Below are 55,538 nucleotides of genomic sequence, written 5' to 3'. Positions count from 1 at the left end.
TGCCTTATGAGAATTACATCCGTCTGGCCGAGCGCCTGAACGAGAAGGTGCCTGGCGACTTCACCAAGAAAACCGTCTTTGTCACTACAGGTGCCGAGGCGGTCGAGAATGCCGTCAAGATCGCGCGTGCTGCCACTGGCCGCCCGGCTGTAGTGGCCTTTGGCGGCGCTTTTCACGGCCGCACCTTCATGGGCATGTCGCTGACCGGCAAGGTTCAGCCCTATAAAGCGGGCTTCGGCGCGATGATGCCCGATACCTATCACGTCCCGTTCCCGATCGATCTGCATGGCACCTCGACCGAAGATTCGCTGGGTGCTTTGACTAAACTGTTCAAGGCCGATCTTGATCCGGGCCGGGTGGCCGCGATCATCATCGAACCGGTTCAGGGCGAAGGTGGCTTCTACCCCGCTCCGGCTGAGTTGATGCGTGGTCTGCGCGCGCTTTGCGACGAACATGGCATCGTTCTGATTGCCGATGAGGTACAGACCGGCTTTGCCCGCACCGGCAACCTGTTCGCGATGGACGCTTATGACGTCTCTGCTGATATCACCACTATGGCCAAAGGTCTGGCCGGTGGTCTGCCGCTGGCCGCCGTCACCGGTCGTGCCGAGCTGATGGACGCCGCGCACCCGGGTGGTTTGGGCGGAACCTATGGCGGCAACCCGCTGGGGATCGCCGCCGCCCATGCTGTGATGGATGTGATCGAAGAAGAAGACCTGTGCACGCGCGCCAATGAGCTGGGCTCGCGCTTGAAACAGCGTCTGGAATCGATCCGTTCCCGCACGCCCGAGATCGTAGATATTCGTGGTCCGGGCCTCATGGTTGCGGCCGAGTTCAACACCACAGACGGCAGCGCCCCGAACCCCGATATGGCAAACGCCATACGGGTCGAGGCATTGAAGCGTGGATTGATCCTGCTGACATGTGGCGTATATGGGAACGTAATTCGTTTCCTCGCGCCGTTGACGGTACAGGACGAAATCTTCGCCGAGGCCATGGATATCCTCGAAGCCTCGATCGACGCTGCCAAAGGAGCCTGAACATGCTGGATACCAAAGTGACCAAGCTGGAGCTGAAAGATCCCAGCCTTCTGGAACCCCGCGCCTATATCAACGGTGAATGGGTCGAAGGTGAGGCAACGTTCCCTGTCTACAACCCTGCAACTGGTGATCTGATCGCCAATGTGACAGATGTCAGCATCGAAGGCACAACACAGACCATCGATGCAGCTTACGCTGCGAAAAAGGAATGGGCTGCTCAGACTGGCAAGGAACGCGCCGCCATTCTGCGCAAATGGTTCGACCTGATGGTCGAAAACGCAGACGATCTGGCGACCATCCTGACCGCCGAGATGGGTAAACCCTGGCCCGAGGCGCGCGGTGAAATCCTATATGGCGCGTCCTTTATCGAGTGGTTCTCGGAAGAGGCCAAGCGTGTATACGGCGACGTCATCCCCGGCCACCAGCGCGACAAGCGCATCGTGGTGCTGAAGCAGCCCGTGGGCGTAGTGGGATCAATCACGCCTTGGAATTTCCCGAACGCAATGATCGCGCGCAAAGTTGGCCCAGCGCTGGCCGTGGGCTGTACCTTTGTGGCGCGCCCAGCGACGCTGACGCCGCTGTCGGCGACGGCGATGGCGGTTTTGGGTGAACGTGCGGGTATACCAGCGGGCGTGTTCAACGTGATCCCGGGCACCGACAGCTCAGGCGTCGGTAATGAGCTTTGCACCAACGACAAGGTTGCCAAGATCACCTTTACCGGATCGACTCGGGTGGGTCAGATCCTGATGCGTCAAGCCGCAGGTACCATCAAGAAGATGTCGTTGGAGTTGGGTGGTAATGCGCCGTTCATAGTCTTCGACGACGCCGATGTGGATGCTGCCGTAGATGGCGCGATGATCGCCAAGTTCCGCAACAACGGTCAGACCTGTGTCTGCGCTAACCGCATCTATGTTCAGGCGGGCGTCTATGATGAATTCGCTGCCAAGCTGGCCGAAAAGACCAAAACGCTGAACATTGGCGACGGTTTTGGCGATGGTGTCACCACAGGCCCGCTGATCAACGACGCGGCGGTCGCCAAGGTCGAGGAACACATCTCGGACGCGGTATCCAAAGGTGCAACGGTCACATTGGGCGGTAAACGTTCGGATCTGGGTGGGACATTCTTTGAACCCACCGTTCTGACTGGCGTAACCCGCGACATGGTTGTGGCAAAGGACGAAACCTTCGGCCCCGTCGCTCCGCTGTTCAAATTCGAGGAAGAAGACGACGTCGTCAGCATGGCCAATGACAGCGAGTTCGGCCTGGCCTCGTATTTCTACAGCCGCGATCTGGCGCGCGTCTGGCGTGTGGCCGAGGCGCTGGAATCGGGCATGGTGGGCATCAACACTGGCCTGATCTCGACCGAAGTCGCCCCGTTCGGCGGTGTCAAACAATCCGGTCTAGGCCGTGAGGGCTCGAAATACGGGATCGAGGATTTCCTTGAGATGAAATATCTCTGCATGGGTGAAATTCAGTAAGCGCCTCGTGCCTTGAAAATTCAACGCACTCGCAGTCCGCTGCGGGTGCGTTTTTCGTTTCAGACCGATGCGTGCCCGCGCAGACGGAACACCAACGGCATCATCACCAAGACCAGAGCCGCCGAGAAAAAGAACGGTGCGCCGGGCAGATAAGTGCCTTCGCCATCGACCGACGCCTGAAAGATGCCGGTCATCACCAAAGGCGACAGAACCGCAGCGACAGAAGACAGTGACGCGATGACTCCCTGCACCACGCCCTGCCGGTCTTCGTCCGCCTGGTTCGAGGCCATAGCCGTGATCAAGGCAGGCACGAGGTCGGACAGCGCGGCAAGCAGAATAAAGATGACAAGGGCCGTAACCGTTACGGTAAACCCAAAGCCGATCATTCCGACCAATGCCGATACCATCCCCAGCAGCAGGGTTCGGTAATCGCCGATCCAGCGAATGAAGACCGGCATCAGTCCGGCTTGGACGAAGGCCAACAGCACGCCGTATGCGGCCAGCGACAGGCCGATATACAGCGTGGACCAGCCAAACACCTCTCGTATCCAGAAGGCCCAGAGGGTGGGGTAGACCATGTTGGCAAATTCAAAGATGAAAATGCACAGCAGCGGCACTGCCAGCCCCGGAAAGCGGAAGGCGTCAAAAATCGATTTGAACGGGTTCAGGTCACGCTTGCCAAAGGGGCGGCGCTTTTCTGGTTTCAGGCTTTCGGGCAGGACGAATACTCCGAACAAGGCGTTGGCGGCGGACAAAACCGCGGCAATCCAGAACGGCGCAGTGATACTGATCCCGGCAGCGATGCCGCCGATGGCTGGGCCAAGCACAAACCCAATCCCGAAGGCCGCCCCGATCAGACCGAAATTCGCCGCCTTCTCAGTCGGTGAGGATATGTCAGCGATGTAAGCCGTTGCGGTAATATAGGTCGCCCCCGCAAGCCCCGCGAGCGTTCGCCCCAGAAGAAGCAGCCAGAATGTTTCGGCCAGCGCCATGATCACATAATCCAGCGCCAACATGGTCAGCGCTGCGATCAGGATCGGCCTGCGGCCAACCGCATCCGAAATGCTACCCACGATAGGTCCGCACAGGAACAGCGCCCCGGCATAGGCTGCCATCAGCAGCCCGCCCCAAAAGGCACCCTGCCCGGTATCGCCTGCACCAACACGTTCCATCAGATCGGGCATGATCGGGAACACGATGCCAATACCGATGGCATCAATCATCAGCGTGATCAGGATAAAGGTTATCGCGCGGCTTTTGAACATATCGCCCTATCGGACGAGTACGCTGATAAAGCAAGGGAAAAGGGCTGCGTGCTACAATTGTCCAGCAGCCCTTTTCCAGTTCATGTTTATTGGCCCAAAGCCACGCCTTCGCGACGCGGATCAGCAGCGCCGATCAACTGCCCGTCCTTGATCAGGATGGCGTGCAACCCGCTGTTGAGATCGACCTCTTTCACCTCATGGCCTTTGGCGGTCAGGGCATCTGCGAATTCGGCAGCGGATGTTCCCTGCTCCAGATCCATCGACGACCCGTTGCGGTGCACGAAATGCCCCGTTTCGATGGCATCCTGCGGGTCCATTTCCCAATCCAGGATCGCAATGATCGTTTTGGCCACATAGTTGATGATGCGGCTACCACCGGGTGAGCCGATCAGCAGATAGGGCTCACCATCCTTCATCACGATGGTTGGTGACATCGAGCTGCGCGGGCGTTTGCCACCCTCAACGCGGTTGGCCACCAGACGGTCGCCATCCTTTGGTGCGCGGTCGAAATCGGTGAGTTCGTTGTTCAGCAGGAAACCCCGCACAAAAACCCGGCTGCCAAAGGCGGTCTCAATAGTGGTCGTCATCGACAGCGCGTTGCCGTACTGATCTCGGATCACGATATGGCTGGTGCCGGGACGACCCGGGTTTTGCGAGGGCGCAAACAGGGCGGTGTGATCACGTGGCGGCTCACCTGCCTGACGCTTCTCGCTGGCTGCAGCAGGGTCGATCATCTCCGAGCGCAGCTTTAGATAGTCCGCGTCCAGCAGACCCTTGACCGGTACATCGATAAAATCGCCGTCGGCCATGTAAAGCGCGCGGTCGGCATAGGCCAGCTTGGCGGCCTCGGCATAGAGATGCGCCATCTCGGCGTTCCAACCGGTGCCTTCGAGGTCGAAGTTGCTGAGGATCCCCAGAATCTGGCCCACGGTCAGGCCGCCGGAGGTTGGCGGACCCATTCCGCAGACATCGTAGCCGCGATAATCGGCGCAGACGGCGGGGCGGATTTTGACGCGGTAGTCGGCCAGATCTTCAAGCGTGATGTTGTTTTCCACCTTGGATGTGGCATCCACTGCCGCCACGATATCTTCGGCGATGGGGCCGCTATAGAAGGCGCCTGCACCCTGATCGGCCAGAATGCGCAGGGTTTCGGCAAACTCGGGGTTCCGTAGTAAGGTTCCAGCCTGCAGCGGCGTGTCATCTTCGTTGAAGAAATACGCTTTGCCCGCCGGGAACACACCGACTGAGCGCTCACGTTCAATCGTGCTTTGGATCGAGTTTGCCATGCGGGGCGAAACCTCAAACCCCTGCTCGGCCTGATCGATGGTAGACTGGAACAGCGAGGCCCAGTCTTTCTTGCCATAGAGGTTATGGGTCACTTCCATCAGGCGCAGAATGCCCGGAACGCCAACAGATTGTCCGCCTACAACAGCTTCGGGCCACGGCATCTTTTCACCGTCCGGTAACAGAAACCGTTCAGGCGTGGCTTTCGCAGGGGCTTTTTCACGCGCATCAAAGGTGGTCAGAGTTTTAGCCGACGCATCCCAATACAGCATGAACGCACCACCGCCGATGCCCGATGATTGCGGTTCAACCAGATTGAGCATCAGCTGCACGGCAATCATCGCATCTGCGGCTGTGCCACCTGCGGCCAGCACATCATATCCGGCTTTGGCAGCAATGGGATTGGCGGCCGAGACCATGAACTCGGTGCCAGTCACCGAGTTTTTGTCCTCCCAACCATAGCCATATTCCGGCGCAGGGTCCTGCGCATTGGCCGCGCAAGCGACAACACCCAACGCCAGAACGGCGCCGGTTTTCATGAATGTCTTCATCATAGAAATCTCCCGGTAAGGATCTGCGAGATTGGCTACTGAGTAACAAACTTCAAATGGCAGATTCTCAGCTTAAATCCGATCGATTTACCGCACAACATATACTGACGTGTGCGAATGCCTCACGACCCGCGCCGCATTCGGACCGAGCAAATAGTCTTTCAAGTCAGGCTTATGCGCGCCGATCACGATCAAGTCCGAGCCCGCGCCTTCCGCGGTTTTGAGGATCTCCTGATAGGCGCTGCCAGTTGCCACCACATGACGGACCTTGGCATTGCGCTCTTCCCCCAGCGTGGCAGCGCAGAGGGCGACCAGCTTTTCATGAGCCTCTTCAATCACCTTTTCGTGGTGGTGGGGCTCAAAAAAACTGCTGACGAAACCTTCGCCATAGTCGGGTGTCACGGTCACGACATCCAGCCGCGCGCCATCCATTTCGGCCAGCGCCGCCGCCCGTTCAAGGACGGCAACATCAAGATCGCCATTGCTGATATCCACGGCGCACAGAATTGCTTGGGTCATGCGGGTTCTCCCTGTTTTGCGGCGCGGCCGCGCTGGAGGAAGGCGACAAGACCCAACAGGATCAGCGCCGGGATAAAGATCAGCTCTTTCGCGGGCTGGCTTTGCGGGGCCTGAATGCTGGTGATGCGAACGGCATCGTCAGCATAATAGTCGAACATGTCCAGCTCATCCGCGACCGGCGTACCGAACATCGGCTCGTCGAGCTTGACCAGACCATCCTCTTCCAGCGTCATCAGCCCTAGGGCGTCGACACGCGCTGTGCCGTCGGCCCCTTCCGGAATGTCCAGAACCACGGTGGTTTCGGTCATATTGCCGGTGTCAAAGTCCGGGCCTGCGACCTCGATCCGCATGGTGCTGCCCGGTGCGGCCTCACCCACGGCCTGCGTCAGCTGTGCCGGTTCGATCTGCGCAAAGGGCGGTGCGATGCGGTTCATGAAGAAATCCGGACGGAACAGCGCAAAGGCGATCAGGATTAGCGCGACGCTTTCATAGATGCGGTTCTTGGTCAGGAACCAGCCCATGGTGCCGGCAGTGAAGATCAGGATCGCGATGGTCGCAGAGACGGCCACCAAGATGCCCTGTACCCAGCCCACATCGATCAGCAACAGGTCAGTGTTGAAGATGAACACGAAAGGCAGTGCCACGGTGCGCAAGCTGTAGAAGAAGGCGGTGAAACCGGTCTTAATCGCATCCCCACCAGAAACGGCGGCGGCTGCAAAGCTCGCCAGACCAACCGGCGGTGTCACATCGGCCATGATACCGAAGTAGAAGACGAACAGGTGCACCGCGATGAGCGGCACGATCAGCCCATCCTGCGCGCCCAGTTCGACAACCACACCCGCCATCAGTGAGCTGACGACGATGTAGTTCGCCGTGGTCGGCAGGCCCATTCCGAGGATCAGGCTGAGAAGACCGACCAGCGCCAGCATGGCGATCAGGTTGCCACCCGACAGGAACTCGACCAGGTCAGCCATCACCTGACCCACACCGGTCAGCGTTACGGTGCCCACGATCACACCCGCGGTGGCGGTCGCCAGCGCGATACCAATCATGTTGCGCGCGCCGTCGATCAGACCATTCCACAGATCAACAACACCGGCCTTGAAGGCATTCGCTGTGTCACTTTCACCCCGGAAGATCGACTTGAGCGGTTTCTGCGTCAGCAGGATCACAAACAGCAGCGAGGTCGCCCAAAAGGCCGACAAGCCCGGTGATTTCTGTTCGATCATCAGGAAGTAGACCAGCACGATGATCGGTAGCAGGTAATGCAGACCGGCCTTGTAGATTTCGGCAATTACCGGCAGTTCAACCTCTTTGGCATTAGGATCGTCAGGCACCAAGTCCTCTACTCCGGAAGCCAGCCAAAGCAGGATCAGATAGGCCAAAACGATCAGCGCCGACAGGACCAGACCCGACGCATCGGGCATGAGCGCGACAATCGCTTTGATCGGGTACTGGATGCCATAGCACAGCCCGGCAAAGCCCACGAAGAACAGCGCCATTCCACCGATTGTGCGCCCCATCGAAACGACGCGGTCGCCCAGCGTCGGCATGTTCCGCTTCACCGCTTCAAGGTGTACAATGTAGACGAGCGCGATGTAAGAAATCGCAGCGGGCAGGAAGGCGTGGGTGATCACCTCAACGTATGAGATGCCTACATATTCCACCATCAGGAAGGCAGCAGCGCCCATCACCGGTGGCATGATCTGGCCGTTCACGGATGAAGCGACCTCAACCGAGCCCGCTTGTTCGCTGGAAAAGCCCACACGCTTCATCAGTGGGATAGTGAAGGTGCCGGTCGTGACAACGTTCGCAATGGACGAGCCCGAGATCAGGCCGGTCGCCGCAGAACCAACAACAGCCGCTTTGGCCGGGCCACCGCGCAGGTGCCCCAGCGCGCCAAAGGCCATCTTGATAAAGTAGTTGCCCGCGCCCGCCTTATCGAGCAGCGCGCCGAACAGCACGAAGAGGAAGACGAACTTGGTTGAAACGCCCAGCGCGATGCCAAAGACGCCTTCGGACGTGATCCACATATGGCTCATCGCCTTTTGCAGGCTGGCGCCTTTCCATCGGATCACCTCGGGCACCCACTCGGAGGAACCGAAGAATACGTAGGCCAGAAAGATCGTGGCGATGATCGCCATTGCCGGGCCAAGCGCGCGACGCGCCGCCTCGAACAACAACAGCAGGCCAACAAGAGCAAACCACTTGTCCGTATCGTCTGCGAGACCGCCCGCATCGACGATCTTTTGGTAGAAGAAATAGCCATAGAGGGCCAGAAATGCGCCCACGATCCCCATGATCCAATCCTGAATCGGGATGTAGTTCCGCGGGCTGGATTTCAGTGCCGGATAGGCCGAAAAGGCCAGGAACATCGCAAAGGCCAGATGAATCTGGCGTGAGTTGTTCACTACACTGCCCGGCAGCAGATAATTCGATAGGGGAGAGGCCAGAACGACCTGAAACACCGACCACAAAACCGCAACGATCGCCAGAAACAGCCCGACATTTCCCGCCGGATCACGCGCGCCTGCATCTGATGAGGCAACCAGTTCCTGAAGCTCTTCTTCGGAAAGAGGGCGATTGCCCTGTGTGTCGGAACTCATGTTGGTATCTCCCTGTCCTTCGGCCTTGGTTTTTACGGCCGTCTTGTCTCCGGTTTAGCCCGGATATGAATCGGGGCGCCCCGAAAGGCGCCCCGTGTCAGGTCTGGTTACTGAATCCAGCCTTTTTCTTTGTAGTACTTCTCAGCGCCCGGATGCAGCGGTGCCGACAGGCCATCCGCAATCATTTCTTCCGGTTTCAGGTTGGCAAATGCCGGGTGCAGCTTTTTGAAGTCATCGAAGTTTTCGAAGACCGAGCTGACAACCGCGTAAACCGCGTCTTCCGACACGTCAGCCGAAGTCACGAAGGTTGCACCAACACCAAATGTCGAGGTGTCACCATCCGAACCGCGGTACATGCCACCTGGGATGGTTGCGGTACGGTAGAAGGAGTTGTCACCAACCAGCTTGTCAACCGCGTCGCCGCTGACGTTCACCAGAACCGAGTCACAGGCGGTGGTTGCTTCCTGGATCGAACCCGAAGGGTGACCCACGGTGTAAACCATCGCATCGATCTGGTTGTCACACAGAGCAGCGGATTGTTCAGCCGCTTTCAGCTCGGTCGCCAGTTCGAAATCATCGGTGGTCCAACCCATTTCGCCCAGCAGCACTTCCATGGTGCCGCGCTGACCGGAACCGGGGTTGCCGATGTTGACGCGCTTACCCTTCAGGTCTTCGAAATTCGAGATACCCGCGTCGGCACGCGCCACAACCGTGAACGGCTCTGGGTGTACCGAGAACACGGCACGCAGGTTCTCAAACGGGCCGGCTTCTTCGAATTTCGAGCTGCCGTTGAATGCGTGGTACTGCCAGTCCGACTGTGCCACCCCAAACTCAAGCTCGCCTTCGCGAATGGTGTTGATGTTGTAAACCGACCCCCCAGTCGACTCCACCGAACACCGGACGCCGTGCTCTTTCCGGCCCTTGTTGACCAGACGGCAGATCGCGCCACCCGTCGGGTAATAGACACCCGTAACGCCGCCAGTTCCGATCGTGATAAATTCTTCAGCATATGCCGCTGGTGCCATCAGGGCCGCCGCGGCAAATGCGGTGATTGAGGTTTTCTTGAACACTTTGACACTCCTGTTGTCAGTCTTTTTTGATCTGTGGGGTGCCTGAAACCTTTCAGAACACAACAGAAAAAATCGCACTGGAATCAGGCCCCCCGATGATAAAGAGGAAAGCGAAACCAAACAGCAGGTGTCTATACGGTAGATTACGTATAGGCTTGGATTCAGATATAGGGGAAAGAGGGTAACTGATCACATTCTGTGACTGTGATACCGACCCGTGCAGAAGGTCGTTTGGACAAGAATTGAACTACGCAGGGCAACAAGAAATACGCCAGGACCACACTGAGCCAGCCCGCAGGCGAAGATCGCTGCGCGCCACGCTTGCGCTGTGTTTGGGTGGGCTGCAGTTCATCGCCATCCTTTCGGTGATCCTGTCGACCTTTGTCAGCTCGGAGAACGCGCTGTTGCGGCAATCCCGAACATCGCTGAACGAAGTCAGTGTCAATGTCATCGGCCAAGTCAAAAGTTTTCTGAACCCCGCCCGGCAGGCCTTGGATGCAACTCGGCGACTTGCTGAAAATGACGTACTGGATATCAGCGATCCTGGCGTATTGGAAAGCCATTTTTTTCAGCAGCTACAGGTCGCGCCTCAACTCGCAGGGATGTATCTGGCCGATGCGACGGGCAGGTTTGTCTATGTCATGCGCGCGGAAGAGCCCGGACGTTATCGCACCAAGTTCGTTCCGCCATTCCTGCCCGGCACCGCGGAACATCCCGCCGATTTCCAATGGCGCAACGATCAGTTCACATTGCTGGAAACGGCCACTACCCAGACTGACACCTATGAAGCGCGCACCCGGCCCTGGTTCAGAATGGTGACCGAAGCCAAAGCACCGATCTGGACAGAGCCTTATATCTTCTTCACCACGCGCCAGCCGGGGATCACTTATAGTGTCCCCATATTGGACGATACCGGAGCTATCCGTGCCATTTTGGGTGTCGATATCCAGATCGACGCCCTGTCGGGGTTCCTGCTGGACATCTGGTCGGAACGACGCGGTGCCGCGCTGGTTCTGAACGAAAATGGCGCGGTGCTGGCGCATCCAACGCTGGTGCTGATCCGGCAGGAAGCACATATGGAAGCGCCCGAGCTGACGCGTGTGGACCAAATCGCAGACCCCATCGCGCAAAAGGCGTTCGGAGATGTCGTGCAAACCGGTCTGAGCGACACGGAAGGACCGGTTCATACCGATTTCCAGCTGAACGGTCAGGACTATGTGGCGATGCTTATCGAGGTGTCCGAGCCGGGGCTGCGTTGGTTGATCGGGCTTTATGCGGCCGAGGACAACTTTATTGGCGAGATCAAGAAGAACCGGACGCAAGGCGTCTGGATCGCGCTTGCCATTGCCATTCTGACGGGCGCAATTGGTTTGGCCATGGCCGACCGGATCTATGCCCCTGTGCGCACCTTTGCCAGCCAGAGCCAGCAATTGCGCAGCGGAGAGATCACCACCGAAGAAGGCCTGCACAGCCCCTATCGCGAGCTGGAAGATACCGGTGCGGCTCTGACACAGGAAGTTCGACAACGGCAACGGTTCGAAACCGCCTATGGCCGCACCTTCGATCTGGCCTCGCGCGGGATGGCGCAGATCTCGCCCGAAACGGGGCGGTTTCTGCGGACCAACGAACAGCTGTGCGATATCATGGGATATCAGCCGGATGAATTGGAGAGGATGACGCTGGCCGACATCCTGCCGGAAGACGAACAGCAGATCGCGGTCAAGTTCCGCGAAACCCTGCTGCAGGATTCCGAGTTCATCGCCGAGAACCAGTTTATCCGAAAAGACGGATCCCCCATCTGGTTGCGGGTCAATGCCATCCTCATCCGCGATGAAAGCGGGACCCCTGATCATGCGGTTGCCATTATCGACAACGTCAGCGATCGAAAGCAGGCCGAGGATGAAGTAAGCCGCCTCAGCCGCGATTTGTCCCATGTCGCACGGGTCAACCTGATGGGCGAGATGGCCTCGGGGCTGGCGCATGAGCTGAACCAACCGCTAAGCGCGATTTCCTATAATGTCGACGCCGCGAAGATCACGCTGGATGAAATCGGCGATCCCGATCCTGAGGTTATAGAAATCCTTTCGGATATCGACCGCCAGTCGCGCCGTGCGGGCGACATCATCCGCGCCCTGCGTGATGTGGTGCGTAAGGATCGCGGACGTCAGACTCCGTTTGAACTGAACGGGTTGATCCGGCAAACCGTCAGCCTGATGGACGCCGAGGCGAAGTTACACGAGATCAAGCTGCTTTATGAAGAAACCGACCTTCCTCTTGTCATCGGAAACCGGACGCAGATCGCTCAGGTTCTGGTTAACCTGTTGCGCAACGCGATCGACGCCTTGGCCCTGGATCCGGATGGCAAGGGTAAAATCACCATCACTACAAAGACTAGCGATGAACTGGTCGAGGTGCGGGTTGAGGATAACGGGCCCGGGATTAGCGATGGTGTCACCTTGTTCAACTCGTTTGACACCCAGAAGACCGACGGGATGGGGCTGGGCCTGTCCATTTGTCGGACCATCGTCAAAGCCAATGACGGAGCCATTTGGTACGAGCCTACTGAGACGTCCGGGGCGCGCTTCTGTTTCACCCTGCAGCGCCGCGATCAGCCCAAGGAGGATCACGCATGACCTTTGAGCCGCTGGTCGTTTATATCGTCGATGACGATGAAGATGTGCGCGTCGCCTTATCTCGGTCGCTCAGCAAACGCGGACTAAGGGTCGAGCATTTTGCCGATGCGCAGACATTTCTGAATCAGGTGCATGAGGATGCAAAAGGTTGCCTGATCCTGGACTATGGCATGCCCGGGATGGACGGGCTGGAATTGCAGGAACATCTGAACCGGCGCGAGTCGACCATACCGGTCATTTTCATCTCGGGTCATGGCGGCATTCCGGAATCCGTGCGGGCCACCAAGGCGGGTGCAATTGATTTTCTGGAAAAACCCTTTGACCTGCAGGTGCTGATCGAACGGATACAGGCCGCGTTTGAAATAGGCGACCGTCTGCGCGCCGAGAAATCGCGACGTCAGATGCTTGCGGACAAGCGCAGACTTTTGACCGACCGCGAGGAGCAGGTCTTGCAACATATTCTGACCCACCCCGCGCGCACGTCGAGCAAAGAGATCGCAACTGCCTTGGGTATCAGCCCCCGCACAGTAGAAATTCATCGCGGGCGCATACAGCAAAAGGTCGGCGTGAAAACCACGATAGAGCTGTATGAACTGTTCGGGCAGATGCAATGATCGCAAGCCTGATGATGTATGCCCGCCCTCAGCTTGATGAGGCACATCTGCGATACTGGAACCTCATCCGTGACAATCTGAACCGCGCCGGGATCGAGAGCCCTGAGCATCTGTCGCAGGACGCCGAGGAATTTTCGGTCTGGCAGCACCCGGAACTGGTGCTGAGCCAGACTTGCGGCATGCCGTACCGGACATGGCTACACGATAAGGTCGCGTTGGTTGGCACGCCAGACTATGGTCTAGACGGGTGCCCGCCCGGCTATTACCGCAGTGCTCTGGTCGTGCGCGCCGATGATCCACGCACAAATCTGATGGCGTTTCGGGAAGCGGTGTTCGCTTACAACCAGACATTTTCGCAATCTGGCTACGCCGCGCCTTATTGGCATCTTGAGCCGCATGGCTTCTGGTTCAAGCACCGTGTGCAAACCGAAGGTCACCTGAAGTCGGCGCATGCCGTTGCGGAAGGTCACGCAGATATCGCCGCCCTTGATGCGGTTTCTTGGCGATTGATGGCTGAGTATGAAGAGTTTGCCGCATCTCTGCGGGTGTTGGAGTGGACGGACCCGACCCCTAGCCTGCCATTGATCACTGCGGAGGGTAACGATCAGCAAGCGATTTTTACAGCGGTTGAACGGGCAATTGCGCAGTTGGATGACGCGGATCGTACTGCCTTGGGGATCAAAGGTCTCGTGAGGATTCCGGCCGAGCGTTATCTGGACGTGCAGAACCCGCCGGGATCGGTTTAGTCGTCTTGTGTGCCGGTGTCGCCGACGACAGCCGATAGCACATAATGGCTTTGGTCGTCCTTGATCAAAATCGGTGGGCCGGGTTGTTTAAGCTGCGGAACGACGCTTTCAACGCCGAGACCGCGCGTTAGGTCTGTCGCGCGACTTCCTCCGAGACCGGCTCGGCCTTTCCCTCGATCACGTCCTCTTCGACCGGCTCTTCAATTGACTCTTCAGCACTTTCTTCAGGTTCCTCTGCCTCTTCAGCCTCTGATTGATCCTCAAGCGCGCCAACGATCAGAGGCAGCATGTGCACACCCGTCGCACTAGCAATCTCGGGCGTCTGAGGCGTCTGCCAGCTGAGCGTATCGAAGCTACCGCAGTTCTGGCACACCGGTCCCCATTCAGGCTGAATGTCGTGGCAATTGGTGCATACCCATTGCGGCCCGCGCGGTGCGTTCAGCGCCTTGGCCAGCCAACCCTGAACCACCGCGTCCGAGGCGCCCTCGCCCCGTTCAATCGCAGCCATCAGCGTGTAGGCCCGTGCATCCCCCTGCTTTTCGACAACATCACCCAGCGCGCGTCGCGCTTCGGGGAAGTCTTCGGCTACGATGTTCAGCTCGGCCAAAATCAGGCGTGTTTCCATATTCTCTGAATGAATGCGGGTCAAAGCGGTGAACCGCTTGATCCGCTGTTCAGGTGTTTCGTCTGGCACAATCTCGGCAAAGGCATGGGCCAGATCGGGGTGAGGTTGCACTTCCCACGCCTTTTTCAGAATCTTGGTTGCTGCACGCGGTTTGCCCTTTTCGATATAGGCGCGCGCGGCCATGGCGGCTGCCGGGACAAGATCGGGTGAAAGGCGGTTTGCCTCAATCGCATGTTCCTGCTGTTCGACCGTCGCCGTGTCGTCCAGCAGCACTTTGGCCTCGGACAAAGCCAGGACTGCGTCGCGCCGTTTGAACACGTCGCGCGGCAAATACCCGGCCTTCAGCTTCGAGGTCAACGTGGACCGCGCACCGGCCCAATCCTGCGCCTTGGTCTGCAGGTTCAACAGCACATCCTGCGTTTCTTCATGCCGGGGTTTGAGGGCCAGAGCCTTCTCGGCCAGCTTGCGCGCGGTTTCATCATCGCCTTCGGCCAGCTTTTGCTTCATGATCCCGCGCACACCGACAAATCGCGTGGCGTTGTTGGTGACCAGCTTCTTGTAAGTCTCGGACGCTTTCTTGGTATCACCGGTCATCTCGGCTGCCTGCGCCACCAGCAAATTGGTCAGTTCCGGATTGTTCAGCAGCTTCTCGGCCTTGTTCGCCTTGGTCATTGCCACGCGCCCCTCACCCGAGGCCAGCGCCATCAACCCGTCCGCCAGAGCCTGATATCCCCGCTTTTCCCGACTGCGATCGAAATACCGTGAAAGGGCGGTTTCATCACCGTTTAGGAATTTCAGCGTGGCGATCAGCAGCGTAAGCAGCTTGAAGAACAACCAGACCGCAAACACCAGCACGCCCAGCGCGATCACTGATTGCAGCGGGCCCAGTGTGTATTCGGTGCCTGCGACGGTGATCTGCACGCCGCCGGATGATTCCATCAAGAACCCAGCACCCATGGCCAGCAGGCCGATAATCGCAACAAAAACAAGGATCTTTAACAATGACCACAGCATGGCAGGTCCTTCAGTTCGAGTTCAGGCTTGAAGCAAGCGTATTTGCGGCCTCGACGGCAGAGGCCCGTGTCTGCGCCGCCTGCTCCCAATCCGCCAATGCGGTTTGTGCCGCTTCGGGCAGGGATTTCAATTCGGTCAGCGCCTTTGAGACATCACCATCTGCCAACGCTGCCTGAGCACGCGACAGGACCGCGTCCGGATCGTCGCCCTCTTGCGGGGTCACCGACCGCGCGCCGGTTTGGCGCTGCAGAAACGCAACCAAGCCGGTGCCTTTGTTGGCATCGCGTGCATCGGCAAGCGCCGAGCGCGCCGCAGGGGCAAACGACGCGCGCAAGGCTGAGAGGGTCTCAACCCCGTCCGTCGCTGACGCAGCCAAAGCATCCGGCACGTCGACACCCCCAGCTTTCAACTCAGCAACCAGTTCTTTATAGGGCTGACCGGCATCCAATTGGCCATGCAGACGCGACAGGATTGCAGCGTTGGTCGCTGCGAGGGCCTCGGCTGAGGCCTTCGCCTCAAGCGCCTGCGCGTCTGAAACCATCTTTTCCACTTCGCTGCGCTGAGCGGCCAGGGAATCCTGCAGTTTCTTCAACTCTGCCTCGAACGCGGCGGTCGCCTCGGGCGAAACATTTGCCTCAAGCGGTTGTTTCTCAAGCGCGGTCAGGCGTTCCTCCAACGGGTCGACCTTACCGGTCAGGCCTTCGACACTGGTCTTCACCGCACCCAGATCACTTTCGACCGGCGATAGCTTGTCTGACAAAGCCTTGATCTGATCCGACAGGCCCGAGACATCCGGCCCGTCAGCCAGAGATTTGGTCAGTTGCGCAATCTGATCGGATTGTTCCGCCAACTTCTTCTCAAGCGCGGAAATCGCGTCCGAGCTATCTGCCCCACCAGACAAAAACCCGCCACTGCCCACGGCAAACCCGATTCCGGCTGCTATAACGCCGCCCAACAGCGCCGGGACAAACCCACCACGCTTTTCGACGGTGCGTTCGATTACCTTCTCTTCTGCAGGTGCAACTTCTTCGACAAGCTCAGAAGCGGCTTCGGCTTCGGCTTCGGCTTCGGCTTCGGCTTCGGCTTCGGCTTCGGCTTCGGCTTCGGCTTCGGCTTCGGCTTCGGCTTCGGCTTCGGAAGTCAATTCGTCCGCAGCGTTATCCGCGTCAACGTATTTCTCATCCGAGACTGCATCACTTTCGGTCTCGGCGGCTTCTACCAACTCTTCGACGCTGGGGTCTTCGACCGGTTCCTGATCGGGTTTCTTCTTATCAGCCACCGCGTTAATCCCCTTATCGATTCCCAAAACACATGAACAACAGACTAACCCAAGTTAATCTGCACCCGGCGCGCTCTCAACCCGCATCACGTGTTTCACGAGTTTTTTCACGGCTTTCTGCATTTTGTCCGGGGTCGGTTCATCCGCGATCTTCAGCCGCTCGAAACTCAGTGTTTTAAGGGGTTCCGCTGTGGCTTCGCTGATCGCGGCCAGCCACAGAGGCGCGGATCCGGCCCAGACATCGGCAAATTGTCGCGCTGTGCGGGGCGAAAATAGCGGGGCGATGATGGGCTGATCACTCTCGGCGGCGTGGGAAGCCTCATCACTCAGCGGCAGAAGTTGCTGTCGATAAATCGGCTGTTCTCGGGTGGTCAGCCCGGATTCAGTCAAACGCGCGGCCACGTTGCCACGGCTGTGTTCTCCGCGCAGATGTAACAGCGGGCTGTTTGGCTTGAGTTTCAGCAGATTGGCCACCAGCCCTTCGGCCGTCGCACCCAGCATCTGCGCTTCCCACCCTGCTGCCTGCGCTGCCTGCGTGGTCACCGGACCAACGCAATAGGCGGGCAGGCTGCGTTCCACATTCAATAGGGCGGCGGCGTTCACGCCATTTGCCGAGGAAAAGATCAGTCCAGCAGAATCATCGGACTCAACCATGACACCCAGCGGTTCGATCTTTAACAAGGGTGAATGGATAACCGCGACTTGCGACCGAATGTGGTCCGGCAGTTGCGCAACGAACCTGTCCGAGGCGGCGCGAGGGCGGGTCATCAACAAATACAACGGTCGGCGCCTTCGGCCTTGGGATTGTTTGCATCCGCGCGGGGTGATACCCCGCTTGGCAATCATGATGCAACGGATCAGGCCTATGGTGCAAACACTTACCGTCCTTGGACTGGAAAGCAGCTGCGACGATACCGCAGCCGCCGTTGTGCGGCAGGGCACAGGCGTAGGGGCCGAGATCCTGTCATCCGTGGTGCATGGCCAGACTGAGTTGCACAGCGCCTATGGTGGTGTTGTGCCCGAGATCGCGGCGCGCGCGCATGCCGAGAAGCTGGATATTTGCGTCAAACAGGCTCTAACAAAGGCCGAAATTGGCTTAGATGATCTGGACGCGATCGCGGTCACTGCCGGACCCGGCTTGATTGGCGGCGTAATGTCCGGCGTGATGTGCGCAAAGGGCCTGAGTGCGGCGACCGGGCTGCCGCTGATCGGGGTGAACCATCTGGCCGGGCACGCGCTGACGCCACGCCTGACCGACGGGATTGCCTTTCCCTACCTGATGCTGCTGGTGTCGGGTGGTCACTGCCAATACCTGATTGCTCATGGGCCCGAACAATTCACCCGACTGGGCGGTACGATAGATGATGCCCCCGGCGAAGCCTTTGATAAGACCGCCCGTCTGCTGGGTCTGCCCCAGCCCGGCGGCCCCTCGGTCGAGGCCGAGGCCCGTACGGGCGATCCCAAACGTTTCCGCTTTCCTCGGCCGCTGCTGGATCGTCCAGGATGTGACCTGTCTTTTTCGGGGCTCAAGACCGCGCTGATGCGGATGCGGGATAAGGTCGTAGCCGAAAAAGGGGGGCTGACCCGACAAGATCGCGCTGATCTGTGTGCCGGTTTTCAGCAGGCTATTGTTGATACCTTGGCTGAGAAAACCCGCCGCGCGATTGCCCAGTATCTTGAGACATCACCGTCAGAACCGGTTATTGCCGTTGCCGGAGGTGTCGCAGCAAATTCCGCTATTCGCTCAGCATTAGAGACTGTTTCTGCGGAAATGGGCGCCCGATTTACTGCCCCTCCGCTGGCTTTGTGCACTGATAATGCCGCAATGATCGCCTATGCGGGTATGGAACGATTCCGCACCGGTGCACGAGATGGGTTGGACCTGACGGCGCGGCCCCGCTGGCCCTTGGATCAAACCAGCCCTGCAATGCTGGGTAGCGGCAAAAAGGGGGCCAAGGCATGAGCGTGACCGTCCTTGGTTCTGGCGCATTTGGAACCGCTCTGGCGATATCTTTGGCGGGCAATGGGCCTGTAACTCTCTGGTCACGAGATGCCGAGCAAGCAGCGCAGATGCAGCACGGGCGCGAGAACCCGCGACGATTGCCTGGCGTTACACTGCCCGCCAGTGTTTCAGTGACAGCTGAATTAGAACAAGCGGCGCAATCCGATGTGTTGTTACTGGCCGTCCCAATGCAAAAGCTGCGCGATGCGTTGACGCGATGTTCCGACGAACTGAGTGGCAAGGTTTTGGTGGCTTGTTGCAAGGGGATCGAACTTTCCACGGGGCTGGGTCCCGTTGCAGTCATCCGTCAAACCGTTCCGGACGCACTTCCGGCCTTGCTGACTGGCCCCAGCTTTGCCGATGATATCGCGCGCGGTTTGCCTACGGCGTTGACGCTGGCTTGTGATGATGCAGAACTGGGTGAAGCGCTTCAGCAAGAGCTGACAACTGCCAATCTGCGTCTTTATCGTACCGCCGATACCGTCGGGGCAGAGCTAGGTGGAGCGTTGAAGAATGTGATGGCTATTGGTTGCGGCGCGGCCATTGGTGCCGGGCTTGGCGACAGCGCCCGCGCTGCGTTGATCACACGCGGATTTTCTGAGATGCAGCGCTTTGCCGCTTTGCGCGGGGCACGGCCCGATACGCTGATGGGGCTATCGGGGCTGGGTGATCTGGTGCTGACCTGCTCATCCGAATTGTCGCGAAACTATCGTTTTGGCCTTTGTTTGGGTCTAAACAAGCCATTTGACACCACGACAACCGTCGAAGGTGTCGCCACTGCGCAGGCCATGTCCGAAATCGCAGCGAGCGAAGGGTTAGACATGCCCATCAGCGCAACGGTGGCGAAACTCAGCAGCGGTGCCTACAGTGTCACCGACGCGATTCAGGCCCTGCTGGGTCGCCCACTCAAGGAGGAATAAAATGCTCATCGCCCTGATCGCCCGGGATAAAGCTGGTGCCCTACAGACCCGGCTGGACAACCGCACGGCCCATCTGGCTTACATTGAAGAAACCGGTGTTGTGGCGCAGGCCGGGCCGTTACTGGACGGCGATGCGATGATCGGATCGCTGGTCATTCTGGATGTCGAGAATCTGGCCGCCGCTGAGGCCTGGGCCGCAAATGACCCCTACGCGCTGGCCGACCTGTTCGACTCGGTTGAATTGATCCCGTGGAAAAAGGTCATCGGCTGATGGCGTATTGGCTGTTCAAATCCGAACCCTCGACCTGGAGCTGGGATCAGCAGGTCGGCAAGGGGGACGCGGGCGAGGAATGGGATGGGGTGCGCAACTACCAGGCCCGCAATTTCATGCGTCAGATGCAGATTGGTGACCGGGGTTTTTTCTACCACTCGCAAAAGGACAAGGAGATTGTCGGCATTGTCGAAGTCTGTGCCGAGGCCCATCCCGACAGCACAACCGATGATGAGCGTTGGGAATGCGTGGATATCAAAGCCGTCCGGTCTTTCACAATTCCGGTCAAACTGGATCAGATCAAGGCGGATGAGCGTTTGGGTGAAATGGTTCTGGTCAAGAATTCACGCCTTTCAGTGCAGCCGGTCAGCGATACAGAATGGCAGTTGATCTGCGCTTTGGGCGAGACAGAGGCGGATTGAATGAAAAGGGAAGGCCCTGACGACTTCAGAACCTTCCCTACCCCGCGTGCTCCCAAGCTCACCACACGCATACGGAAATCTATTGGTTCTGACCGTCCTGGTCATGACCTGACCTTAGCCGATTTCAGAACCGCGCTTCAAACGCCAAGTATTTAGAGTTTCAATCAAATACAAAACACCCGCCGGTAAGACCGACGGGTGCTGAAATGGTTCTTGGCTGGATCAGCTATAGACCGATTCTTTGCCGAAATGCTTGGTCAGCATGTAATAGACGACAGCGCGGTACTTGTTACGCTCGGACATGCCATAGGTCTCCATGGCCTTGTTAATCCCTTCCATCAGTTCGGGACCATCCGACAGTCCCAGCTTTTTGATGAGGAAGTTGTTCTTGACCGTCTCAAGCTCGCCTTCCTGGCTGGCCGCCACTGTCGACGCATCCGCGTCATAGATCGCCGGACCGCAACCGATGGTGACCTTGGTCAGCAGGTCCATATCGGGGTCCATCCCGCATTTGCCTTTTAGATCTTCAGCGTATTTGGCGATCAATTCGTCGCGTTTGCCCATGTCCCAATCTCCTTAATCCATTGTCACGGAACTTTTTACCGATGCACGAGAGACTAGCCTTGTCGGCGGAATTCCCAAAAGGGAAAAATCACAAGGTTTCCCCCTAGGCTGAACTTCGCGGGACTCGGTGATTTGATTTTTTCAGATTTATTATTTAACATTTTTGTTAATTATGATTCCCGGAGGTCCCCATGCCCGTAACGTTACCGAATGAAACCACCGAATATCGGTTAGCTCGTAATGCACTTCTATCCGCCGAGCGGGACCTGAGAGCAAAGGTTGAAGAGGTCGCGGCCTTGCGCCGTTCTCTGCCAACCGGAGGCAAAACCCCTAACGATTATGCGTTCCGAGATCTGGCAGGCGAGGGTGCGCCTATGTCGTCGCTGTTTGGCGATAAGGATACGCTGATTATCTATTCGCTGATGTACGGACCCGACGCGGAACGCCCCTGCCCTATGTGTTCGGCGTTTCTGGATGGGCTGAACTCTCAGGTTCATCATCTGAAGCAGAACGCCTCGGTCGCCGTAGTGGCGCAGAATACGCCCGAAAAACTCTCGGCGCTCAAGGATGAGATGGGTTGGAATGCGCTGCCGCTCTACTCAGCATTAGGGACGAATTACCAACGTGACTATCTGGCCGAGACCGACGGGGGTGATCAGCTTCCCATCCTGAATGTCTTTCAACAGCTCCCTGATGGCATTCATCACTTCTGGAGTTCCGAGCTGTTCTTTGAACCCAGCGATTGGCATCCCCGGCACGTGGATGCGGCTTGGCCACTGTGGAATGTTCTGGATTTCACGCCACAGGGCCGCGGCGATTTTATCCCACCTCTACGCTGAGGTACTATCGGCAGTAGCCCCAGCCGGGCCCCTGCAGGTGGAAGTGATCGGCATGTAAGCGGTTGTAGTCAGGGCCAAGCACCACGCGGAACCAGTCACAGGCTCCGCGCCATATCTGGCGCAGAAAATCGGCCTCGGGCCCGTCAGCGTCCCAGTCAGCCAGCAGGTTCAAGCTGCGCCCGTCCGAGAGATCCATTCCGACGATGTCGATCGCGTCCGCAGTGGCGTGACTGCTCCAACCATTGTCTTGTCCTTGCGCGGTCCGCATCCGGCGGCAGTTATAGCTGCCGATCTGGCGCATTCTGCTGACGGAAGTCCCCAGTAGTTGCTGCGCAGCGGGTTGCACAACATGGTGTTCCCACATGACAAGCCGCAAAGTTGTGGCACACCGGGTCTCGACTGCAGTGACGCGGGCGTTCACCAGACCGGACAACCGGCCGCGTCCCTCGATTCCGCAATTCTGGTCCACCACCAGATCGTCCAGCGGATCAAACCGAGCTCCAGCCTCGGCCAAGGCTGCACGGCATAAAGCGTCATCCGCCAGTGCGCGGTTCAACTGGTAGGGAGTGACCGGAGTCACTGGCGCGGTCACGGTCAGATCACGCAGCGGGTTCCAGTGCGGGGGTACAGGCGTATTGGGATGGGCAAGCAGCCACCAAACGCCGCCGCCCAACAAGGTCAACAGCGTTAAGAGGCCGAAAAGAAAAGACGCCGCCGAAAGCAGGATTCGGCGGCGTCTGGAAGGCTTGGTCATGCGTCTTTCGCACTTAGTAGCGGTAGTGTTCCGGCTTGTATGGGCCTTCGGGTTTTACGCCGATATAGGCCGCCTGATCGCTGTCCATCTGGGTCAGCTTCACGCCGATCCGGTCCAGATGAAGACGGGCAACTTTTTCGTCCAGATGCTTGGGCAGGATGTAGACTTCGTTCTTGTATTCATCGCCCTTGGTGAACAGCTCGATCTGGGCCAGAACTTGGTTGGTGAAAGAGGCCGACATCACGAACGAGGGGTGACCGGTGGCGTTGCCGAGGTTCAGCAGGCGGCCTTCGGACAGCAGGATAATGCGGTTGCCCGAGGGCATCTCGATCATGTCCACCTGTTCTTTGATGTTGGTCCACTTGTGGTTCTTCAGGCTGGCCACCTGAATTTCGTTGTCGAAGTGACCGATGTTACCGACGATGGCCATGTCCTTCATCTCGCGCATGTGCTCGATGCGGATCACGTCCTTGTTGCCGGTGGTGGTGATGAAGATATCGGCGTTTGCGACTTCGTCTTCCAGAAGGGTGACTTCGAACCCGTCCATGGCCGCTTGCAGCGCGCAAATCGGGTCGACCTCAGTCACTTTCACGCGGGCGCCTGCGCCACGCAGCGAAGCCGCCGAGCCTTTGCCCACGTCACCATAGCCGCAGACCACGGCAACCTTACCGGCCATCATGGTGTCGGTGGCGCGGCGAATACCGTCAACCAGCGATTCCTTGCAGCCGTATTTGTTGTCGAATTTCGACTTGGTGACCGAGTCGTTCACGTTGATCGCCGGGAACGGCAGGTGGCCGTCTTTCACCAGCTGATACAGGCGGTTTACACCGGTGGTGGTTTCTTCAGAGACGCCTTGGATCTGGTCGCGCATTTTGGTGAACCAGCCCGGAGACGCGGCCATGCGCTTGGCGATCTGCTTCTTGATCACCTCTTCTTCTTCCGAACCGGGAACGGGGATAATGTCCTCTCCTGCCTCGGCACGTGCACCCAGCAGGATGTACAGCGTCGCGTCGCCGCCATCGTCCAGGATCATGTTGGGGCCTTCGTCGAACAGGAAGGATTTGTCCAGGTAATCCCAATGCTCTTCCAGCGTCTGGCCCTTGATGGCAAAAACGGGAATACCAGCCTCGGCAATCGCCGCCGCCGCGTGGTCCTGCGTTGAGAAGATGTTGCACGACGCCCAGCGCACATCAGCACCCAGCGCCACCAGTGTTTCGATCAGAACGGCGGTCTGGATGGTCATATGCAGTGAGCCGACGATCCGCGCGCCTTTCAGCGGCTTGCTTTCGCCATATTCGGCGCGCAGGGACATCAGCCCCGGCATTTCCGTTTCAGCGATATCCAGTTCCTTGCGGCCAAACCCGGCCAGCGAAATGTCCTTAACGATATAGTCCCCGGCCATCAGGTTCTCCACTCCGGTAAATCTTGGTCCGGGCTGCCCCTAGCATTCCTTGGGACAGGAGGCAATGTGGATGGCCGGAAACAGGAAGTCTGGTGACAAAATATCAGCTTGGCGTACCCTCTGCCTTGATTTTGGGGATCGCTTCAAAAAAATCAGTGCCAACGGCGACAATACAACTCATGCCGTTCGCCTGGGTCACCAAAACGGTATAACTTCCCGTTTCCTTCGAGGTCCAAACCTCCATGACCGTCTGCCCGCCACGTGATTTCTGAAGACCGCCAAAGGTTAATTCCTCGGAGTAATTGTCTTGCAGTTTGGTAATCACGTGCTCGCGCTCTGCGCAGTTCTGGGCAAAGGCAGGTGGCGCGGTTGCGGCCATTCCGAAGGTCAGGGTTATTGCAAACAAACGCTTGAACATAGCAAGCTCCTTTCGATACGAGTTTCGTTTCGAGAGGGCGCAACTGGGAGGAGTCAGCACCCCCCTCAGTCCTTGATGTCGGGATCGTGTCGCGCAGGTTCAAAGCACGAATGCTCAAGAAATTGTTGGCACCATGTGATCCAGACAGATACATCATACCACAAGAACGCGAATTGAACGTGTCCCAGTTCACAAGGCATGGTAAAATGGCAACACAACCCAGAGCGTGGCAAAGAATGCTGTCGGGCCGTCGGCTGGATTTGCTGGACCCGACACCCGTGGATATCGAGATCGAAGATATCGCGCACGGGCTGGCCTTTGTGGCGCGGTGGAACGGTCAGACCAACGGGGATTTTGCTTATTCCGTGGCCGAGCATTCCTTGCTGGTGGAAGAGCTTTTTGGCCGCATCGCACCAAATGCACCGACGAAATGGCGGTTGGCGGCACTGTTACACGATGCCCCCGAATATGTGATTGGTGACATGATCTCTCCAGTGAAATCCGCCGTTGGCCCGGATTATGGTGATTTAGACGACCGGCTGGCTGCTGCGATTCATATACGTTTCGGGTTGCCCGCCGTGGTACCAAAAACAGTGAAACGCCAGATCAAGAAGGCGGACAAGATCAGCGCCTGGATGGAGGCGACGCAGATCGCGGGTTTTTCTGATACCGAAGCATCAAAGTTCTTTGGTCGTCCGGACAAGGCAATATTAGAGGGGTTGCAGATCAAACTGCGTCCCCCGATTGAGGTGCGGCAGGCCTATACCGCGCGGCATCAGGAATTGTTGGGCAGCATTTAGGTCGCCAATAGATCAGCAGCTCGGCCTATGCTAATTTTCCGCTAAAACAAGACCATAATCGGACGCAGGTTCAGATGAGCGACGCAGACAGCCAGATACCGGTCACGAACGCGCAGATGGAATATGCCAACGCGTGTTTACGTGAAGCGTACAATCTGACAGGCCGAGGGCGGGTGCGCAATCTGATCCGAAAGTCACTGCTGCCACAGTTGATCGCCTACCGGGGCATTCGAATCCACCTGCACCCTTATGACAATTTCAGCGAATTCTCTCTTTGGCAGAAGGGCCGGTCTCCGGAAGAGCTTGAGCTGAATTGGCTGAAAGAAAGCTTTGCGGGGAAGACTCTCAAGGTTTTGGATATCGGGGCAAATTTTGGTCTGTATTCACTTTTCTTGTCGTCAATTCTTAGCCCGGACTCCCGGATTCATGCGTTTGAGCCTAATCCGACACTGGCCGAACGCCTCAGCAATAATTGCTCTCTGAACGGATTTGGCAACGTGGAGCTGAACACTTTCGCGATCGCGGGCGAAACTGGTGAGGCGACACTTATTATAGAAAAGCGGGGCGACACGGCCACCAATCTTGGTCAGGCGCGCTTGGCAAACGACCCAGCGTATCTGGAGCTATCAAAATACGATACGATTGAGGTGCAGACCCGAACACTGCTTGAGCTTACACATCTGCATGATGCCGATTTTGCCAAGCTTGATGTTGAAGGGCACGAGCCGAACATTCTTATGCCTTTTCTTGAAAGCGCAGAAGATGCAGCGCTTCCCCAATATCTACAGCTGGAAACCGTGAATCTTGGTGATAGCGCCGAACGCCTGTTTGCCTCACTTTCTGATCGTGGCTATGAAAATGCCTTTCAAACTCAACGTAATATCATCTTCAGAAGATAGGCCGTGCAAGGAAGAACCGCGATCATGATCAAACCCACTCAGGCCAAGCCGATATGAAGGTCGGGCTATTCTCCTGCGCCAAGGATGAAGGGCCGTTTATTCTTGAGTGGGTCGCGTATCATCTGCTGGTCGGGTTTGATCCTATTCTGATTTACAGCAATGACTCGACAGACGGCACCGCCGAGCTGCTTGATGCGCTGGATAAAAACGGGGTTATTTCCCATGTTCTGCAAGATCTGAAACCCGGGCAAGTACCACAGCATACAGCGGCGGAAACGGCCTATGCGCATCCTTCGCTTAACGATGCCGATTGGCTGATGTGGCTTGATAGCGATGAGTTTCTTTTCTGTGCAAACGATGAAAATCAGGTCGCAGGTCTCATTGAATGCTGTTCCGGTTTCGCCGAAGGCGTCGCGGTGAATTGGTTGATCTTTGGAAATGGGGGCAACGACAAGTGGGAACCGGGGCTGGTCACGCAACGGTTCCTAGAGCGTGCCGATACAGATCATAACTTGCATCACTACTTCAAAACGCTTTTTCGAAAGTCCGATAAAATACGGGGGTTTGGCCTGCACCGGCCCTACTTGCGACCGGACTTTCGAAACGATGGATCGCAATTTGTAAATGCTGCGGGCCTGCCGATGCACGAACGCATGTATCGTTCGGGATTGCGACGAAGACATGCGCTGGGCGCCGCGCCCGAGCATCTGTCTACACACGATTGGGCTGCTGTCATTCACTACCCGGTGAAAACGCGAGACAGTTTCGCGCTCAAGCGGCAGCGCGGGCAAGGCACGAAAGCGACAGATGCACCCAACCGGTCCAGCCGGTTTCGTGAAAGGTATTGGAACAAGTACAACCAGAACAGCGTTGTGGATGATCGAATGCTGGCGATGGGTGGCAAGCTACAGGCAAAGGTTGATGAGTTGCTGTTATTGCCTAAAGTTGGGTGCGCGCACTCTGCCTGCCTTAAGAATTACGCGCTGAGGCTCCAAACTCAGGCTCAACCCGCGCCCTGAAAGTCGTTTGGAACGGCCCGGGAAAACACACTATTGAGTTTACGGGTCTACCTTGGGCTACGCTTCGCCAGAATCCGCTGCAACGTCCGGCGGTGCATGTTCAACCGGCGCGCGGTTTCCGAGACGTTCCGGTCGCACAGCTCATAAACGCGCTGGATATGTTCCCAGCGGACGCGGTCGGCGCTCATGGGGTTTTCCGGCGGCGGGGGCAGTTCGTCGCCCTTGGCCAACAGAGCGTTGGTGATGTCAGTGGCGTCGGCGGGTTTGGACAGATAGTCGGTTGCACCAATTTTGACCGCCGCAACGGCGGTGGCGATGGCGCCATAACCGGTCAGAACCACAACCCGGCTGTCGGGGCGTTTTTCGCGCAGCACTTCAACCACGTCCAGCCCATTGCCATCTTCAAGTCGCAGATCAACCACGGCATAGGCAGGTGGGCGGGCTGTGGAAATGGCGCGGCCTGCGGCGACGGAACCCGCGGTTTCAACCTCGAATCCGCGTTTTTCCATGGCCTTGGCCAGACGTCTCAGAAACGGCTCGTCATCATCTACCAGCAGCAGCGATTTGTCGGGGCCGATTTCAAGCTGGGAACTGTCTGCCATATGTGGGTCTTTCCGCTATTTCATGCCTCTTGGCTTAAACATGAGTAATAGCAGCGCCATTCCAAAGGTCAAACCGACTGTTGAGGATCAGGCCTGATCAAGAAAGCAGCCAATCTTGTCCGCCATCTGCTCGGCCGTTTCATCGCGTTTGAAAAATTCCAGAAACCCATCCTCGGGCGTCATCAGATAGGTAAAGGTCGAGTGGTCGACCAAATAATACTCATCGCTTTTGTCTTGGGCCTTGTAATAGGTCTTGTACGCCTTACTGGCCGCCTTGATCTGCTCGGGCGATCCGGTCAGGCCAATCACGCGTTCATGCAGGTTGAATGCGAAATCGCCCACGACCTCGGGGGTATCGCGATCCGGGTCTATCGAGATGAACAACGGCGTCACCGACTGACCGCGCTCGGCCAGCAAATCGATCGTGTCGACATTGCGCGACATGTCAAAGGGGCAAACATCCGGGCAGAAGGTATAACCGAAGTAGACAAGCGTGGGCTCGGTGATCACATCCTTGTCGGTTACCGTCTCACCCTTGGCGTTAAGCAGTTCGAACGGCCCGCCGATCGCCGCGCTCCCGCCCGCAATCTGAGACGAGCGGCACTGCGCGTATTTGTCGTCCGCGCCGCCCCTCGTCAACAGCCACATGGCGCCAAGACCAATTGCAAGAACAACAGTTGCGAGAATAGCATAAAGACGAACCATGGCGCGTATCCTTATACGAAAGGGGATGTTGATCGATTCTGCCGGGACACCTATCAACATGTCGGACCGACGCAATAGGACATAATCGACAGATGACGAATTCCAACACCAGTCTTTGGCGTGGGCAGGAGCGCAGTACCTGGATCAGGCTGCGCACGCTGATCCTGCTGCGATGGGTCGCCATTATCGGCCAGTTCACGGCCATCACGGTTGCACAGAAATATTACGACGTTCAGCTTGAGCTGGCATTGTGTTATTTCGTCATCGGCATTTCGGTGATGGGTAACCTCACGGCGATTCTGTTGTTTCCCGAAAACAAGCGCTTGTCGGAATTCGAGAACTTCCTGATGGTGCTGTTCGATCTGCTGCAGCTGTCGATCCTGTTGTATCTGACGGGGGGGCTAAACAACCCGTTTGCGCTGCTGTTGCTGGGTCCGGTGACGATTTCTGCGAATGTAATGAGCACCCGCTCGACCCTGATCATCGGTAGCGTTGCGGTAATCCTGACCACGTTGCTGGCGCAATTCCACCTCCCGCTGAGAACCAATCTGGGGTTGGTGCTGGATATCCCCGATATTTTGCTGTTCGGAAACTGGGCGGCGATTATCATCGCCATCGTTTTCATCGGCGCCTATTCGCACCGCATCAGTTCCGAAGTTCAATCGATGTCCGAAGCGCTCTCGGCCACCCATATGGCGCTGGCGCGCGAGCAAAAGCTGACTGATCTTGGTGGTGTGGTGGCCGCAGCCGCGCATGAGTTGGGTACGCCGCTGGCAACGATCAAGCTGGCCAGTTCAGAACTGATCGAAGAGCTGGACGACCGGCCTGAGCTGATGGAGGACGCAGCCTTGATCCGCGAACAGGCTGACCGCTGCCGCGACATCCTGCGCGATATGGGCCGAGCTGGGAAAGATGATTTGCACCTGCGTCAGGCGCCTCTGTCCACCGTGATCCATGAAGCGGCAGAGCCACATATCAATCGTGGTAAAGTGGTGCATTTCGACGAAGGACCAGTTGCGGATGGCGATGTGCAGCAGCCCTCGATCCTGCGCAAGCCCGAGATCATTCACGGGCTGCGCAACCTGATCCAGAACGCAGTGGATTTCGCCCAGTCGACGGTCTGGGTCGAAGCTGAATGGACCTCTGATCGGATCAGCGTTTCGATCATGGATGATGGGCGCGGCTACCCCTCCCACATCATTGGTCGGATTGGTGACCCATTCATGCGCCGCCGCCGCGCCGATCGCAGTAGTCGGCCGGAATACGAAGGCATGGGGCTGGGTCTGTTCATCGCCAAAACCCTGCTGGAACGCAGCGGTGCCGAACTGAGCTTCGCCAATGGCGCGGACCCTTATCAGACCCTGACTGACCAACCGGACCGCAGGGGGGCGATCGTCAATGTCGTTTGGCCGCGCAAGCTGATCGACGCGCAAACCGGGGACACTCCTGTTCCCTCGGGCGCCAACCAACCGTTCCAGATCTGAGTTAAGACCCCGTTAACCATTGTTGTTCATATAGATTCAAACGTTTTACCCGGGGGTTGGAGCAATGGCCGAATGGATCGTTCTGGCCGCAATCAGTGTGGTTTCGGCCAGCTTTGCGATATTGTGGCTCTTGCCACGCCATCAGGCCAAAACAAGAGATTTCGGGCTGTCAGCGCCCGGAGCGCTGTTCGATGTTGTCTTCCTGTTCGATGGCGACCGGTTGATCAGCCACTCCGATATTGCGCTGGCAGGTTACGAATCCGTCAGCAACTGGGCTGATCTGCGGCGTTTGCTGCAACGTGATTTTCCCGCTTTCCCCGAAACGCCCGAGATTGTCCGGTCCGGGGGCAACATCGCCGTTTCAGCCATCGACTGCACAGTCGAGCGCGAGGTTCTGTGCGAATGGATCGATGGTATCATTCGGGTTCAATTACGTGATCTGACGGGGACCATCCCTGCGCCACGCCGTGACCAGCGCGATCCAATTCGTTTGGCGATGGAGCAGGCGCCCTACCCTGTTTGGCTGATAGATCACCGTGACAAGGTGGGCTGGTGCAATGCGGCCTATGTACGGTTGGTTCGCAAGATCGCGGGACCGGATGCCGATCTGACGGACCCTCTGTTTCCTTCTCACAGGGACGAGGCGCAGCTGAGTCGAAAAACCCGTGTCTCGATTCCGGTCAGGGACAGCGATGCCAAGCTCTGGTTTGACCTGACCCAGGTCGCACACGAACAGGATCAGTTGTGTTACGCCGTCGATATCAACGCGATTGTCGAAGCCGAGACAGCACAGCGCAAGTTTGTGCAGACCATGACCAAAACCTTCGCACAGCTCTCCATTGGCCTAGCGATCTTTGACCGCAACCGGCAACTGGCCCTGTTCAATCCAGCGCTGATTGATCTGACCACCCTGCCACCCGACTTCCTGAGCCTGCGCCCAAGCCTGTCCAGCTTTTTTGACCGGCTTCGCGACCAGCATATGATGCCCGAGCCTAAGAACTATCGCAGTTGGCGGCGCCAGATGAACGACCTTCTGGAGGCGGCACAGGACGGGAACTATCAGGAAACCTGGTCGCTGCCATCAGGATCGGTCTATTCCGTCAGTGGTCGCCCGCATCCCGATGGGGCCGTGGCTTTCCTGTTCGAAGATATCACCGCCGAAATCACACTGACCCGACGGTTCCGCGCTGAAACGGACCTTATGCAATCCATTCTGGACAAGCTGGCTGATGCCATCGCGGTGTTTTCGGATGACGGTTCGCTGGCGATCACAAATTACGCCTATCAGGTGTTGTGGGGCGACAGCGGCGAAGTAGGATTCGAACCAGCAACGGTGCTGGAAATCACACGCCAATGGCAGGAGTACTGCACCGCCACGCCGATCCTTGGCGAGATCCGCGAATTCGTCACCGCGCGCGAGAATCGGGCCGAATGGTCGGCTGAACTGATCCTAAAATCCGGCGGCTCTTTGAACTGCACGGTCAGCCCCATGCAAAACGGGGCAACAATTGTCCGTTTCGCCTCGGACAACCCGGTCAGGAACATCACGGAAATACAAAGAATCAGCGCCTGAACCGGTTGCAGCCGACCCGGCGCAGGTTCATTGTGACGCCATGAACGCACCGCTGACTCTGACCTCGAAATCCCCAATCGACACTGCCGAAGTTGCCACCAAACTGGGTGGCGCATTGCAGTCTGGCGATACTATCCTGCTTGAAGGTACGATCGGCAGCGGCAAAACCCATTTCGCACGCGCATTGATCCAATCTCTTCTGTCCGCGCCCGAAGATGTGCCTTCGCCGACCTTTACTCTGGTTCAGGTTTACGAGACGCAGCTTGGTGAGGTCTGGCATTCAGACCTCTATCGTCTTTCTGCCGTGGAAGAGATCGAAGAGCTGGGGCTGGTCGACGCCTTCGACGTCGGCATTTGCCTGATCGAGTGGCCTGAAAAGCTGGGTCCCCTGACGCCAGAGCCGGCCTTACTGATCCGGTTCACCACAGACGCCAACGAACAAGATACGCGACAACTTAAGATGTCGTGGACAGACCCGAAATGGAACGCCAAGCTGGAGGGGATCCAATGACGAACCGGGCCATTCTGGCAGAAGCCTTGATCGCGCAGACACCATGGAACGGCGCACGGCATACGCCTTTGGCGGGTGATGCATCAAACCGCCGGTACGAGCGTCTGACCGACCCTGCCACCGGCCGGACCGCCGTTTTGATGGATGCTCCGCCCGACAAGGGCGAAGCTGTTGAACCCTTCGTGCGTATGTCGAAATACCTGCGTTCCATTGGGTTGAGTGCGCCGGAAATCTACGCCGAGGACTGCGAATACGGGTTTCTGTTGCTCGAAGATTTGGGCGACGATCTGTTCGCACGCGTCTTGCGGGACGATCCGACGCTTGAGCGCACGCTGTATGACGCCGCAACCGATGTACTTGTCCATCTTCACGCGGCGCCGACGCTTTCGCTAGACAGTTACGACCCCGCTCTGATGACCGAATTGGCGGCGCTGTCGTTCACGAAATATGCGCAAGGCATTCTTGGATCGCACGACGACGAGGCCCGCGCCCGGTTTGAGCTGCGCTTTGCGGATATCCTGCACCGGGAAACCGGCGGAACGCGGGTTGTTGTGCAACGCGATTACCACGCAGAAAACCTGATCTGGCTGCCCGAGCGCGAAGGTCTGGCGCGCGTCGGTCTGCTGGATTTCCAAAGCGCGATGCTGGGGCATCCCGCCTATGACCTGATGTCACTGCTACAGGATGTGCGTCGGACTGTGCCCGCCGGGATCGAGATGCGGATGATCGACCGCTATATCACCGCAACCGGCGTCGATGGGCATGATTTCCGCACCGCATATGCTGTTCTGGGCGCTCAGCGTAACCTGCGCATTCTAGGCGGTTTTGCCCGGTTGGCGACCGATTATGGAAAGCCACACTACGTCGACCTGATCCCGGCTGCGTGGGCACATTTGATGCGCGATCTCGAACATCCCGCGTTGGTGCCGGTGGCAGACCTGTTGCGCAGCGCCCTGCCCGCCCCAAGCCCCGAAAACCTGGATAAGCTGAGGGCGCAATGATCGGCACCCCCCAAGCTGCAATGCTGTTTGCCGCAGGATTTGGCACCCGCATGGGTGCCCTGACCAAAGACCGGCCCAAACCGCTGATCGAGGTGGCCGGGCGGCCCCTGATTGATCACGCACTGGATCTGGTCGATGCACTCAGGCCGCTGCGGGTTGTTGCCAACCTGCACTATCACGCTGATCAGTTGGCTGATCATCTGGCGGGCTGCGACGTTATGATATCGCGGGAAGAACCGCGCATTCTGGATACTGGTGGTGGGCTGCGCGCAGCGCTACCTCTGCTTGGATCCGATCCCGTATTCACCTTGAACAGCGACGCAATCTGGGCTGGGCCCAACCCACTGAATTTACTGAAGGATCAGTGGAACCCGGATAAAATGGATGCGCTGCTGATGTGCGTTCCAGTTGGGCAAACCCTTGGCCACACAGGCCCGGGTGACTTCACTCAGGACAGCACAGGGCGGATCGTCCGCGGTGCAGGTCTTGTTTACGGGGGGGTGCAAATTCTGAAAACCGAAGGGCTACATGACATCGCTGAGGACGTGTTTTCATTGAACGTATTGTGGGATCGAATGCTGCAGCAAAAGCGCCTGTTCGCACTGTCTTACCCCGGTCGCTGGTGCGATGTGGGGCGTCCCGAGGGTATAGATCTGGCCGAGGGGCTGATTGCCGATGTTTGAGCCCAGCGCCCTGCCCCGGGTCTTCGCCGTTCCTCCGGGAGCGGATTTTCCCAAGGTGTTGGTTGACGGGCTACATGAGCGGTTTGTGGGGCAGCCGCCCGACGCGCTGGCCCGGGTGCAACTGGTGATCAACACCCGCCGGATGGCGCGCCGGGTGCGCGATCTGTTTGATCAGGGTCCCGCTTGCCTTTTGCCACGCCTCTCTTTGGTCACCGATCTTGGCGAAAGCGCCGATCTGGCGCAGATCCCACCCGCAATCCCGCCTCTGCGTCGCAGGCTGGAGCTGACGCAGCTGATCGCAAAACTGCTAGACCAGCAACCCGATCTGGCGGCCCGGTCCTCGCTGTTCGATCTATCTGACAGCCTGGCCGGGCTTATCGACGAGATGCAGGGGGAAGGTGTCTCTCCCGATGCGATCAGGCAACTCGATGTCAGCGACATGTCCGGCCATTGGGCGCGGGCACAGACCTTTATAGGCATCGCTGATCAGTTCATGGAATCCGGTTCGGAGGCGCTGGATGCGCAGGCCCGACAGCGGCGCGTGGTCGAGAACCTGATCGCGCGCTGGGAGGCGTCGCCGCCCGAACATCCTGTCATTCTGGCAGGCTCTACCGGGTCTCGCGGGACCACCCTGATGCTGATGCAGGCGGTCGCGCGTCTGCCTCAGGGGGCGCTGGTGCTGCCTGGCTATGATTTCGACCAGCCTGAACATGTTTGGCACAATCTGGATAACCCACTGACATCTGAGGATCATCCTCAATACCGGTTCCGCAAGCTGATGCTTGGTCTAGGGCTTGGCCCGGATCAAATCCTGCCATGGACCACGGATCAGGCCCCTTCACCTGCCCGTAACAAGCTGATTTCGCTTGCATTGCGCCCTGCCCCGGTCACCGACGCATGGATGACTGAAGGCCCGCTCCTGCCCGACCTGAACGGTGCGACCAAGGATGTGACGCTGATCGAGGCGCCCTCGCCCCGGGCCGAGGCCTTGGCCATTGCGCTACGCCTACGGCAAGCGGCCGAGACCGGCCAGACCGCCGCGCTAATCACCCCCGACCGGATGCTAACCCGGCAGGTCAGCGCCGCACTGGACCGGTGGAATATCCTGCCCGATGACAGCGCGGGCCTGCCACTGCAGCTGTCTCCGCCCGGGCGGTTCCTGCGCCATGTCGCCGGGCTGTTCGCGCGCCGCCTGGATGGCGAGGCTCTGCTGACGCTGCTCAAACACCCACTGTGCCATGACGGGGGCGACCGGGGCAGCCACCTGCTGCATACCCGCGATCTTGAGCTTGACCTGCGTCGCTATGGCCCGCCCTTTCCCGACAGCGCCAGCCTGACCGCTTTCGCCATTCGTACAGAAGCGCCCGAGGACTGGGTCCGCTGGGTTACCCAGACATTTTGCGATCAATACGACCCCACCGAACAGCCACTGCCGGACTGGGTCGCCCGGCTTCGCACGCTGGCCGAGATGATCTCGGCAGGTGCAACCGGTGAATCTGGCACATTGTGGGACAAGAACGCGGGCCAGAAGGCGCTTGCGGTGATCTCCACTTTGGAAGCCGAAGCACAGCATGGCGGTGCGATGACCGCCCATGACTTTGCCGACCTTCTGGGCGCGTTGTTGGCAGGTGAAGAAGTCCGCGACCGTGATGCACCTCACCCGCATCTGATGATCTGGGGCACCCTGGAAGCGCGCGTTCAGGGTGCGGATCTGCTAATTCTGGGTAGCTTGAACGAAGGAAGCTGGCCCGAGGCTGCTGCGCCCGACCCCTGGCTGAACCGTCAGATGCGCAATGAGGCCGGTCTTTTACTGCCCGAACGCAGGATCGGTCTGTCCGCGCATGACTTCCAGCAGGCGGCAGGTGCTGCAGAGGTGGTTTTGACCCGCGCTACCCGCTCGGATGATGCGGAAACCGTACCATCCCGTTGGCTGAACCGCATGACCAACCTGTTACAAGGCCTACCTGAACAGGGTGGAACTAGGGCGTTAGAAGCAATGCAAGCGCGGGGCCAACGGTGGCTGGATTGGGCAGAGATGCTGGAACATGCACCCCGAATCGCACCCGCGCACCGCCCGTCGCCACGACCACCCGTCGCGGCGCGGCCACGGCGGCTATCGGTGACCGAAATCAAACGCCTGATCCGCGATCCGTACGCCATATATGCCCGGCATATCCTGCGATTGAGACAACTGGACCCGCTGGTTCAGGCGCCAGATGCCCTGCTACGCGGTATCGTCATCCACGAGGTGATGGAACAATTCGTGCGTGACAGCGTTCTGGATCCGGCTTTATTGACCCGAGAAAATTTCCTGAAACGCGCCAAAGCTCTGCTGGACGACCACGTTGCGTGGCCAACTGCCCGAAAGCTGTGGCTGGCGCGGCTAGAGCGGATTACCGATAGCTTTCTGTCCGCCGAGATTCAGCGCCGCGCCGATGGCGGGCCTGTAGCATTTGAAGTTGGAATGCGGCTGGCGTTGACGCCGCTGGACTTCACCATTGCCGGACGTGCCGACCGAATCGATCGAAGCGGGCAGGGGGCTTTGCGTATCATCGACTACAAGACGGGCACTCCGCCGACAGAAAGTCAGCAAGCCAAATTCGACAAACAACTGCTGATCGAAGCTGCAATGGCCGAGCAGGGCGGTATCGAAGGATTCGATCCGCTTCCCGTTGCACAGGCGATCTTCATTGGCATGGGCGGCACCTATAAAGAAGTGCCCGCACCGCTGCAGAAAGAGCCGACCGACAAGGTGCTGGCCGAACTGAAAGAGCTCATTTCAGCCTATTTAGAGCCTGATCAGGGGTTCTCTTCACGCAGGATGCTGCACAAGGACACAGATATAGGGGACTATGATCACCTCGCCCGGTTCGGCGAGTGGGATCGTTCGGCGGAAACCGAACCGGAGGACCTGACATGACCCCCCGCAATGATGCCACCGAACGGCAGGTTCAGGCCGCGCGCCCGGACGCCTCAACCTGGCTGGCGGCCAATGCGGGCTCGGGCAAGACCCGGGTGCTGACCGACCGGGTGGCGCGGCTGTTGCTGGATGGCGTACAGCCGCAGCATATCCTGTGCCTGACCTATACCAAGGCCGCGGCCAGCGAGATGCAGAACCGGTTGTTCAAACGTCTTGGCAAATGGGCAATGTTGGGCGACGGCGACCTTCTGTCTGAGTTGGTCGAACTTGGCGTACCGGGCGTGATCGATCCCGACCGGTTGGCGCAAGCACGGACCCTGTTTGCCCGCGCTATTGAGACGCCTGGTGGCCTGAAAATCCAAACGATCCACTCCTTCTGTGCTTCGCTGCTGCGACGGTTCCCGCTTGAGGCGGGGGTCAGCCCTCAGTTCTCCGAAATGGAAGACCGGGCTGCGGCGTTGCTGCGCGAAGAGATCATTGAAAGTTTTGCCGACGGCCCTCAGGCCGAATTGATCGAAGACGTTGCCCGCTTTGTCACCGATACCGGTTTTGACAAACTGACTGCCGCTGTTGCGCAGAAACGAAATCAGTTTGAACATGTGCTGCAATGGCCGGACATTCTGCAACGGTTTGATCTGCCCGAAGGTTTTGATGAACAGGTCCTGCTGCGTAACGTGTTTCTGGGCGGTGAGGTCGAACTGATCCAGTCCATTTTGCCCGCGCTTTCGGAAAGCGGAGGGAACAATGCCAAGGCCGCCGACAAGCTTGTCGGTTTTACCGACGCCCGGCTGAGCAAACTGACGATACTTGAAAACGTCCTATTGACGGGTAAGGGCGCGAAAGAGCCCTTTGCCGCAAAACTCAACAGCTTTCCAACCAAGGCGCTGCGTGAAGGGGTGCTGGCAGATCGGATGCCCCAGCTCGAGGCCCTGATGCTGCGGGTTGAAGCCGCGCGGGAACAACGACTGGCGCTGGTTGCGGCCCAGAAAACCCATGTATTACATCGCTTTGCCGCGGCCTTCCTTCCGGAATACGAGCGGCGCAAGCAGGTTAGGGGTTGGCTGGATTTTGATGACCTGATCCTGCGCGCACGTCAGGTGCTGAACGACCCGGCGGTCGCAGAATGGGTGCTGTACCGGCTCGACGGTGGCATCGATCACATTCTGGTGGACGAAGCGCAGGACACCAGCCCGGATCAATGGGACGTGATCGAAAAATTGGCTCAGGAATTTACCAGCGGGGAAGGGGCCCGATCCGGAGTTGAACGCACGATCTTTGTGGTCGGCGACAAGAAACAGTCGATCTATTCCTTCCAGGGCGCCGACCCGCAAGCCTTTGACCAGATGCAGGCCGAATTTGGGCGGAAACTTCGAGAATCAGGCTCTAAACTGTGGGATTCAACGCTGGAATATTCGTTCCGCTCGTCCAGCGCGATCCTTGGGCTGGTCGATATACTGTTCGAAAACCATGTAGGGGCCGGGTTCCACAAGGATGCCTTACACCGGGCATTCAAGGCCGATCTTCCTGGGCGCGTCGACCTATGGCCGGTGATCGAGAAAGTTGAAGACGAGGATGACAGCGATTGGACCGATCCCGTTGATCGACCCGGCGCACGGCATCACACCGTCATTCTTGCAGAACAGGTTGCCCGGTCAATCAAGGATATGATCAGGAATGGCGCTACCATTCCCGATGATGGCGATGCGTCGGGGACATTTGTCCGGCGCAAAGTGCAACCCCGCGACTTTCTGATCCTTGTCCAACGCCGCTCGGACCTGTTTGCCGAGATCATTCGCGCCTGCAAAAGCGAGGGCCTGCCCATCGCGGGGGCAGATCGCCTGAAGGTGGGCGCGGAATTGGCGGTCAAGGATCTGGCTGCTTTGCTGAGCTTTCTGGCCACACCCGAAGACAGCCTATCCCTGGCGACAGTCCTGAAATCCCCACTGTTTGGCTGGACGGAACAACAGTTGTTCGATCTGGCTCATCGCAGGGAGGAAACTTATCTATGGGCAGCGTTGCGCAATCGTGCCGAGGAGTTCCCGGTAACGCTTGCGATTCTGAACGACCTACGCGATCAAACCGACTTTCTGCGTCCTTATGATCTGATCGAACGTATCCTGACGCGCCATGACGGGCGACGCAAACTGCTGGGCCGGCTTGGGGCCGAGGCTGAGGATGGTATCAACGCGTTGCTGTCGCAGGCGCTGGCCTATGAGCGGACAGATATCCCAAGCCTCACCGGATTTCTGGTCTGGATGCAAACCGACGATCTGGAGATCAAGCGCCAGATGAGCGGAGTCGGCAATATGATCCGGGTGATGACCGTTCATGGCTCGAAGGGATTGGAATCACCGATCGTAATCCTGCCGGACACTGGTAAACGACAGCCACCACGAGATGCAGAGATCATGATGGCGGGCGATACTCCGTTGTGGAAAGTGCCTTCTGATGCCTCACCTGCATTGATCGCAGCTGCGCGCCAAGAAGCCAGAACGCGCGAGGAGAATGAGCGGCTGAGGCTGCTCTATGTGGCTCTAACACGGGCAGAAAAGTGGTTAATAGTGGCGGCCGCCGGGGATGTAGGCAAGGATGGCAACAGTTGGTATCAGATGGTTGAGGCCGCGATGGCGCGGGCAGGGGCTACTCATGTTCCCGGCACCCAGACCCTTCGACTGGCGCATGGAGATTGGGAGGCTTTGCCTGCCGTTGAACAGGGCAGCATCCCGCACAACGAACAGCATTTGCCTGTATTTTTTGACCACCCCGCGCCAAATGCACCCGCGCCAGCCGAAACGCTCAGCCCCTCTGATCTAGGGGGTGCGAAGGCCTTGCCCGGAGATGCGGGGCAGGATGAAGAGGCGGCGAAACGACGTGGATCGCAGCTGCACCTATTGCTCGAACATCTTCCTGCTGCCGCACAGGATCAATGGCCGCAGCTTTGCGCACGGCTTCTGGCCGATATGCAAGATGTTGAGCGGCAAGATCTGCTGACTGAGGCCACTTCGGTGCTGACGGCCGAATATCTGAAACCGGTCTTTGGCTCGGATGCGCTGACCGAGGTTTCGGTCTCTGCCGATCTGAACGGCACACGAATGCATGGGGTCATCGACCGGCTGATTATCACGGATAAAGAGGTGCATGTAATTGATTTCAAATCCAATGCGACTGTTCCGACCGGGCCAGAATCCTGCCCCGAAGGGCTGTTGCGCCAGATGGCGGCCTACGCCCATGCCCTGTCGCAAATCTATCCCAATCACAGTATCCGCACCGCTATCTTGTGGACGCGAACCGCGCACCTGATGTGGTTGCCACACGATATGGTGACGGACGCCCTGACACCGAACCCTATATCTTGACCTTGCCCGGTGCCGCACCTAGGTTCTGAGCCCAAGCATTCCCAGTCAGGAGACAGACATGTCGACCGTAGCCGTTACCGACGACACCTTTGACGCCGAAGTCAAGAATTCCGATATCCCCGTCGTGGTGGATTTCTGGGCCGAGTGGTGCGGCCCCTGTAAGCAGATCGGCCCCGCCCTGGAAGAGCTGGCCAGCGAATATGGTGGCAAGGTGAAGATTGCCAAGGTCGATGTCGACAGCAACCCAAACTCAGCCGCGGCCATGGGCGTGCGCGGCATTCCGGCGCTGTTCATTTTCAAAGACGGTCAGGTGGTTTCGAACCGCGCTGGCGCGGCCCCGAAAGCGGCCCTGCAAAGCTGGATCGACGAGTCGATCTGACCTTCGCTACTGTTCGAACGCAAAAAGGCGCCCCGCATTGGGCGCCTTTTTTTATGAAAGCCACTGCGTGACAAGAGTTTAGACTCACTTGATGGTCCACCTCACCGATACTCCCGCGCCGTCCTTGTGGGTAAATGTAACGGTGTCGTCTGCGATTGAAACCACCTGACAGTCGTGGGGCATCACTTCACCGACGATCACGATTCTCCGACAGTAATACCTGTCTTTCCACTCCCACGTGCCGCTGATACTGCCACCTTTCGGGCCTTTGCCCTCAACCGTGCCGTCCTTGTGAATAGTCACCCAGGTTTCGCCCTGAACCAGCTTCTTATCAACGATCAGGTTCATAAATTTCGCTTTGTTTTCTATGACTTCAGCGGATACGCTTGGCGCCAGAAATCCAAACAACAATAATGATGACATGAGCCGAAAATACGTCATGGAATCAAACCTTTCATAGATCGTGTGCTTAAACAGACAGAATTCTAGTCGATAGCTGCGGTACACACCAAACATTCGGGTTTCGTGGTTTGGCCGGATGCAGTTCACTGTACTGGTTCTTTCAATTCGCAAGAACTCGTGCAGATTGTCGGGTCATCAGAAATAAGGAGGCGACATGCCCAAAACTCGGGTATTGGTGGAATTCGGTATGGGTACGTCGCTTCGGCGCGAAGACTATACCGAAGCAGCGCTGCGCGCGCTCAAGGATGCGCTCTGGCATAACTCGGTCAATATGGCGGAATTGTTCGGATTCCCGAAAGAGGCCATGATCATCGACGCGGAAATCGGTGTACAGCAACCGGACCGGGTGGATTCGCAGGCGTTGAAGGCCATTTTCCCCTACGGCCAGCCCAACATCACGGTCACACATGGTGGTTTGGATATCGACAAGCCCCATTCTGAGGGTCGCACGGTGATCGCCAACGCCGCGATCGTAGTCTCATTTGATATGGAGCCCGCCCGATGACGGAAAAACGTATTATTCTGGAGATGGGGACCGGCAACGATCTGTATGGTCAGGACTATACCAAGGCCGCGCGACGCGCTGTTCAGGACGCGCTGCACCACTCGTCCATCACGCTGTTTTCCAAACTGGGCATCAGCCATGAGGAGATGCGCGTTGAGGTCACGATTGGCGTTCAGCAGCCTGAGAAGGTTGATTGTGATCTTGTCGCCTCGGATCTGCCGCGGGGCCACGCCTCGGTTCGGGCGGTCAAAGGGGGACTGGATGTCGAGGATGCCGAGGCGGGTACCCGGCATGTCGTAGCCACTGCTGCAGTTGAGGCTTATCTGCCTGATCTCGCAGGTAAATTCGTCGAAAGCTGAAAAAGAAAAAGCCGCTCAATCGAGCGGCTCATCTTATAAGTGTTCAAATCCTGGATCAGAACTTGGAGATATCAGCGCGGGTCAGCCCGACGTCTTCCAGCTGCTCGTCGCTCAGTTGCGACAGTTCGTTGCGTGTCTGATATGATTTGTACCATTCGACAACGTTTTCGAATGCATGAGAGAATGCGTCCACTGCGTGCAGGATGGTGACTGCTCCGCGCGGCGCATGGGTTTTTGCGATTGCGTTTGCCATGTGCTTAGTCCTTTTAACAGAAACAGCCGACCCGTTGTCGGTTGTAAGCCTCATGTAACTCCAGCGGCTGAGTCTCACAAATGCTGACTCAACAGCCCCGGTTTGCGTTTACTGCATATCTTTTGGGCATTTTTAGAACCGGTTGCGCAGAACCCGTGCCCGGCCCATATATGGCAGCACGGATAACGGAGGCATTCATGGCAGACAGCGATTTTCCCGGATGGCACGGCACCACTATTATTGGCGTCAAGAAGGGCGGGCAGGTTGTCATCGCCGGGGACGGGCAGGTCAGCCTGGGCCAAACCGTGATCAAGGGCACTGCGCGAAAGGTGCGTCGCCTGACACCGGGCGGGTTCGAAGTGGTCGCCGGATTCGCCGGATCTACGGCGGATGCGTTCACGCTGCTGGAACGTCTGGAAGCCAAGCTTGAGGCGACGCCCGGCCAACTGGCGCGTGCTTCAGTCGAGCTGGCCAAGGACTGGCGCACCGACAAGTATCTGCAGAAGCTCGAGGCGATGCTGATTGTGACCGACGGCAAGGATCTGCTCGTGATCACTGGGGCAGGGGACGTGCTTGAGCCGGAACACAACGTCGCTGCAATCGGGTCGGGCGGCAACTTTGCCCTGGCGGCGGCCCGTGCGATGATGGATAGCGACAAACCAGCCGAGGATGTAGCGCGTGAAGCTATGGCAATTGCTGCGGATATCTGCGTGTATACCAACGGCAATCTGACGGTTGAGACGATCGGGTCATGAGTGCGGTTCTGGCAGCGATATTTGGTGGGCTGATTGGCGGCATTGTTGGGCCGATTGTGCTTGAGGAATATCGAAGCCGGAAGCACGCCAAGACATGGAAAGAGCCTCGCAAGAAGCTGCTTGAGTCCATGTTGAGGGATACCAAATACAAGTTCAAAACTCTGGAACGGCTCAGCAGAACAATTGGCTGTACCGAAGATCAGACACGCTCGCTATTGATCGAGCTGGAAGCCAGAGGCGCTGTTTCAAAGAAGACCAAAAAGGAAATTTGGGCACTGATAGAGCGCGCGCCATTACAGGAAAGCCAGCGCAAACTTGACGAAGAAGAAATTGAGGAAGAGCAGGAGTAGGTGACCCCCTCCGCTCTATCGGCTGCTCTTTACGCCAATAGCGCTTTGATCTCTTTACCCTTCCACCTCAGATGCATCCCGATCAGGCCCATCAGGGCAGTGACGATGACAATGTAGTAGGGGACGCGGATGTCGATGCTCATCAATCCGCCTCCGATCAGGGACATGATACCGCCTGCTAGGCAGAACACGGCTGTGGTCACGCCCATGACCCAGCCCTGATCCGTTTCGGCAACGCTGGATGAGAACAGGCCTAGCAGCGTCGGGTAAGAAACGCCGAAGAAGAAGTAGAAGAAAAAGACCGGAATATAGCTCAGCACCCCGCTGGGGCTGAATGCGAAGGCAAAGCCACAGATCACCATGGTGACCAATGAGGTGTAGATGATCTGGTGCTTGCTGAACCTCTCTTGCGCTGGTTTCACAAGGAAGGTGCTGGAAAAGGCCAGCGCAACGCCAATGACCACCATCGCCATGCTGCCCCCAATTACGCCATAACCCCACGCGCTGGTCAGGAAGTTGTCGACGAATACATAGAAAGTAACGTTGGCGACCATGAACAGGGCGTAAACTGGCATGATCTTCAGAACCAGCGGGTGCTCGCGCACAGCAATAAGACTGTCGGTGATGTCGCGTGGGCGGAAAACAAAAGGTTCACGCTCGGTTCTGGTATCCTTGAAGAACGCGGTCACAAGAAAGATTGCAATCAGGACCAGTACAAACGCCCCGTAGAAAGGTGTTTTCAATGTCGCCGCGCTGCCCAATAAGGCTGCATCGGACAGAACCGCGCCTATGATCGGTCCTCCGACCAAGCCAAAGCTGACACCGGTCACAATATAACCCATGTTGCGGTCGCGGTCGGCAGCGTCGGTGCTGCCATCGATCATTGCCGCTTGTGCGATGGGCTGATTTCCAGCCGTAAACCCGGTGATTGAACGACCAATGATCAGCAGAAGCAGGCTGTTGAGATAAAGCGCTGCGATGGTCAGGGCGTAGCCGACCAGCGCCCCGGTCAAACAGACCAGAAGAGCATTCTTGCGCCCGATGGAGTCTGAAACTTTCGAGACATAGACCACCCCCAGAAACCAAGACAGGAAGAAGCAGCCGATCACCAGACCATAATAAAAGTGCCTTGTGCCCATGGCTGTGCTTTCCGGCAAGAAGCCGGACTTCGTTTCCATGATCAGGGAGTTGATGATGGGAAACACCAGCCCTTGTCCGATCAGGTCAACAAAGACCACAAACAGCAGGGTGATCTTGGCAATCTTGGTCATGAAAACGCCCCCAGTTCCAATATCTTGAGGCGAGTGTAACAGACAGTTGCCCTGTCACCTAACGGCGTGTCAGAGGCCGGAAAGCCCGACCCCTGAAGGGTGTGATTACTTCAACGAAGCAACTCCCAGCGGGACGCCAGCAACCTCGCACCAAATGTAAACTTCGTTGTAGCCCGAGACATCCATGGTTGGCGGCACGGCATAGGATTGCTTGCCGGTCAGGTGCAGCAGCGCGCCCAGTTTGCTGTCTGGGGCGTATGTGCCGTCCTTACCAAATGCGACACGCGGGTCGGGGCCGTTGTCCAGCGAAAAGTCATCGCCCAGTTCAACGATGTAACGCTCGCCATCTTTGACCAGTTTTACCGAACCGGTAGTGACGTGGTTCGAGCGGCCTTCAAATGTGCCTTTCTTTTTTGCGCCACCGGCCAGGGCAGCGGTGGTGCCGACCAGAGACAGGGCCGCGCCGGTAGCTGCAGCTTTCACAAAAAGCGAACGACGAGTCATCATGATGAGGTATCTCCCTAATGTCATACGGACGCAGAGTCCGTCGCGAAAGGTTATGCCGCAGACGCTGTGCATCTGGCGATTCACATCACCACGAAATTCCGTGTGCTGCCCGTGAGTTACCGTGATCTTCTCGTGATCGGCTTGTGTTTTCGCGCCGTATGATTAGGTTCCGCTGCGAAACATACGGATAGAACACATATGACCGACCTGACCCCGCGCGAGATTGTCTCGGAACTGGACCGCTTTATTATCGGGCAGAAAGACGCGAAACGCGCCGTCGCCGTGGCGCTACGCAACCGCTGGCGGCGCAAGCAGTTGCCAGATGACATCCGCGATGAGGTCTATCCGAAAAACATTCTGATGATCGGACCCACCGGCGTTGGCAAGACCGAGATCAGCCGCCGTCTGGCCAAACTGGCCCGCGCACCCTTCATCAAAGTTGAAGCCACCAAATTCACCGAGGTCGGCTATGTCGGTCGGGACGTTGAACAGATCGTGCGTGATCTGGCTGACGCCGCAATCCTGCAAACCCGCGAGTATATGCGCGAGGATGTCAAAGCCCGCGCCCATCAGGCCGCCGAGGATCGCGTGATCGAGGCGATTGCAGGAACCGACGCCCGCGAAGCGACGCGCGAGATGTTCCGCAAGAAGCTGAAGGCTGGTGAGCTGGACGATACCGAAATCGAGTTGGAACTGTCCGATACCACGAACCCGATGCCGATGTTCGATATTCCGGGCCAGCCGGGTGGTCAGATGGGGATGATGAATCTGGGTGATATCTTCGGCAAGGCCTTCGGTGGACGGACCGTCAAGAAACGCATGACTGTGGCTGAAAGCTATGAGGCGTTAATTGGCGAAGAGGCCGACAAGTTGCTGGATGACGAAACTGTCAACCGTGTGGCTTTGGAATCGGTCGAACAGAACGGCATCGTGTTTCTGGATGAGATCGACAAAGTCTGCGCCCGATCCGATGCGCGCGGAGGCGATGTCAGCCGGGAAGGGGTTCAGCGCGACCTGCTGCCTCTGATCGAGGGCACCACTGTCAGCACCAAACATGGCCCTGTGAAAACCGACCATATCCTTTTCATCGCATCCGGTGCGTTTCACATCGCCAAGCCCTCGGACCTGCTGCCAGAACTTCAGGGCCGTTTGCCGATACGCGTGGAGCTGCGCGCCCTGACAGAAGTGGATTTCGTACGTATCCTGACCGAGACCGACAACGCTCTGACCCTGCAGTATACTGCCCTGATGGGCACTGAAGAGGTCACGGTCAGTTTCACCGAAGACGGGATCGCAGCCTTGGCCCGGATTGCGGCGGATGTGAACCAAAGCATCGAGAATATCGGTGCGCGGCGGCTTTACACGGTGATGGAGCGCGTGTTCGAAGAGCTTTCGTTCACCGCACCGGATCAGGCGGGGGCTGAGATCACCGTCGATGCAGGTTTCGTGAATGACAATCTTGGCGAGCTGACAAAATCCACAGACCTCAGCCGTTACGTTTTGTAACAGGTGCCAGCCGGATTTTGCCAATGAGTCGTGCCCTCAGGCTGGACGCGGGGCGGGAATACGGTAGCGTAGCCCTGTAACTTCACAGGGGCAGAGCGTGCTGCGCTATTTCATCATCATTGTGACGCTGTCTGTGCTGACCGCCTGTGCGGATCGGTCTATCACAGAGATCACACCCGAAGCCCTTAAGGTCGGCACCCCCGCCACGGTCTTTGCCGCCACTACCCGGGCGCGCGAGCCGGATGGCAGCTACGGAGCTAACCGTGCCGAGGCATTGCGTTACCTTGAGATGACCGTCTCGATTCCGCCGTCGCACACGCCGGGTGAACTCAAGTTCTCATACGCGAACCCGAATCCGAACAAACAGTTTGTCGTGGCCGATGTTACCGAGTTCTCTGGTCCGCAGGATCTGAAGTCCCGTCTGCGTGGCGTGGATGACGTGGTCATCTTTGTTCACGGGTATAACGCCACGCAGACCGAGACCGCATTTCGGGCCGCTCAGCTGAGCCATGATATCGGTATCCCCGGAACTATTCTGATTTATTCCTGGCCCAGTAAGGCACGCGGCACCGGTTACGCCTATGATCTGGACAGTATGCTGTTTGCCCGAGACGGGCTGGAACAGACCATTAGATTGCTCAAATCAATGGGCGTAAAGCGGGTCGTCCTGATAGCGCATTCGATGGGCAGCGCACTATCGATGGAGATGATGCGGCAAGCCGAACTCCGCGAGCCGGGGTGGGCAAGCCGCAATCTTGAGGGGGTCATCCTGATCTCACCTGATCTGGATGTGGATCTGTTCCGATCCCAGATGAACAGCATCAAGAGCCCGCCCGATCCGTTTGTGGTGATGGTGTCCCAGAAGGACAAGATTCTGAACCTGTCGGCTCGGCTGCGTGGCACCGCGGACAGTCAGAGGTTGGGTAATATCAGTTCGGTCGACGCGTTGGCCGAATATCCGATCAGCGTGATCGACACGACTGCATTCAACAGCGATGCGGGATCATCTCATTTCGTGGCGGCGACGTCTCCGGCGCTGCTGGCCATTCTCAGTTCAGTCCGCCGAGTCAGCAACACCTTTGGCCCCGACCGGCCTGGCATCGATGTCCTTGTCCCACCCAGCGAGCGCAGCGCAGATGGCGCGACCGAGATTGTGCTGACCGAGACCGGACAGGCGCAGGTTAGCGCGCCCTGATCAGGCACGCATTCGATGATCGGGGTCCAGCGATGGGATCGCATCCAGCAACCGCTTGGTATAGTCTTGCTTGGGTGCGGCAAACAGTTCGCGCGTCGGGGCGCTTTCGACGATCTTGCCGTGATACATCACGACCACAAAATCGCAGGTATGGGCCACAACCGACAGATCGTGGCTGATGAACATGAAGGTCAGGCCCATATCTCGCTGAAGGGATTTCAGCAGGTTCAGGATATCCGCCTGAATCGACACGTCCAGCGCCGCCACGCATTCATCGGCAACTACAAAACGCGGGTTGCAGGCCAGAGCCCGCGCGATAGAAATCCGCTGACGCTGACCGCCCGAAAACGCGTGCGGATAGCGTCGCAGATGTTCAAGGTTCAACCGGCATTTGCCCGCAATCTCGCGAACCCGCGCATCGGTTTCCTCACGCGATGCGGTCAGGCCCATCACATCCAGCGGTTCGGCTATGATATCACGCACGGTCATCCGAGGACTAAGCGCCGCGTAAGGGTCCTGAAAAATCAACTGAGCCCGACGGCGATAGGACTTGAGATCGGTTGCCGACATTTTGGTCAGATCGAACTGCTCTTCACCATCATCATAGCTTGCGCCACCGCTGGTGATTGGAACCGCATTCAGCAATGCGCGGCCGAGTGTTGTCTTGCCCGAGCCGGACTCGCCGACCACCCCAACAAAAGCCCCTCGCGGGATTTCGATCGAGACGTTGTCGACCGCCTTCAGCGTGCGCTTGTTAAACAACCCGCCACCAAGGGGAAATTCGACTGACAGGTTTTCGGTTTTGATCAATGCGTTTGTCATGGCTGGCCTGGCACGTCTTCGGGGAAAATGGCTGCGAAATGGCCGGGGCTGACCTCGGTCAAGGGTGGGCGTTCCGTTTCATATCGCGATCCGGGTTTGAGTTCCGGGTTGCGTGGATGGAACACGCAGCCTGATGGCCGCTCCAGAGGTGAGGGGATATCGCCGGGGATCGGGGTTAGCGGTGCGTCCAGATCATCGAGTTTGGGTAACGCGTTCAGCAGGCCACGCGTATAGGCATGTGCCGGATGGCGGATCACTTCACGCACAGGTCCGCTTTCCATGATCCGACCCAGATACATCACCGCAACCCGGTCGGCGGTTTGGGCGACGACGCTTAGGTCATGGGTGATGAAGACGATGCCCATGCCGAACTCGGCCACCAGATCCTTCATCAGATCCAAAACCTGAGCCTGAATGGTCACGTCCAGCGCCGTTGTCGGCTCATCCGCGATCAGCAGTTTGGGCTTGGTCGAAAGCGCCATGGCGATCATCGCCCGCTGACGCATCCCGCCCGACAATTCGAAAGCGTATTGGTTGAACCGGGCCGCTGGTTCAAGGATACCCACCCGGTCCAGCATTTCGATCGATAGTTCTTTGGCCTGCTTTTTGCTGAGATCCGTGTGGATCAGCAACTGTTCAACCATCTGCTTGCCGATGGTGATCGCGGGGGCAAAGCTGGCCATCGGCTCTTGAAAGATCATACTGATCGCCCCGCCGCGCACAATCTCCATGTCCTTGGGCCGCTTCAGCGCCATGATATCAACCGGGCCGCTGTCGAGATGCAGATCGATCCGGCTTTCCGGCGCATAGATCGCGTTGGGTGGATTTAGTTTCATCAGTGACTTTGCCGTCACTGATTTTCCCGATCCACTTTCGCCGACCAGCCCGAGCACCTCGCCTGGGACGAGTGAAAACGAAACATCCTCAACCGCCGTGATCAACCCTTCATCGGTTTTGAACTGAACGGACAGGTTTTCGACATCGATCAGGCTCATTTGCGGGTCTCCGAATAAGGATCAGCCGCATCGCGCAGGCCATCGCCGACGAACACGAAAGACATCACGAGAACGACAAAGAAGATGACCGGGATGAAATACCATTGGTAATTCAGCAGAACATCCGCCTTGGTGACATTCTGCAACATCACGCCAAGTGAGTTGACCGGATCTTTCAGCCCCAGCCCGATAAAGCTGAGCGCGGTTTCGCTGAGGACCATATAGGGGAACGAGATCACCAGATCGACGATGATGTAACTGGTGAAGCTGGGCAGCAGATGACGCCGGATGATGTGGCCCGGCGATGCACCGCAAAGCTTTGCCGCAAGCACATATTCCTGATTGCGTTCGGTCAACAGATGGGTGCGAACTCGCCGTGCTAAAGTAGGCCAGCCGACCAATCCCAATATGGCTGTGATGACAAAGAATCTTGTTTCGGCCGACCATTCCGGCGGGATAAAGGCCGCAATCGCCATGAACAGAGGTATGGCCGGAACCGTACGGATCGCATCGGTGATCATTTGGATCACACTGTCGACCATTCCACCGTAATATCCAGCCACCCCTCCGATCGCGAGCGCCAGCACGAACGAAATCATCACCCCAAGCGTTCCGACCTGTAGCGACGTCCAAACCGCATGCAGTGTACGGCTGAAGATATCCTTGCCGGCACTGTCGGTTCCGAACAGGTGAACATAGCCCTGATCGACACCAAACAGATGGATGTTACCGGGAATGACTCCAAACAACTTATATTTGTCGCCCCGAACGAAGAACTGGATATATCGGCGTTCATCCTCGTTCACTTTCTCGACCCAGCGGAAATTGGTCGCCAACGAGCGTTCGCGGGTTACCCCGTGCAGGAACGGGCGGATCGAGCAGCCATTCTTGTCGCAGAATTTTGGAATCTGCGGGGCTCCGTTCAGATAGTCTTTGTCACGCCCTGCGGCGGTCGGATCGTAGGGCGACAGGAACGGAGCAAAGATGCCCGACAGGATCAGGACGACCAGAACTGTGGCCGCAATCATCGCCGCGCGCTGTTTTTTGAATCGGGCCCAGATCAACTGACGCTGCGAGGCGGTGAAATAGGCTTCTTTTGCCTTTTGGTTGTCGATTGTCGCAGTCATCTGGTCACCTGAGGATACTTTTGCGCACGCGCGGATCGATCACCGCAAGCAGAATGTCGGTGAAGAAATTCAACGTTACGATTGATGCCGTCAGCAGAAAGATGATGGCCCCCGCAAGTTGCTGATCATTGGACCGCGCCAACGCTTCAAGCAAAAGCGCCCCGGCTTCGGTCAATGTCAGGATCAGCGCCACAATGGGCAGTTCGTTGAAGATCCGGTTCAGGTCAAAGCCAAGGCTGTTGACGATCGGCCCCAGCGCATGACGGGCCGGATAGCGCCATAACAGGCGGCGGCCATAAATGCCCCGCGCGGCAGCAGCGGTGACATACAGCTTCCCGATCTCATCCGACATCAACGCGCGCACGGTCTGCAGCGCAAAGGCTGTGGCCGACCAGCCCAGAATGAAGATCGGCAGCCAGGCGTGTTTCAGCAAATCGAGGAACTTGCCCCAAGACCAAGGCGCTTCTTTGTACTCGGGCGAGAACAGCCCGGTCAGTGTCTCGCCGAAATAAACGGTTGAAACCAGCATCACCATCAGGGCCAGCAGGAAGTTCGGCATCGCCAGACCCAGATAGCTGACGATCCGCAGCGAGTTGTTCAGTACCGCACTGCGCGAGGCGGCAGAAATGATGCCCACAGGGATTGCGATGGCATAAGCCAGCGTCAAAGCGCCAAGGCAGATCCACAGCGACAGCCAGAACTTGTCGCCCAGCAGCTGTGCAATATTCACCCGCAGGATGCAGCTTTCGCCGAAATCGCCACGAAATGCCCCTGACAACCAAGTGGCCCATCGGGTTAGGAACGGTTGATCCAACCCCAGTCGGGCGCGTTCTGCAGCAACGTCAGCAACGGTGATCGCGGACCCTTGGGTGTTTTTATACGCCAAATAGCGCTCGGCACAGTCACCGGGCACCAGTTCCATCAGTGAAAAAACAATCAGCGATACGATGACCAAAGTGACCAACGCCATAACCGCCCGGGTGGCGGCAAATCTGCAGAATTGCAACATATCTGTCCCCGCGGGATGCGTGAAGGCGGGCGCGGGCGCCCACCTTCTTATCTTCTCAACCTTATTCGCTCAGCCACCACTGTGCGGGGCGGTAAGGATAGGTCCGATAGAACTCGTAAGACTGCGTTTTGAACTCGGTAAAGTTCTGCAGGTTGTTCGAGTGATAGATCGGGGCAGGAGCATTCACGGTACCCAGGAACAGCAGCTCGCCGGTCATGATCTCGACCATCTTCTGCGCGGCGGATACTGACGCATCAGAGCCGGGTGCACTGGACTGATAGGTGTCCAATGCAGCCTTCAGATCCGCGACCCAAGCCGGCGGTTCAACACCGTTTTCACCGTTTGAGCTGATGTATTCAGCCCAGAGCATACCTGTACGTACGTCGAAATAGCCATCAAACGGAGGCACCCAGATCTCGCTGTCCCCGAGGATCGACCCGGCTGGCTGGCTCTTCAGCCATAGGCCCATATCCAGCGAGTTGGCCGTTTGTGCGGCGCGGAATTCGTCGGATGTCACCTCTTTGATCGCGGTGTTGACGCCAACGTCTTTCCAGTTCTGAGCAATCAGTTCCACCAATTGCGCCGAAGCTGGCTGGGTCGAGAACTGCCAATCCAGAACAAACGGATCACCATTCGGCAAGTCGCGGAAGCCATCACCGTCCTTGTCGACAAGACCTACTTCGTCCAGCAGCGCATTGGCGCGCTCTGCGTCGAATTCGATCTCATGGTTCGACCATTTTTCGTCGATGAAATCGGGACGTGGCGAGAAGCCGATGTACTGTGTCGGTGTTCCCAGACCAAAAGCCACAACCTCGTTTAGCTGGTTGCGATCCATCGCAACAGACATCGCAGTTCTGAACCGGATATCGTTAAAGATCGCGCGCTTGGCCTCGTCTTCTGCGGTCACGTTGAAGGTCAGAACCGGATAGCCGATCGAAGGCTTCACCTCGACCGTGTAGTTACCGTTCTCCTGACCTTCGAGCAGCACCGGAGCAGATGTCAGGTTAACACCTTGCGATTTGTAATCGACCTCGCCATTCAGCAACTTAAGGGTGCGAACTTCTTCGTCCGGAACGTAAGTTTCATCCATTTCCGAAATGTAGGGAAGCTGGTTACCCTGCGTATCGACCTGGAAGAAATAGGGGTTGGCCACGTAGTGACGACCCTCGGTGCTCTCCTTCACAAGGATATGGCTCTCCAGCGTCGGCATGGTGTCGGTGGGAAGACCCGCCAGTTTGTCACCGGCTGTCAGCATCGGAGATGGCGTATCCATCCAGTCCGAGTTGCCATAATAGGCCTTGATCAGCTCGTACCCGTTTTCATAACCAAGCGCCTGCGCGTTGGCGTCGGCGTTGTCATCCAGCGCCGGGTGGAACTTTTCAAAGAAATGCTTGGGCTGGTAGGGCTGCACATAGGTGAACGAGAATGTCTCGGTCAGGCCAGGCTTGGGCGCGGCAAGGGTAAAGCGGACGGTGGTGTCGTCCAGCGCTTCGACCTTCATCGGCTCACCGCCCGCCAGCGCATAATCCTTCGCTTCAGCGATGACATTGGTGTCCATCATCAGGTTATCGTACCAGAAGACGATATCCGCCGCCGTAAATGGCGCGCCATCCGACCACTTGTGGCCTTCACGCAGATTCACGGTCAGCACGGTGAAGTCATCGTTCCATTCCCAGGATTTCGCCACGTTGGGCACCAGGGTCTGCAGGTCGTCGGAATAGCGGAACAGGTTGACGTGACGCACCGAAAGGAAGTCCGAGGTGCCGCTTTCTGTGGCGTTGGAGAGCGCGTCCAGAACACCGCCATACTGACCTATCGAGTCATAGGGTACGATGACCAACGGGTCAGCCGGCAGACGATCTGCAACGGCCGCAAGATCGCCATTGCCACGGATCATGCCGTTCAGATCCCCAATAGCCGGGTTTTCTGCAAAGCTGAGCGTACAGTTTGCAGCTGATTGAAACTCGGACAGATCAAACTGCTGAGGATAAGCACCGGCTGCGACGCCCTGCATATCCGCGACGGTTGCAGCAGGACAATTGGCCCAGGCCGCGCCCCCGATTGTGGCAAAGGCCACACCAGACATAAGAAGCTTTTTCATGTTTTCTCCCTAGGTTTTGTTTATTTCGTTTTGCGTTTCCGAGAGCCCGATTTTCCCGCTTTGCTTTCGGAGGTTTCTTTGTTCTTTTTTTGCTTCCGGGGCTCTGTTTCATCTGGCCCGGATTTGACATCGTATTGCGATGCAATGTGCACTTGGACCCCAGCTTGCTTGAGAACGGGTGCAAACGCATCGGGTGGGGCGATATCGGTCACCAGATCCGTCACCTTGTCGAACGGGCAAGACACGTTGGCTGCCTTTGCACCGAATTTGGTGTGGTCCGCTGCAACGATCATGCGATGCGTGTTCCCTTGCAGCGCACGGGTCAGATCCGCCTCCAGCGGGTTCGAGGCCAATACACCTCCAACCAGCGACAGTGCATCCGCGCCGCAGATCACCGCGTCATAGCTGTACTGACACGCCAGTTCTTCAGCCGCACGTCCAAAACTGCCTCGCTCGGAGCGGATTACTTCGCCCCCTGCCAGAACGGCGCGCGTGCCATTGTGATCGGCCAGGGATGCGACAACTGACAAAGAGTTGCTAACGACGGTCAAACCCCGCAGCTCACGTAGTTGCTCGGCGACATGAGTCATGGTCGAGCCAACGGTGATGAACAACACCATCTCGTCCTCAAGCAACCCGCAGACCCGCTTGGCGATATTGGTTTTCTCGTCGGCATTATACTCCAGAGCGCCCGAAAACATCGGTGTATCCTGCGCCCGAGACAGAAATGTGCCGCCGTGCACACGCTCAACCTTGTTCGCGCGCGCCAGTGCCTTGACCAAACGACGCACAGTTTCCTCAGAGACGTCCATGATCTGGGCGATCTGAGTGTTGCGCGCTGACCCCCCCAGCCGCGCAAGGACATCCAGCAGCTCTCGGCCACGATGTGGGATGGTTACGCTATCATCATCCATTTTCAGACTCGGTCACATTTTCGCGCAAAAATCCACAATAAATGTAAATCTTTTGCGACAATTTTGGTTTTTTTGCCTTTTCCGGTCAACATGGCACAACAAACCTGCAATTTCATGCGGCGCGACAGGTGGATTTCAGATCTCTCGCAAGAATCATTCAACTCATCCCAGCATGTGTTCATGACGACAATGCGATCAGCGTCACGCCAGCAGCCATCATCACGGCCGCCAGAAGGCGTCGCATGGGATTGCCTTCACCCAGGAACAGAAATCCGATTAGGGCCGCGAAGATCACTGAAGTTTCGCGTAAGGCTGACACGACGCCAAGCGGAGCGAAATTCTTGGCATAAAGCACTAGGCCGTAAGCCGTCATCGACACCATTCCGCCTGCAATCCCGATCACCCAGATGCGCAGAGGCAAATCAAGCACACGCGCGCCTCGCCGTAGCGCGACAAAGCCTACAACAAAGATATGCAGAACCGAATGCCAGGCCCAATAACTCAGGATGTTGCCTGACACCCGCACGCCCAGGCCATCCACAAGCGAGTAGATGGAAATAAAGCAGCCCGTTCCCAATGCGAAAACAAGCGATGCCCTACCGACCCCTTGCCTCAAAACCGACCAGCTGGACAGTTGAATGCCGGTGGCAATCACCGCGATCCCAATCCATGCCTGCGTCGGCAGATGTTCGCCCGCAAATATCACGGCCCAAAGAGCGACCAGCGCAGGAACCACACCGCGCGCGATCGGGTACACCACACTGAGATCACCATGCCGGTAGGCCTGATTCAGCATGTAGAAATATCCGAAATGAACAACGGTCGAACCTGCCAGATATGGCAGGCTCTCGACATTCGGCAGCGGCAGAACCGCCACCATCAGCGCCCCCGGGATAACATGCCCCAGTGCAACCAGACCCAGCGTGACCGTTCGGTCAGCGGCCGTTTTTACAACCGTGTTCCAGATCGCATGCAGCAACGCGGCCGCAAGGATTATGAGAACGATTTCAGCGCTCACTGTCAGATCGCCACTTTAAACAGCTCAGTGATGTTTTGTTGGTTGAGTTGGATCGGATTCCCTCCGCATGAGGGGTCGATGATTGCGCCCTGGACCAGTTCGGGGATGGCGGCTTTGGTGACGCCCAGGTCAGAGAGTTTG

52 protein-coding genes and 1 pseudogene (1 of these 53 running past the window's edge) are annotated in these 55,538 nt (G+C 57.7%); 27 read left to right on the top strand and 26 right to left on the bottom strand.

Annotated elements, in window-relative coordinates; all coding sequences use genetic code 11:
- Both ACR0CZ_RS17955 and ACR0CZ_RS17950 read left to right on the top strand, forming a co-directional pair.
- Window positions 1–1,040: the 3' portion of a 4-aminobutyrate--2-oxoglutarate transaminase gene (locus tag ACR0CZ_RS17955; protein ID WP_170397954.1), read on the top strand. The gene continues 238 nt to the left of window position 1, outside the view; 1,040 of the gene's 1,278 nt are visible here — the last part of the coding sequence; the start codon falls outside the window, past its left edge; its stop codon occupies window positions 1,038–1,040.
- Window positions 1,041–1,042: 2 nt separating this feature from the next.
- Entirely contained in the window at window positions 1,043–2,518 is a 1,476-nt protein-coding gene (locus ACR0CZ_RS17950) for an NAD-dependent succinate-semialdehyde dehydrogenase (RefSeq protein WP_480503874.1), read from the top strand.
- A 59-nt stretch (window positions 2,519–2,577) separates the two neighbouring features.
- On the opposite strand, the gene ACR0CZ_RS17945 is transcribed toward ACR0CZ_RS17950, so the two are convergent.
- The 5 genes from ACR0CZ_RS17945 to ACR0CZ_RS17925 all read right to left on the bottom strand — a co-directional run bounded on the left by ACR0CZ_RS17945 (window position 2,578) and on the right by ACR0CZ_RS17925 (window position 9,813).
- On the bottom strand, window positions 2,578–3,783 hold the full coding sequence (locus tag ACR0CZ_RS17945) for an MFS transporter (RefSeq protein ID WP_170397950.1): 1,206 nt from the start codon (window positions 3,781–3,783) through the stop codon (window positions 2,578–2,580).
- 86 nt (window positions 3,784–3,869) lie between these two features.
- On the bottom strand, window positions 3,870–5,621 hold the full coding sequence (gene ggt, locus ACR0CZ_RS17940) for a gamma-glutamyltransferase (RefSeq protein ID WP_170397947.1): 1,752 nt from the start codon (window positions 5,619–5,621) through the stop codon (window positions 3,870–3,872).
- Between the two features lie 84 nt (window positions 5,622–5,705).
- Window positions 5,706–6,137 carry a universal stress protein gene (locus tag ACR0CZ_RS17935; RefSeq protein WP_170397943.1) on the bottom strand — a complete coding sequence of 144 codons (432 nt, stop codon included), beginning with the start codon at window positions 6,135–6,137 and terminating at the stop codon, window positions 5,706–5,708.
- Window positions 6,134–8,743 carry a TRAP transporter permease gene (locus ACR0CZ_RS17930; protein WP_170397940.1) on the bottom strand — a complete coding sequence of 870 codons (2,610 nt, stop codon included), beginning with the start codon at window positions 8,741–8,743 and terminating at the stop codon, window positions 6,134–6,136. Before ACR0CZ_RS17930 ends, ACR0CZ_RS17935 begins: the two co-directional genes overlap by 4 nt.
- A gap of 107 nt (window positions 8,744–8,850) precedes the next feature.
- A complete protein-coding gene (locus ACR0CZ_RS17925) occupies window positions 8,851–9,813 on the bottom strand; it encodes a TAXI family TRAP transporter solute-binding subunit (RefSeq protein ID WP_170397937.1) in 963 nt (320 codons plus the stop codon).
- A 242-nt stretch (window positions 9,814–10,055) separates the two neighbouring features.
- On the opposite strand from ACR0CZ_RS17925, the gene ACR0CZ_RS17920 reads away from it, so the two are divergent.
- Genes ACR0CZ_RS17920 through ACR0CZ_RS17910 form a run of 3 tightly spaced genes read left to right on the top strand, consistent with a single transcriptional unit; the run spans window position 10,056 to window position 13,806 of the window.
- Window positions 10,056–12,446 (top strand): ATP-binding protein, encoded by a 2,391-nt coding sequence (locus tag ACR0CZ_RS17920; protein WP_170397935.1) that lies wholly within the window; start codon window positions 10,056–10,058, stop codon window positions 12,444–12,446.
- Window positions 12,443–13,060 (top strand): response regulator transcription factor, encoded by a 618-nt coding sequence (locus tag ACR0CZ_RS17915; RefSeq protein ID WP_170397932.1) that lies wholly within the window; start codon window positions 12,443–12,445, stop codon window positions 13,058–13,060. Before ACR0CZ_RS17920 ends, ACR0CZ_RS17915 begins: the two co-directional genes overlap by 4 nt.
- Window positions 13,057–13,806, top strand: coding sequence for a PhnD/SsuA/transferrin family substrate-binding protein (locus tag ACR0CZ_RS17910; protein ID WP_170397929.1), 750 nt, complete (start codon window positions 13,057–13,059; stop codon window positions 13,804–13,806). Before ACR0CZ_RS17915 ends, ACR0CZ_RS17910 begins: the two co-directional genes overlap by 4 nt.
- 127 nt (window positions 13,807–13,933) lie before the next feature.
- Here the strand turns inward: ACR0CZ_RS17910 and ACR0CZ_RS17905 are convergent, their stop codons facing one another.
- Genes ACR0CZ_RS17905 through ACR0CZ_RS17895 form a run of 3 tightly spaced genes read right to left on the bottom strand, consistent with a single transcriptional unit; the run spans window position 13,934 to window position 17,492 of the window.
- Window positions 13,934–15,445, bottom strand: a complete 1,512-nt coding sequence (locus ACR0CZ_RS17905; RefSeq protein WP_170397926.1) for a heme biosynthesis HemY N-terminal domain-containing protein — start codon at window positions 15,443–15,445, stop codon at window positions 13,934–13,936.
- A 10-nt stretch (window positions 15,446–15,455) separates the two neighbouring features.
- Window positions 15,456–16,724: a COG4223 family protein gene (locus ACR0CZ_RS17900; RefSeq protein ID WP_480537222.1), complete on the bottom strand. Its 1,269-nt coding sequence runs from the start codon at window positions 16,722–16,724 to the stop codon at window positions 15,456–15,458.
- Window positions 16,725–16,778: 54 nt separating this feature from the next.
- Window positions 16,779–17,492: a uroporphyrinogen-III synthase gene (locus tag ACR0CZ_RS17895; protein ID WP_170636612.1), complete on the bottom strand. Its 714-nt coding sequence runs from the start codon at window positions 17,490–17,492 to the stop codon at window positions 16,779–16,781.
- A 97-nt stretch (window positions 17,493–17,589) separates the two neighbouring features.
- Between ACR0CZ_RS17895 and tsaD the strand changes: the two genes are divergently transcribed.
- The 4 genes from tsaD to ACR0CZ_RS17875 are packed head-to-tail and all read left to right on the top strand — an operon-like array spanning window position 17,590 to window position 20,339.
- Window positions 17,590–18,687 carry a tRNA (adenosine(37)-N6)-threonylcarbamoyltransferase complex transferase subunit TsaD gene (gene tsaD, locus ACR0CZ_RS17890; RefSeq protein ID WP_480537221.1) on the top strand — a complete coding sequence of 366 codons (1,098 nt, stop codon included), beginning with the start codon at window positions 17,590–17,592 and terminating at the stop codon, window positions 18,685–18,687.
- Window positions 18,684–19,646: an NAD(P)H-dependent glycerol-3-phosphate dehydrogenase gene (locus tag ACR0CZ_RS17885; protein ID WP_480537219.1), complete on the top strand. Its 963-nt coding sequence runs from the start codon at window positions 18,684–18,686 to the stop codon at window positions 19,644–19,646. Before tsaD ends, ACR0CZ_RS17885 begins: the two co-directional genes overlap by 4 nt.
- 1 nt (window position 19,647) lies before the next feature.
- Entirely contained in the window at window positions 19,648–19,917 is a 270-nt protein-coding gene (locus ACR0CZ_RS17880) for a YciI family protein (protein ID WP_170397914.1), read from the top strand.
- Window positions 19,917–20,339 carry an EVE domain-containing protein gene (locus ACR0CZ_RS17875; RefSeq protein WP_170397911.1) on the top strand — a complete coding sequence of 141 codons (423 nt, stop codon included), beginning with the start codon at window positions 19,917–19,919 and terminating at the stop codon, window positions 20,337–20,339. The genes ACR0CZ_RS17880 and ACR0CZ_RS17875 overlap by 1 nt, the downstream gene beginning before the upstream one ends.
- A gap of 222 nt (window positions 20,340–20,561) precedes the next feature.
- Here ACR0CZ_RS17875 and ACR0CZ_RS17870 read toward each other — a convergent pair whose 3' ends face one another.
- Window positions 20,562–20,903, bottom strand: coding sequence for a DUF2853 family protein (locus ACR0CZ_RS17870; protein WP_170397892.1), 342 nt, complete (start codon window positions 20,901–20,903; stop codon window positions 20,562–20,564).
- 191 nt (window positions 20,904–21,094) lie between these two features.
- On the opposite strand from ACR0CZ_RS17870, the gene ACR0CZ_RS17865 reads away from it, so the two are divergent.
- Entirely contained in the window at window positions 21,095–21,742 is a 648-nt protein-coding gene (locus tag ACR0CZ_RS17865) for a DUF899 family protein (protein WP_170397890.1), read from the top strand.
- 4 nt (window positions 21,743–21,746) lie between these two features.
- On the opposite strand, the gene ACR0CZ_RS17860 is transcribed toward ACR0CZ_RS17865, so the two are convergent.
- The 3 genes from ACR0CZ_RS17860 to ACR0CZ_RS17850 all read right to left on the bottom strand — a co-directional run bounded on the left by ACR0CZ_RS17860 (window position 21,747) and on the right by ACR0CZ_RS17850 (window position 24,316).
- The gene (locus tag ACR0CZ_RS17860; RefSeq protein ID WP_170397887.1) at window positions 21,747–22,496 is read right to left on the bottom strand and encodes an extensin family protein; all 750 of its coding nucleotides are present in this window, start codon (window positions 22,494–22,496) and stop codon (window positions 21,747–21,749) included.
- A gap of 13 nt (window positions 22,497–22,509) precedes the next feature.
- Window positions 22,510–23,898, bottom strand: a complete 1,389-nt coding sequence (gene ahcY, locus ACR0CZ_RS17855) for an adenosylhomocysteinase (RefSeq protein ID WP_170397884.1) — start codon at window positions 23,896–23,898, stop codon at window positions 22,510–22,512.
- 103 nt (window positions 23,899–24,001) lie between these two features.
- Window positions 24,002–24,316 (bottom strand): hypothetical protein, encoded by a 315-nt coding sequence (locus ACR0CZ_RS17850; RefSeq protein ID WP_170397881.1) that lies wholly within the window; start codon window positions 24,314–24,316, stop codon window positions 24,002–24,004.
- A gap of 206 nt (window positions 24,317–24,522) precedes the next feature.
- Between ACR0CZ_RS17850 and ACR0CZ_RS17845 the strand changes: the two genes are divergently transcribed.
- From ACR0CZ_RS17845 to ACR0CZ_RS17835, 3 genes are all read left to right on the top strand, one after another.
- On the top strand, window positions 24,523–25,116 hold the full coding sequence (locus ACR0CZ_RS17845) for an HD domain-containing protein (protein ID WP_170397878.1): 594 nt from the start codon (window positions 24,523–24,525) through the stop codon (window positions 25,114–25,116).
- Window positions 25,117–25,190: 74 nt separating this feature from the next.
- Complete coding sequence (locus tag ACR0CZ_RS17840; RefSeq protein ID WP_170397875.1) at window positions 25,191–26,015, top strand: FkbM family methyltransferase; 825 nt, start codon at window positions 25,191–25,193, stop codon at window positions 26,013–26,015.
- 53 nt (window positions 26,016–26,068) lie between these two features.
- Entirely contained in the window at window positions 26,069–27,034 is a 966-nt protein-coding gene (locus ACR0CZ_RS17835) for a glycosyltransferase family 2 protein (protein WP_170397872.1), read from the top strand.
- Window positions 27,035–27,081: 47 nt separating this feature from the next.
- Here the strand turns inward: ACR0CZ_RS17835 and ACR0CZ_RS17830 are convergent, their stop codons facing one another.
- Window positions 27,082–27,636 carry an ActR/PrrA/RegA family redox response regulator transcription factor gene (locus ACR0CZ_RS17830; RefSeq protein ID WP_039542641.1) on the bottom strand — a complete coding sequence of 185 codons (555 nt, stop codon included), beginning with the start codon at window positions 27,634–27,636 and terminating at the stop codon, window positions 27,082–27,084.
- 87 nt (window positions 27,637–27,723) lie between these two features.
- A complete protein-coding gene (locus tag ACR0CZ_RS17825; protein ID WP_170397869.1) occupies window positions 27,724–28,341 on the bottom strand; it encodes an SCO family protein in 618 nt (205 codons plus the stop codon).
- A 92-nt stretch (window positions 28,342–28,433) separates the two neighbouring features.
- Between ACR0CZ_RS17825 and regB the strand changes: the two genes are divergently transcribed.
- The 8 genes from regB to trxA all read left to right on the top strand — a co-directional run bounded on the left by regB (window position 28,434) and on the right by trxA (window position 40,248).
- Window positions 28,434–29,825 carry a sensor histidine kinase RegB gene (regB, locus tag ACR0CZ_RS17820; protein WP_170397866.1) on the top strand — a complete coding sequence of 464 codons (1,392 nt, stop codon included), beginning with the start codon at window positions 28,434–28,436 and terminating at the stop codon, window positions 29,823–29,825.
- Between the two features lie 64 nt (window positions 29,826–29,889).
- The gene (locus ACR0CZ_RS17815) at window positions 29,890–31,398 is read left to right on the top strand and encodes a PAS-domain containing protein (protein WP_170397863.1); all 1,509 of its coding nucleotides are present in this window, start codon (window positions 29,890–29,892) and stop codon (window positions 31,396–31,398) included.
- Between the two features lie 40 nt (window positions 31,399–31,438).
- Window positions 31,439–31,909 (top strand): tRNA (adenosine(37)-N6)-threonylcarbamoyltransferase complex ATPase subunit type 1 TsaE, encoded by a 471-nt coding sequence (gene tsaE, locus ACR0CZ_RS17810; protein WP_170397858.1) that lies wholly within the window; start codon window positions 31,439–31,441, stop codon window positions 31,907–31,909.
- On the top strand, window positions 31,906–32,910 hold the full coding sequence (locus ACR0CZ_RS17805) for a phosphotransferase (protein ID WP_170466438.1): 1,005 nt from the start codon (window positions 31,906–31,908) through the stop codon (window positions 32,908–32,910). The genes tsaE and ACR0CZ_RS17805 overlap by 4 nt, the downstream gene beginning before the upstream one ends.
- Window positions 32,907–33,593 carry a nucleotidyltransferase family protein gene (locus ACR0CZ_RS17800; protein ID WP_170397837.1) on the top strand — a complete coding sequence of 229 codons (687 nt, stop codon included), beginning with the start codon at window positions 32,907–32,909 and terminating at the stop codon, window positions 33,591–33,593. Before ACR0CZ_RS17805 ends, ACR0CZ_RS17800 begins: the two co-directional genes overlap by 4 nt.
- Window positions 33,586–36,513: a double-strand break repair protein AddB gene (addB, locus tag ACR0CZ_RS17795; RefSeq protein ID WP_170397834.1), complete on the top strand. Its 2,928-nt coding sequence runs from the start codon at window positions 33,586–33,588 to the stop codon at window positions 36,511–36,513. The genes ACR0CZ_RS17800 and addB overlap by 8 nt, the downstream gene beginning before the upstream one ends.
- Window positions 36,510–39,869: a double-strand break repair helicase AddA gene (gene addA / locus ACR0CZ_RS17790; protein ID WP_170397829.1), complete on the top strand. Its 3,360-nt coding sequence runs from the start codon at window positions 36,510–36,512 to the stop codon at window positions 39,867–39,869. The genes addB and addA overlap by 4 nt, the downstream gene beginning before the upstream one ends.
- Window positions 39,870–39,927: 58 nt before the next feature.
- Complete coding sequence (gene trxA / locus ACR0CZ_RS17785; protein ID WP_170397826.1) at window positions 39,928–40,248, top strand: thioredoxin; 321 nt, start codon at window positions 39,928–39,930, stop codon at window positions 40,246–40,248.
- An 84-nt stretch (window positions 40,249–40,332) separates the two neighbouring features.
- Here the strand turns inward: trxA and ACR0CZ_RS17780 are convergent, their stop codons facing one another.
- Window positions 40,333–40,596: a hypothetical protein gene (locus ACR0CZ_RS17780; protein WP_170397824.1), complete on the bottom strand. Its 264-nt coding sequence runs from the start codon at window positions 40,594–40,596 to the stop codon at window positions 40,333–40,335.
- Window positions 40,597–40,864: 268 nt separating this feature from the next.
- Here ACR0CZ_RS17780 and ACR0CZ_RS17775 point away from each other — a divergent pair, with 268 nt between their 5' ends.
- Both ACR0CZ_RS17775 and ACR0CZ_RS17770 read left to right on the top strand, forming a co-directional pair.
- The gene (locus ACR0CZ_RS17775; RefSeq protein ID WP_170397821.1) at window positions 40,865–41,215 is read left to right on the top strand and encodes a Lin0512 family protein; all 351 of its coding nucleotides are present in this window, start codon (window positions 40,865–40,867) and stop codon (window positions 41,213–41,215) included.
- Window positions 41,212–41,574 carry a Lin0512 family protein gene (locus ACR0CZ_RS17770; RefSeq protein ID WP_170397819.1) on the top strand — a complete coding sequence of 121 codons (363 nt, stop codon included), beginning with the start codon at window positions 41,212–41,214 and terminating at the stop codon, window positions 41,572–41,574. The genes ACR0CZ_RS17775 and ACR0CZ_RS17770 overlap by 4 nt, the downstream gene beginning before the upstream one ends.
- Before the next feature lie 55 nt (window positions 41,575–41,629).
- Here ACR0CZ_RS17770 and ACR0CZ_RS17765 read toward each other — a convergent pair whose 3' ends face one another.
- Window positions 41,630–41,827 carry a DUF1127 domain-containing protein gene (locus tag ACR0CZ_RS17765; protein WP_170397815.1) on the bottom strand — a complete coding sequence of 66 codons (198 nt, stop codon included), beginning with the start codon at window positions 41,825–41,827 and terminating at the stop codon, window positions 41,630–41,632.
- Window positions 41,828–42,024: 197 nt separating this feature from the next.
- Between ACR0CZ_RS17765 and hslV the strand changes: the two genes are divergently transcribed.
- Entirely contained in the window at window positions 42,025–42,582 is a 558-nt protein-coding gene (gene hslV, locus ACR0CZ_RS17760) for an ATP-dependent protease subunit HslV (RefSeq protein ID WP_170397812.1), read from the top strand.
- Complete coding sequence (locus ACR0CZ_RS17755) at window positions 42,579–42,932, top strand: hypothetical protein (RefSeq protein WP_170397809.1); 354 nt, start codon at window positions 42,579–42,581, stop codon at window positions 42,930–42,932. Before hslV ends, ACR0CZ_RS17755 begins: the two co-directional genes overlap by 4 nt.
- Before the next feature lie 29 nt (window positions 42,933–42,961).
- Here ACR0CZ_RS17755 and ACR0CZ_RS17750 read toward each other — a convergent pair whose 3' ends face one another.
- The gene (locus tag ACR0CZ_RS17750; RefSeq protein WP_170397806.1) at window positions 42,962–44,203 is read right to left on the bottom strand and encodes an MFS transporter; all 1,242 of its coding nucleotides are present in this window, start codon (window positions 44,201–44,203) and stop codon (window positions 42,962–42,964) included.
- 105 nt (window positions 44,204–44,308) lie between these two features.
- Window positions 44,309–44,710, bottom strand: a complete 402-nt coding sequence (locus tag ACR0CZ_RS17745) for a DM13 domain-containing protein (protein ID WP_170397803.1) — start codon at window positions 44,708–44,710, stop codon at window positions 44,309–44,311.
- Window positions 44,711–44,908: 198 nt separating this feature from the next.
- Here ACR0CZ_RS17745 and hslU point away from each other — a divergent pair, with 198 nt between their 5' ends.
- Window positions 44,909–46,216: an ATP-dependent protease ATPase subunit HslU gene (hslU, locus tag ACR0CZ_RS17740; RefSeq protein WP_170397800.1), complete on the top strand. Its 1,308-nt coding sequence runs from the start codon at window positions 44,909–44,911 to the stop codon at window positions 46,214–46,216.
- 97 nt (window positions 46,217–46,313) lie between these two features.
- Window positions 46,314–47,411: an alpha/beta hydrolase gene (locus ACR0CZ_RS17735; RefSeq protein WP_170397799.1), complete on the top strand. Its 1,098-nt coding sequence runs from the start codon at window positions 46,314–46,316 to the stop codon at window positions 47,409–47,411.
- On the opposite strand, the gene ACR0CZ_RS17730 is transcribed toward ACR0CZ_RS17735, so the two are convergent.
- The 8 genes and pseudogenes from ACR0CZ_RS17730 to ACR0CZ_RS17695 all read right to left on the bottom strand — a co-directional run.
- Window positions 47,412–48,233, bottom strand: a complete 822-nt coding sequence (locus ACR0CZ_RS17730; protein WP_170397796.1) for an ATP-binding cassette domain-containing protein — start codon at window positions 48,231–48,233, stop codon at window positions 47,412–47,414. It abuts the gene before it with no gap.
- Window positions 48,230–49,228 (bottom strand): ABC transporter ATP-binding protein, encoded by a 999-nt coding sequence (locus tag ACR0CZ_RS17725; RefSeq protein ID WP_170397793.1) that lies wholly within the window; start codon window positions 49,226–49,228, stop codon window positions 48,230–48,232. The genes ACR0CZ_RS17730 and ACR0CZ_RS17725 overlap by 4 nt, the downstream gene beginning before the upstream one ends.
- Window positions 49,225–50,355 (bottom strand): ABC transporter permease, encoded by a 1,131-nt coding sequence (locus tag ACR0CZ_RS17720; protein WP_170397790.1) that lies wholly within the window; start codon window positions 50,353–50,355, stop codon window positions 49,225–49,227. The genes ACR0CZ_RS17725 and ACR0CZ_RS17720 overlap by 4 nt, the downstream gene beginning before the upstream one ends.
- Window positions 50,356–50,359: 4 nt before the next feature.
- Window positions 50,360–51,364: an ABC transporter permease gene (locus ACR0CZ_RS17715; protein ID WP_170397787.1), complete on the bottom strand. Its 1,005-nt coding sequence runs from the start codon at window positions 51,362–51,364 to the stop codon at window positions 50,360–50,362.
- A 61-nt stretch (window positions 51,365–51,425) separates the two neighbouring features.
- Entirely contained in the window at window positions 51,426–53,465 is a 2,040-nt protein-coding gene (locus ACR0CZ_RS17710; protein ID WP_170397784.1) for an ABC transporter substrate-binding protein, read from the bottom strand.
- A 20-nt stretch (window positions 53,466–53,485) separates the two neighbouring features.
- Window positions 53,486–54,379: a DeoR/GlpR family DNA-binding transcription regulator gene (locus ACR0CZ_RS17705; protein ID WP_170397781.1), complete on the bottom strand. Its 894-nt coding sequence runs from the start codon at window positions 54,377–54,379 to the stop codon at window positions 53,486–53,488.
- 178 nt (window positions 54,380–54,557) lie between these two features.
- Window positions 54,558–55,397, bottom strand: coding sequence for an EamA family transporter (locus ACR0CZ_RS17700; RefSeq protein WP_170397778.1), 840 nt, complete (start codon window positions 55,395–55,397; stop codon window positions 54,558–54,560).
- A 2-nt stretch (window positions 55,398–55,399) separates the two neighbouring features.
- Window positions 55,400–55,538, bottom strand: a pseudogene (locus ACR0CZ_RS17695) (iron-containing alcohol dehydrogenase); the annotation flags it as partial.

Source organism: Ruegeria sp. H9 (genome assembly GCF_056532915.1).
The sequence above is the reverse complement of the archived record's forward strand: the minus strand, read 5'-3'. Positions and strand labels throughout refer to the sequence as shown.

Excerpts from the sequence above, each read along its gene's own strand:
- ACR0CZ_RS17950 (WP_480503874.1), top strand. The coding sequence starts at position 1,043 with ATGCTGGATACCAAAGTGACCAAGCTGGAGCTGAAAGATCCCAGCCTT.
- ACR0CZ_RS17945 (WP_170397950.1), bottom strand. The coding sequence starts at position 3,783 with ATGTTCAAAAGCCGCGCGATAACCTTTATCCTGATCACGCTGATGATT.
- ggt (WP_170397947.1), bottom strand. The coding sequence starts at position 5,621 with ATGATGAAGACATTCATGAAAACCGGCGCCGTTCTGGCGTTGGGTGTT.
- ACR0CZ_RS17935 (WP_170397943.1), bottom strand. The coding sequence starts at position 6,137 with ATGACCCAAGCAATTCTGTGCGCCGTGGATATCAGCAATGGCGATCTT.
- ACR0CZ_RS17930 (WP_170397940.1), bottom strand. The coding sequence starts at position 8,743 with ATGAGTTCCGACACACAGGGCAATCGCCCTCTTTCCGAAGAAGAGCTT.
- ACR0CZ_RS17915 (WP_170397932.1), top strand. The coding sequence starts at position 12,443 with ATGACCTTTGAGCCGCTGGTCGTTTATATCGTCGATGACGATGAAGAT.
- ACR0CZ_RS17910 (WP_170397929.1), top strand. The coding sequence starts at position 13,057 with ATGATCGCAAGCCTGATGATGTATGCCCGCCCTCAGCTTGATGAGGCA.
- ACR0CZ_RS17905 (WP_170397926.1), bottom strand. The coding sequence starts at position 15,445 with ATGCTGTGGTCATTGTTAAAGATCCTTGTTTTTGTTGCGATTATCGGC.
- ACR0CZ_RS17895 (WP_170636612.1), bottom strand. The coding sequence starts at position 17,492 with ATGACCCGCCCTCGCGCCGCCTCGGACAGGTTCGTTGCGCAACTGCCG.
- tsaD (WP_480537221.1), top strand. The coding sequence starts at position 17,590 with ATGGTGCAAACACTTACCGTCCTTGGACTGGAAAGCAGCTGCGACGAT.
- ACR0CZ_RS17885 (WP_480537219.1), top strand. The coding sequence starts at position 18,684 with ATGAGCGTGACCGTCCTTGGTTCTGGCGCATTTGGAACCGCTCTGGCG.
- ACR0CZ_RS17880 (WP_170397914.1), top strand. The coding sequence starts at position 19,648 with ATGCTCATCGCCCTGATCGCCCGGGATAAAGCTGGTGCCCTACAGACC.
- ACR0CZ_RS17875 (WP_170397911.1), top strand. The coding sequence starts at position 19,917 with ATGGCGTATTGGCTGTTCAAATCCGAACCCTCGACCTGGAGCTGGGAT.
- ACR0CZ_RS17870 (WP_170397892.1), bottom strand. The coding sequence starts at position 20,903 with ATGGGCAAACGCGACGAATTGATCGCCAAATACGCTGAAGATCTAAAA.
- ACR0CZ_RS17865 (WP_170397890.1), top strand. The coding sequence starts at position 21,095 with ATGCCCGTAACGTTACCGAATGAAACCACCGAATATCGGTTAGCTCGT.
- ACR0CZ_RS17860 (WP_170397887.1), bottom strand. The coding sequence starts at position 22,496 with ATGACCAAGCCTTCCAGACGCCGCCGAATCCTGCTTTCGGCGGCGTCT.
- ahcY (WP_170397884.1), bottom strand. The coding sequence starts at position 23,898 with ATGGCCGGGGACTATATCGTTAAGGACATTTCGCTGGCCGGGTTTGGC.
- ACR0CZ_RS17850 (WP_170397881.1), bottom strand. The coding sequence starts at position 24,316 with ATGTTCAAGCGTTTGTTTGCAATAACCCTGACCTTCGGAATGGCCGCA.
- ACR0CZ_RS17845 (WP_170397878.1), top strand. The coding sequence starts at position 24,523 with ATGGCAACACAACCCAGAGCGTGGCAAAGAATGCTGTCGGGCCGTCGG.
- ACR0CZ_RS17840 (WP_170397875.1), top strand. The coding sequence starts at position 25,191 with ATGAGCGACGCAGACAGCCAGATACCGGTCACGAACGCGCAGATGGAA.
- ACR0CZ_RS17835 (WP_170397872.1), top strand. The coding sequence starts at position 26,069 with ATGAAGGTCGGGCTATTCTCCTGCGCCAAGGATGAAGGGCCGTTTATT.
- ACR0CZ_RS17830 (WP_039542641.1), bottom strand. The coding sequence starts at position 27,636 with ATGGCAGACAGTTCCCAGCTTGAAATCGGCCCCGACAAATCGCTGCTG.
- ACR0CZ_RS17825 (WP_170397869.1), bottom strand. The coding sequence starts at position 28,341 with ATGGTTCGTCTTTATGCTATTCTCGCAACTGTTGTTCTTGCAATTGGT.
- regB (WP_170397866.1), top strand. The coding sequence starts at position 28,434 with ATGACGAATTCCAACACCAGTCTTTGGCGTGGGCAGGAGCGCAGTACC.
- ACR0CZ_RS17815 (WP_170397863.1), top strand. The coding sequence starts at position 29,890 with ATGGCCGAATGGATCGTTCTGGCCGCAATCAGTGTGGTTTCGGCCAGC.
- tsaE (WP_170397858.1), top strand. The coding sequence starts at position 31,439 with ATGAACGCACCGCTGACTCTGACCTCGAAATCCCCAATCGACACTGCC.
- ACR0CZ_RS17805 (WP_170466438.1), top strand. The coding sequence starts at position 31,906 with ATGACGAACCGGGCCATTCTGGCAGAAGCCTTGATCGCGCAGACACCA.
- ACR0CZ_RS17800 (WP_170397837.1), top strand. The coding sequence starts at position 32,907 with ATGATCGGCACCCCCCAAGCTGCAATGCTGTTTGCCGCAGGATTTGGC.
- addB (WP_170397834.1), top strand. The coding sequence starts at position 33,586 with ATGTTTGAGCCCAGCGCCCTGCCCCGGGTCTTCGCCGTTCCTCCGGGA.
- addA (WP_170397829.1), top strand. The coding sequence starts at position 36,510 with ATGACCCCCCGCAATGATGCCACCGAACGGCAGGTTCAGGCCGCGCGC.
- trxA (WP_170397826.1), top strand. The coding sequence starts at position 39,928 with ATGTCGACCGTAGCCGTTACCGACGACACCTTTGACGCCGAAGTCAAG.
- ACR0CZ_RS17780 (WP_170397824.1), bottom strand. The coding sequence starts at position 40,596 with ATGAACCTGATCGTTGATAAGAAGCTGGTTCAGGGCGAAACCTGGGTG.
- ACR0CZ_RS17775 (WP_170397821.1), top strand. The coding sequence starts at position 40,865 with ATGCCCAAAACTCGGGTATTGGTGGAATTCGGTATGGGTACGTCGCTT.
- ACR0CZ_RS17770 (WP_170397819.1), top strand. The coding sequence starts at position 41,212 with ATGACGGAAAAACGTATTATTCTGGAGATGGGGACCGGCAACGATCTG.
- ACR0CZ_RS17765 (WP_170397815.1), bottom strand. The coding sequence starts at position 41,827 with ATGGCAAACGCAATCGCAAAAACCCATGCGCCGCGCGGAGCAGTCACC.
- hslV (WP_170397812.1), top strand. The coding sequence starts at position 42,025 with ATGGCAGACAGCGATTTTCCCGGATGGCACGGCACCACTATTATTGGC.
- ACR0CZ_RS17755 (WP_170397809.1), top strand. The coding sequence starts at position 42,579 with ATGAGTGCGGTTCTGGCAGCGATATTTGGTGGGCTGATTGGCGGCATT.
- ACR0CZ_RS17750 (WP_170397806.1), bottom strand. The coding sequence starts at position 44,203 with ATGACCAAGATTGCCAAGATCACCCTGCTGTTTGTGGTCTTTGTTGAC.
- ACR0CZ_RS17745 (WP_170397803.1), bottom strand. The coding sequence starts at position 44,710 with ATGATGACTCGTCGTTCGCTTTTTGTGAAAGCTGCAGCTACCGGCGCG.
- hslU (WP_170397800.1), top strand. The coding sequence starts at position 44,909 with ATGACCGACCTGACCCCGCGCGAGATTGTCTCGGAACTGGACCGCTTT.
- ACR0CZ_RS17730 (WP_170397796.1), bottom strand. The coding sequence starts at position 48,233 with ATGACAAACGCATTGATCAAAACCGAAAACCTGTCAGTCGAATTTCCC.
- ACR0CZ_RS17725 (WP_170397793.1), bottom strand. The coding sequence starts at position 49,228 with ATGAGCCTGATCGATGTCGAAAACCTGTCCGTTCAGTTCAAAACCGAT.
- ACR0CZ_RS17720 (WP_170397790.1), bottom strand. The coding sequence starts at position 50,355 with ATGACTGCGACAATCGACAACCAAAAGGCAAAAGAAGCCTATTTCACC.
- ACR0CZ_RS17715 (WP_170397787.1), bottom strand. The coding sequence starts at position 51,364 with ATGTTGCAATTCTGCAGATTTGCCGCCACCCGGGCGGTTATGGCGTTG.
- ACR0CZ_RS17710 (WP_170397784.1), bottom strand. The coding sequence starts at position 53,465 with ATGAAAAAGCTTCTTATGTCTGGTGTGGCCTTTGCCACAATCGGGGGC.
- ACR0CZ_RS17705 (WP_170397781.1), bottom strand. The coding sequence starts at position 54,379 with ATGGATGATGATAGCGTAACCATCCCACATCGTGGCCGAGAGCTGCTG.